The following is a 57,168-nucleotide window of genomic DNA, read 5'->3' on the forward strand; positions in this document are numbered from 1 at the left end:
TCTACATCGCCCAGGACAATCAAGGTCACGGCAAACCAACGCCTACAAGCCTCATAAATACATGGCCTACAAGGCTGCTTGATGGCAAGCCTGTTGCTTAACTTGGGTGGATTGGGGTCTGACCCCGGCATTCAGCTTAGGCAAACTTCTTGAAATCCGGCTTCCTCTTTTCAAAGAAGGCCGTAAACGCTTCCTTCGCCTCGGCGCCGCCCAGCATGGCGCTGAACAGTTTGTTTTCGTCGGCGATGGCGGCCTTCATCGGTTCCATGCGGCTTTGCTTCATCAGGCGCTTGGTGGCGCGGATCGAGGCCGCCGGCAGGGCCACCAGCTTGGCGGCCTGGCCTTGCGCGAAGGTCATCAATTCGTACAGGGGCACGACTTTCGACACCAGGCCCATTTCCAGCGCTTCGCTGGCCGGGAACGCTTCGCCCAGCATCAGCTTTTCCGCCGCGCGCGGGTAGCCGGCCAGTTGCGTGAGCAGCAGGCTGGAGCCGAATTCGGGGCACAGGCCCAGCTGCGTGAACGGCATCGAGAAGCTGGCGTTGTCGGCCGCGTAGACCAGGTCGCAGTGCATCAGCAAGGTGGTGCCGATGCCGATGGCCGGGCCAGAGACGGCCGCCACCACGGGCTTGCTGCTGCCGTACAGGGCGCGCATGAACTGGAACACGGGACGGTCATGGTCGAGCGAGCCATCCTTCGGCCGCGCCGTCTTCATGAAGTCATCGAGGTCGTTGCCGGCAGTAAAAATCTCACGCTTGCCGCAGATCAGGATGGCGCGCACGGCGTCGTCCGTCTCGGCCGCCACCAGCGCATCGGCCAGGGTCTGGTACATGGCGCCCGTGATCGCATTCTTGCGTTCCAGGCGGTTGAACTCCAGGGTCAGAATGCCCTCGCTCTTGCTGCACAAAATATCCATGTCGTCTCCAAAAAGATAAAGGGCGCCGAGGTATCCTCAGCGCCCAAGTTTTGACTAATCTTATCTGACCACCTACGTCACGACGCCTGGCAGAAGCGTAGCGAGCGGCAGCGAGTTGTGGCCGAGACGCGCAGCTGTGCGAAGGCACAGTGAGCATCGCAGGCCGCGAATCGCAACGCGCAGTAGCTTATGCCAGGTGTCATCAAACGCGCTCGAAGATGCCTGCCGCGCCCATGCCGGCGCCCACGCACATCGTGACCATGCCGTACTTCTGCTTGGTGCGCTGCAGTGCGTGAATCACGGTGGCCGCGCGGATGGCGCCGGTAGCGCCTAACGGGTGGCCCAGGGCGATCGCGCCGCCCATCGGGTTGACCTTCGATGGGTCCAGGCCCAGGTCGCCGATGACGGCCAGGGCTTGCGCGGCAAACGCTTCGTTCAGCTCGATCCAGTCCAGCTGGTCTTGCGTGATGCCGGCGGCGGCGCACGCTGCAGGAATCGCGAATTTAGGACCGATGCCCATGATTTCCGGCGGCACGCCGCGCACGGCGAACGACGAGAATTTCGCCAGCGGGGTCAGGTTATGCTCGCGCAGGATTTTTTCGCTGACGATCAGCAGCGCACCGGCGCCGTCGGACATCTGCGAGCTGTTGGCGGCCGTGACGGTGCCCTTGGCGGCAAACACGGGTTTGAGTTTGCCCAGCGATTCCATCGTCGAATCGGCGCGCGCGCCTTCGTCGGTGTCGACCGTGCGGCGCGAGACGTCCACCTGGCCGGTGGCCAGGTTCGGCGTACGCGTGATGATTTCGACGGGCGTCGTTTCGGCCTTGAAGAAACCGGCTTGCTGCGCGGCGATGGCGCGGCGGTGCGATTCAACGGAGAACGCGTCCTGCTGTTCGCGCGACACTTTCCATTGCTGCGCCACTTTCTCGGCCGTCAGGCCCATGCCGTAGGCCATGCCGATGTTTTCATCGCTGAACATGTCCAGGTTCATCGATGGGTGATGGCCCATCATCGGCACCATCGACATCGATTCGATGCCGCCGGCGATCATGACGTCGGCTTCGCCCACGCGGATGCGGTCGGCCGCCATGGCGATGGCCGTGATGCCCGAAGCGCAGTAACGGTTGACGGTCACGCCGCCCACGGTTTTCGGCAAGCCGGCCAGCAGCACCGAGTTACGCGCGATATTGAAGCCCTGCTCCGCTTCCGGGAACGAGCAGCCGATGATGGCGTCGGTGATCAGGGCCGGATCGAGGCCAGGCGTTTGCGCCAGGGCCGATTGCAGCACGCGCACCAGCAGGTCGTCCGGGCGGGTGTTTCTGAACATGCCGCGCGGCGCCTTGCCGATCGGGGTGCGGGTTGCAGAGACGATGTAGGCGTCTTGAAGTTGTTTGCTCATTTTATGCTTTCAAAGATGTTGAACGAGGTTCGTGTTCTGTCGAATGTCCGGGATGCTGGCCTATCGCTTCTGCGACAAATACCAGTCCACCGTCACCTGTGCCGCCAGCGTGCCTTCGGAGTCGAAGATATCGACTGCCACGGGAAACGCCACCTTGCCGTCCTGTGCCAGCTGCGCCTTCAACGCAGCCAGGTCGCCCGGTACCCGGCCTTCGGCGCGCGTCGCGCCCCGGGCCAGCTTCTGGTACTGAATGCGCGACTCCTTGGCCACAGGGCGCAAGCCCAGTATCAGCTCGGCGAAGCCGCCAGCCATGGCCGCGCCGGAAGCCGTTTCGGCCAGGGTAAACAAGGCGCCCGCATGCTGCGTGCCCAGGTGATTATTCAGTTTGGGATCTTCCGGCATCGACACCCTGGAGGTGCCGGCGCCGATGTCGTCGATGCTGATCCCCAGCAGCCGCACGAAGGGCAAGGTGTCCATCATCTGTTGTTTGATACGGTCATACACCATGCTTGGCCTCACGCGCAGCAGTACTTTAAAAACGAGTGACAGGATCGTCATCGACGTTGTGCTTAGTTGCGTACCGGCTTACCGGTCTGCATCATGCCCATGATCCGTTCCTGGGTTTTCGGATGGTTCAACAGCTCCAGGAATGCCTTGCGTTCCATATCCAGCAGCCACTGTTCGCTGACGAAACTGCCCTGATCCACGTCGCCGCCCGATACGATCTCGGCGATCATCTCGCCCAGCTTGAAATCGTGCGCCGAAATGAAGCCACCGTCGCGCATGTTGACCAGCTGCGCCTTGATGGTGCCCCAGCCGTAACGGCCCGTCACCTGGATCAGCGACGGCAGTTGCGGACGGAAGCCGGCGTCGAACATGGCGCGCGCTTCGACCTTCGCCACGTGCAGCAGCTCGTAGGCGTTGAACACGATCACGTCGTCTTCTTTCAGGTAGCCCATCTTCTTCGCTTCCAATGCCGATTTCGACACGTTAGCGGTGGCCGCATTGGTGAAGCCCGTTTTCAGGAATTGGAGGATATCGTTACCCTTGGCTTCCTTGTAAGCGCGCTGCGCCGCTTCCTTCAAGCCGCCGCCGGCAGGAATCAGGCCGACGCCCACTTCCACCAGGCCGATGTAGGACTCGATCGAGGCCACGCGCTTCGAGGAGTGCAGCGCCAGCTCGCAACCGCCGCCCAGGGCCAGGCCAGCGACTGCGGCGATGACCGGCACGTTCGCGTATTTCAGCGACATGAAGGTGTTTTGCAGTTCGGCGATGATCGGATCGACGGCTTTCACGCCGCCTTGCATGAAGGCAGGCAGAGCCGATTGCAGGTCGGCGCCGGCCGAGAAGGCACCGCCTTCGGCTGCGTCGGCGTGCCAGATCACCAGGCCCTTGAAATTCTTTTCCGCTTCGGCCAAGGCCAGTTTCAGGCCATTGATGACGCCTTCGCCGATCACGTGCATCTTCGTCTTGAACGAGATGATCAACACATCGTCGCCCGTATGCCAGACGCGCACGGATTCGTCTTCGAAGACGGTGGTGCCGGCGGTCTTGGGGTCGGCAGCGCCGCTGCCCAAGTTGGTACCAAAAACGGGCGCGCGGAATGGCTGGCGGTCATACACGGACAGGGTCGAACGGGGCACGAAGCTGTTCGACACGGCGGAGTAGGAACCTTCCGGCGTATGCACGCCGCCTTTTTCAGCCACCGGACCTTCGAATACCCATGCAGGCAAAGGTGCATTGCACAGCGCGTGGCCGGAGTCGATGTCTTCCTTGACCCAGTTGGCAACTTGCAGCCAGTTCGATGCCTGCCACGTTTCAAACGGACCGACGTTCCAGCCGAAGCCCCAGCGCATGGCGAAGTCGATGTCGCGCGCATTGTCGGCCACGGTGTCGAGATGAATGGCGATGTAGTGGAAAGCGTCGCGGAAAATCGCCCACAGGAACTGGCCTTGTGGATTCGTCGATTCGCGCAGCGCCTTCATCTTCTTGACCGGGTCCTTTTCCTTCAGGATGCGGGCGATGATGTCGGCAGCCTTGGCGCCGCCGGCGACGTATTCACCGGTAGCGAAATCGAGGCGTTGAATTTCCTTGCCGACTTTCTTGTAGAAGCCCGCGCCGCTCTTCTGGCCCAGCGCGCCTTTTTCCACCAGCTGCGCCAGCACGGCCGGCGTCTTGTAGACGGCAGCGAACGGGTCGTTCGGCAGGTAGTCCTGCATGGTCTTGATCACATGGCCCATGGTATCGAGGCCGACCACGTCCGCCGTGCGGAAGGTGCCCGACTTGGCGCGGCCCAGCTTGGAGCCCGTCAAGTCATCGACGACGTCCACGGACAGACCGAATTTTTCGGCTTCGTGCACGATGGCCAGGATGCCGAACACGCCAACGCGGTTGGCGATGAAGTTCGGCGTGTCCTTGGCGCGCACGACGCCCTTGCCCAGGGTGGTGGTCAAAAAGCCTTCCAGCTGGTCGGCAATCTCAGGCTTGGTGAACTCGGTCGGGATGATCTCGACCAGGTGCATGTAGCGCGGCGGATTGAAGAAGTGCACGCCGCAGTAGCGCGATTTCAGGTCGGCGTCGAAGCCTTCGGCCAGCTTGGTGATCGACAGACCCGAGGTGTTCGAGGCGAAGATCGCGTTCGGGCCGATGTGCGGCGCGACCTTTTGATACAGGTCGTGTTTCCAGTCCATGCGCTCGGCGATGGCTTCGATGATCAGGTCGCAACCGGCCAGCAGGTCCAGGTTGTCTTCGTAGTTGGCCACATGGATCAGCGATGCGTCATCCTTGTTGCCCAGCGGCGCAGGCGACAGTTTTTTCAGGTTCTCGATGGCGCGCAGCACGATGCCATTCTTCGGACCTTCCTTGGCCGGCAGGTCGAACAGCACGACCGGCACTTTCGCGTTGATGCAATGGGCGGCGATCTGCGCGCCCATCACGCCGGCGCCGAGGACGGCTACTTTTTTAACGATGAAATTGGTCATATTTTCCTCAAGTCTTAGAACAGGTCTGCGTCGAGTGCCATCAGGTTGGCCGAACCGGAACGCGCCTGACGGATCAGGGTTGCCGTTTCAGGCTGCAAGCGGGCGAAGTAGAAACGTGCGGTAGCCAGTTTGGCGGTGTAGAAGGTGTCGCCGCTGGACTCTTTTTCGAGGGCGATCTTGGCCATCTGCGCGAACAGGTAGCTGTAGATCATGTGGCCGACGACGCGCAGGTAAGGCACGCATGCCGCACCCACTTCGTCAGGATTCTGGAAGGCTTTCATGCCGATTTCCATGGTCAGCTTGGTGACTTTGTCGCCCAGGTCGCCCAGTGGAGTGACGAATTCGCTCATCGCTTCATCGGTACCGTTGTCTTCGACAAACGCCTTGATCTTTTCGCCGAACTTGCGCAGCTTGGCGCCGTTGTCACCGAGGATCTTGCGGCCCAGCAGGTCGAGCGACTGGATCGTGTTCGTGCCTTCGTAGATCATGTTGATGCGCGCGTCACGCACATACTGCTCCATGCCCCACTCCGAGATGTAGCCGTGGCCGCCGAACACTTGCATCGCTTCCGAGGTGGCGATCCAGGCGTTGTCGGTAATGAAGGCCTTGATGACAGGGGTCAGCAGCGCCACTTCGTCAGCGGCTTCCTTGCGCACGTCGGCGTCAGGGTGGTGCAGTTCGCGGTCGATCTGCAGCGCCACGTAGGAAGTGAAAGCGCGCGCGCCTTCGGCGTAGGCTTTGCCCGTCAACAGCATGCGGCGCACGTCAGGGTGCACGATGATGCGGTCGGCCGGCAGTTCCGGGTTCTTGATGCCGGACAGCGAACGCATTTGCGTGCGGTCCTTGGCGTAGATCAGCGCATTCTGGTAAGCGATTTCCGTCAGGCCCAGCGACTGCATGCCCACGCCCAGGCGGGCCGCGTTCATGAAGACGAACATGGCGTTGAGGCCCTTGTTCGGCTGGCCGATGATCCAGCCTTTCGCGCCGTCCAGGTTCATCTGGCAGGTCGAGTTGCCGTGGATGCCCATTTTTTCTTCGATGGCGCCGCAGGTGATCGGGTTGCGTTCACCGACCGTACCGTCCGCGTTCGGCAGGAATTTCGGCACCAGGAACAGCGAGATGCCCTTCGAGCCTTCCGGTGCGTCCGGCACGCGGGCCAGCACCAGGTGCAGGATGTTTTCCGCCATGTCGTGCTCGCCGGCCGAGATGAAGATCTTGTTGCCGGTGATGGTCCAGGAACCGTCTGCCTCAGGCAGCGCCTTCGAGCGCAGCAGGCCCAGGTCGGTGCCGCAGTGCGGTTCGGTCAGGCACATGGTGCCCGTCCATTCGCCCGACACCAGTTTCGGCAGATACACTTCCTTCTGGTGGTCGGTGCCGTGTTCCTTCAGGCACTCGTAGGCGCCGTGCGACAAGCCAGGGTACATGGACCAGGCCTGATTCGACGAGTTCAGCATTTCATAGAACGAATTGTTCAGCACGACAGGCAAGCCCTGGCCGCCGTATTGCGGATCGCAAGCCAATGCCGCCCAGCCGCCTTCGACGTACTGTTTATACGCTTCTTTAAAGCCTTTAGGCGTGGTCACGCTTTTCGTGACGGGATCGTGGTGGCAGCCTTCGCGGTCGCCGGAGTGATTCAGGGGGAACAACACTTCGGAAGTGAACTTGCCGCCCTCTTCCAGTACCTGGTTGATGATATCGGCGTCGACGTCGGCGTACGACGGCATTTGCTTCAGTTCTTCTTCCACTTGCAGGAACTCATGCAGAACGAATTGCATATCCCGGATTGGCGCGACGTATTGACCCATAATTTTTCTCCTGAAGGCGTTTAGCTAAAGTGTTGTACTTGTGAACTGCGTGTGCGTTGCTGCGGATACTGCCTGACGGCTTATTTGCTTGTTACTGAATTCTGGTACGACGCCAGCAAGCGGACAAATCCTGCCTGCGCCCGTTCAATGCTGCCCGGCACGCGCAGGAAGCGCGCATCGTGATGCAGGGCCAGGATCAGGCCATACATCTCGTACACCAGCTGCTGGGCGTCCGTGTCCGCTTTCAAGTCGCCCGTGGCGATCGATTGCTCGACACAGCGCAGCAACGCGCCCTGCCAGGCCCGCACCATGGCCACCAAGGAATCACGGATGGGGCCCGGACGATCGTCATACTCGACGGCGCCGCTGATATAGATGCAGCCGGAAGCGATTTCCACGCTGACCCGCTTGACCCAGCGCGCAAACATCGATTGCAATCGCTGGATACCGCGTGGTTCTTTCATGCTGGGGAAAAAGACTTCTTGCTCGAAACGATAGTGGTAGAGCTTCAGCACTTCCATCTGCAAGTCTTCGCGTGAGCCAAAGTGGGCAAACACGCCCGACTTGCTCATGTTCATTTTGTCCGCAAGCAGCCCAATGGTCAGGCCTTCCAGGCCGTCGCGGCTGGACAAGTCCAGCGCCACGTCGAGGATGGCTGCACGGGTCAGTTCGCCCTTGCGCATGAATTTGACTGAAGTATTCAAGAGGTCCGTTCTAAAAGTGATGTTGCCGATTTGGCGGACTGAAGCGAGGGTAAAAAAAGCACGCTCCGAAAAAATCCGAACGCTCGTACTATTATCCACTACCACGTAAAAGTCAAACGGGAACTTTAGAGCCGGTGTTCTATTGGTGCAGCGCAGCATTTTTTGACTGCGTGTTTGTAGCGATTTCAGGCAGGCAAAGGCGGTGCGCGCTCTTGCCTGACAGCAACAAGCGCGCCTCAGGACAGGCCGCCTGCCTTGCTCAATTGACGGCGGTCGCGCTTGGTCGGCCGCCCTTTGATGGTGGTACCCGGCTCGCGGAACAGCTTGCGCTCCTCGGCCAGCTGCTCGCGGCGGGCGATGCTGGCCGGTGTTTCTCCGTACAGAAGACGCGCCACGCTTGCCGCGCCGCGCTTGTCGGACAGGCCCAGCACGGCCACTTCCCACGTATCAAAGCCATTGTCGATGGCCAGCGCGTCGCCCACGCGCAGGCTGCGCGCCGGTTTCACGCGCTCGCCGCCCACTTTGACCTTGCCCGTGTCGACAGCCTCGCTGGCCAGCGAGCGCGTCTTGAAGAAGCGCGCCGCCCACAACCATTTATCCAGCCTTACCGTTGTCATCTCGTTCATGCGTACTTGCCTACTGAAAAAATGCGCATCACCAGCCGGTACACGAGGAAGGCGGCTTCGTAGCCGATGCGCCGGACACGGCCGATGTGCTTGAAATCATCCTGGTGAATCACGATGCCGTCGGCCACGCCCTGCTCGATATGCTGGCGCAAGCTTTGCGCGAAGGCCACGTCCTTGATGACGATGTTCGCTTCCTGGTTGAGGAACAGGCTCAGCGCGTCAATATTGCTCGAACCCACTGTCGCCCAGTCATCGTCGACGACGGCCACCTTGGCGTGCAGCTGCGTCTTGCGGTATTCGACGATTTTCACGCCGGCAGCCAGCAGTTTCGGATAAAACGAGTGCGCCACGGCATCTTGCATGCGGAATTCGCCCACGCCGATCAGCAAGACCACGTCGACGCCCCGCTGGGCCGCCTGGGCCAGGGCGTGGCGCAGCTTGTGCCCGGGCGCGAAATACGGGTTGGCCAGCATCACGCTCTTGCGCGCCTGGCCCAGCGCCTGCAGGTAGGCGCGCTGGATGGTGCGGCGGTTGCGCAGGTTGTCGCGCACGACAAAGCCGGCCACCACGGGGTTCTTCGCCAGCTCCTTGCTGACGACGCGCATCTTGCGGTACAGCTTGATACGCCGCACCAGGTTCATCTTGCCCAACCGCGCCCACTGCGCCTGCACTTCCTCATGAATGGCGTCGACCAGCGGGCCCTTCACCTGCACGGCAAAGTCCCAGCGCGGCGCCTCCAGGCTGATGCTGTGGTCATAGTCGCAAAACATGTCGTCGTTGATATTGATGCCACCCACCAGGGCGATCTCGCCGTCGGCGACGCAAATCTTGCGGTGCGTGCGCGTGATGCCGCGCCGGAACCACGGATTGAAGATACGGTGGTGCACGCCAGCCGCTTCCAGCTGCGCATGCATGGCTTTCACGCGGCGGTTGCCCGTGCCGAACCAGTCCGTGATCATGCACACCAGCACGCCGCGCGCGGCGGCACGCTTGAGCGCGTCGAGCACCAGGGTACCCGTGGCGTCATCGGCAAAGATATACGTTTCGAAATACACTTCCGAACGCGCGCCGTCGATGGCGGCTATCAATGCGGGAAAATAATCGGTGCCGCAACACAGCAGCTCGATGTCGTTGTGGGCGATGAAATTGACTGTGCGCATGCCGGCAGTCTACGCGAGTTTTAAAGCGGCAACGATCGGCGCGTGGTCCGACAGTTTTGCCCACAGGGTGCCATGCATCACTTGCGCGCCTTCCACGTGGAAACCGCGCACGTAGATGCGGTCCAGGCGGAACCAGGGCAAGGCGGCGGGAAAGGTGCGCGCAGGTACGGGCACCGGCGTTTTCGTCTGGCGCCGCGCCAGGGTGCGCACCAGGTCGCCCAGGGCCGAGTTCGACGCGCGCTGGTCGAATACTTCCACCACACCGAGCGCATTGCGCAGCTTGTCGCTGAGCGTATTGCGCCAGTCATTGAAATCGCCGGCGATGATAACGGGCTCGCCATTCGGCGCCGATTCCATGACGGCGTCGATCAGCGCCTGCGTCTGGCGGCCCCGTCCCGATTCGAACAGGCCCAGATGCACCACATAACAGTGCACATCAGCCTGCGGCGTCTTGAGCACGCAATGCAGGATGCCGCGCTGCTCGTAGGCGTGGTCGGACACATCATGATTGGTTTGCGAAGCGATGGGAAATTTGCTCAGCAAGGCGTTGCCATGGTGGCCATGGTCATACACGGCATTCATGCCATACGCGGAATGGTGTTCGGCGCCGGCAAAGAATTCATGCTGCGACGCTTCCGGCCAATGCTTGTGGCCGTTGTTCTCGGCGCCATAGCGGGCCGCATTGCGGTCATGCTTGCCTTGCACTTCCTGCAAAAAGACGACATCGGCATGGAACAGGGCAATCGCCTGCTTCAATGCGTGAACCCTGGGCAAGCCCCGCACGGAAGAGACACCCTTGTGGATATTATAAGTTGCTACGCGGATTTTCATGCCTTGATTCTACTCCCAGACGGGCCCCGCGCGGCGTCAGCTTAGGTGCGCGTGCGCACCTAAATGCACACAATCACGCCAGCATGCGTCCCACGCCCGCCGTCACGCTGACGAGTAGCGCGGTAATGCCTGCCGCCCAGACGATCTTGACCAGCAAGGGCGCGCCGCGCCAGGCCACGGTGCGCTTGCCCTTGGCAAAGGCGCCCGGATGCAGTAGCCAGCCGATCGCCATCAGCGGCATGCCGATGGGCGGCGTGCGGCCGGGCACGGTGGAGCTGAACAGCAGAAAAATGAAGCACAGGCAGAAAACGATGCCCAGAGTGCCCAGCAGTTTTTGCTGCGCAGTCAAATGTAACCAGTTCAACATGGAATGCTTTCTAGGGAAATCAGGTTGGGCGCGCCAGGCCCGTCATGGCCGGCAATTGCAGGATGGCTTCCGCGTTGGACGACGAGAAACAGCGGTCGGCCGCCGCCAGGTAAGGCAACCACGCGTATTGCAGATGTTCGCGGGGACTCAGCGTGATGGCGATGTCGCGCGGCACTTGCACGCTGAACACGTGTTCCGTGTTGCGCGTCACGCCGGGCGCATAGCGGTGGCGCCAGATCGGATAGATCTCGTACACATTCGACAAGTTCCAGTCGCGCAGCACGATGTCGTGTCCATCAACGACGATACCGGTCTCCTCGCACAATTCGCGCGCGGCCGTCTGCAGCAGCGGTTCGTCGACGGCGTCGACGGAACCGGTCACCGATTGCCAGAAACCGGGCTGGCCCGCGCGTTCGATCAGCAAGACGTCCAGATCAGCCGTATGAATGACGACCAGCACGGAAACGGGAATTTTATGGGTCATATCAACAATGAAAAAGGCGCCTCGTCAGCGCCTTTTGGGGTCAGACCCGGCGGGTCTGACCCCAGCCTCGGCTAATGCTTAGCCTGCTACTTTTGGCTCGGCGCCGCGCAAACGGATGTGCAGTTCGCGCAATTGCTTCTCGTCCACTTCCGACGGCGCTTGTGTCAGCAGACACTGGGCGCGCTGGGTTTTCGGGAAGGCGATCACGTCGCGGATCGAATCGGAACCCGTCATCATGGTCACGATACGGTCCAGGCCGAATGCCAGGCCGCCATGCGGTGGCGCGCCGTATTGCAGGGCGTCAAGCAGGAAGCCGAACTTCAGCTGGGCTTCTTCGGCATCAATTTTCAATGCGCGGAAGACCTTGCTTTGCACTTCTTCGCGGTGGATACGGATCGAACCGCCGCCCAGTTCCCAGCCGTTCAAGACCATGTCGTAGGCCTTGGCGATGCAGGCGCCCGGATTGGTTTCCAGCATGTCTTCATGGCCGTCTTTCGGCGCCGTGAATGGATGGTGGGTCGCCGTCCAGCGGTCCGCTTCTTCGTCGTGTTCGAACATCGGGAAGTCGACCACCCACAATGGCTTCCACACGTCCTCGAACAGGCCGGCTTTCTTGCCGAACTCGCTGTGACCGATTTTCACGCGCAGCGCGCCGATGGCGTCGTTGACGACCTTGGCCTTGTCGGCGCCGAAGAAGATCAGGTCGCCGTCTTGCGCGCCCGTCTGCTCGAGAATCGTGGCCAGCACGTCGGCAGGCAAGAACTTGACGATCGGCGATTGCAAGCCTTCAGGACCCTTGGCTTTCTCGTTGACCTTGATGTAAGCGAGGCCCTTGGCGCCGTAGATGGCGACAAATTGCGTGTAGGCGTCGATTTCCGAACGGGGCATGCTGCCGCCTTGCGGAACGCGCAGGGCCACCACGCGGCCACCCTTCATGTTGGCAGCGCCGTTGAAGACCTTGAACTCGACCGACTTCATGACTTCGGTCAAGTCCGTGAAGGCCAGCTTGACGCGCATGTCCGGCTTGTCGGAACCATACAGGCCCATCGCTTCAGCAAAATCCATCACGGGGAACGGGTTCGGCAAGTCGATGTTCAGGGTGTTCTTGAAGACGACGCGTATCATGTCTTCGAACAGGTCGCGGATTTCCTGTTCCGTCAGGAACGAGGTTTCGCAGTCGATCTGCGTGAATTCAGGCTGGCGGTCAGCGCGCAAGTCTTCGTCGCGGAAGCACTTGGTGATCTGGTAGTAACGATCGAAGTTAGCGACCATCAACAGTTGCTTGAACAACTGTGGCGATTGCGGCAAGGCGAAGAAGCTGCCCGCGTTCACGCGCGACGGCACCAGGTAATCGCGCGCGCCTTCTGGCGTCGACTTGGTCAGCATCGGCGTTTCGATGTCGATGAAGCCCAGCGCGTCGAGGTACTTGCGCACTTCCATCGTCACCTTGTAGCGCAGGCGCAGGTTGTTCTGCATTTGCGGGCGGCGCAGGTCCAGCACGCGGTGCGTCAGACGCGTCGTTTCCGACAGGTTGTCGTCATCGAGCTGGAACGGCACGGGCACGGAAGGGTTCAGCACTTCCAGCTCCGAGCAGACCACTTCGATCTTGCCCGATTTCAGGTTGTTGTTGATCGTGCCTTCGATACGGTTGGTCACGACGCCCGTCACGCGCAGGCAGAATTCGTTGCGCACGGCTTCGGCGACCTTGAACATCTCCGCTTGTTCCGGGTTGCAAACGATTTGCACCAGGCCTTCACGGTCGCGCAAGTCGATGAAAATCAGGCTGCCGTGGTCGCGGCGGCGATGTACCCAGCCGCACAGGCTGACGGTTTGTCCCAGCATGGCTTCGGTAACGAGGCCGCAGTATTCAGTACGCATAGACATAAAATTCTCAGTTCAGGTTAGTGAGTGTTCAATCCGGCCGCGTCCCGCGTGGGACGCCTGCCTTTATTCTTTGGCTGCCGGGGCCGGTACAGCAACAACTTCCGCAGGCGCTACCACGCCCATCGAGACGATATATTTGAGCGCCGCATCGACGCTCATGTCGAGTTCGACGACATCGCAGCGTTTCATCATCAGGAAAAAGCCCGATGTCGGATTCGGCGTCGTCGGCACGTACACGCTGACATAGTCGCCTACCAGGTGGTTCGCCGCATCGCCGCCCGGCACGCCGGTCAGGAAAGCGATGGTCCAGGAATTCTGGTGCGGATACGGCACCAGCACGGCCTTGCGGAAGGCATTGCCAGACGGGGAAAACAAGGTATCGGACACTTGCTTGACGCTGGAATACAGGGAATTGACGATGGGTATGCGTTGCAGCAATTTTTCCCACAATTTCACCACATAATTGCCGACCAGGTTATTCGTCAGCAAGCCCGTGAAGAAGACGATCAGTACCGTCAATACCGTGCCCAGACCGGGAATGGTGCTCAGCGCGGGCACCTGGTGGCCGAACCAGACGCTGGGCTTCGTACTGCCGGGCACCAGCAGCAGCGACTGGTCCATCGTGCTGATCACCAGATTCAAGACCCAGGCCGTAATGGCCAGGGGCACTAAAATCAGTAATCCGGTAATAAAGTATTTACGCATCGGTTTCTCGGTAATGGAACGTATCGGCGCGGCGCGCTTTTCAGTCCGCTTTCGGCGCAGTGGCAGTCGGGGCGGACGCAGGTGCAGCCGCAGGCGTGCTCTCGGCAGCCGGGGCGGCCTTGGCGCCATCGGCCGGGCCCGTCGGAATGGCCGTGGTGGGCGCCGTGCCGCCGCGGAAATCGGTCGCGTACCAGCCGGTGCCCTTCAATTGGAAACCGGCGGCCGTCAATTGTTTCTTGAAACTGGGCTTGCCGCACGACAGGCACACCGTCAGTACTGGATCGGAGATCTTTTGCAAGACGTCCTTGGCAAAACCACACTCGTCACAACGGTAAGCATAAATCGGCATCTCTACTCCGAGAAAATCATCAAAAACCCTGAATTATAAAGCTTTTCCGCCATTCCCAGCGGAAAATGCCCGGCCGCGACCGTTGCCGCCTCAGTCCGCCCGGCGGCGCCAGCTCATCCAGCGCTCCTTGCCCGCGAAGACGGCGATGGAATCGTCCACGGCCTCATCAGCCAGGCAGTCGAAATGCGGCGCCAGCAAGGCCTGCAATTGCTCACGCGAAATGCCAAATGGCGGGCCCTTGGCATTGTCGTCAAAGAAAAAGTAACCGGCCAGCATGGCGCCCGGCGCCAGCAACTGCGCCCAGCGGGCCACCACTTGCGGCCACATGGCGCGCGGCATGGCGCACAGGAAGGCCCGCTCATAGATCAGGTCCAGCGGCGCTTCTGGCTGCCAGGCAAAGAAATCGGCTTCCACCACCTGCCCTGCCCGCGCACCGACGACAGCGCGCGCGGCAGCCACGGCGGCCGGCGAAAAGTCGATGGCCGTGGCATGCCAGCCTTGATCGAGCATGAAGACCAGTTCATAGGCCGAGCCGCAGCCAGGAATCAGGCAGCGCAGCGGGGCCGGGCTGCCGGCAACGAAGCGGCGCAACCGCGACGGCACGCCGCCATGGTCCCAGGGCGTAAATTGCTTCTCGAAACGCTCGTCCCAGAAGGCGGGCGAGAGCGGGTCGCGGTTATGAAAGTCAGCCATCACTTACGTCCTCAGCCAGTTAAAACGGCAATTGATGCCAGCGCATGAATACTTGCAAGCCCAGCGCACCGAGCGCGAAGGCGCCCACGAAGTACACGATAAAGCTCAGCAATCGATTCGTCTGGCGTTGCTCTGCCAACAAGGTTTTCATCAATTCCACATCGTTTTCACGGGGTTCGCCATGCACCGTCAAGGCCTGGTGCAGCAAACGCGGCAGTTGCGGGAAAATGTGCGCATAACGGGGCGCCTCGGCGCGCAAGCGTTCCATGAAGCCTTGCGGCCCCACCTGGTTGCTCATCCATTTTTCCAGATACGGCTTGGCCGTTTGCCACAAGTCCAGTTCCGGGTCGAGCTGGCGGCCCAGGCCTTCGATATTGAGCAGGGTCTTTTGCAACAGCACCAGTTGCGGCTGCACTTCGACGTTGAAGCGGCGCGAGGTCTGGAACAGGCGCAGTAGCACCTGGCCAAAAGAAATATCCTTCAGTGGACGGTCGAAGATCGGCTCGCAGCAGGCGCGCACGGCCGCTTCCAGTTCATCGACGCGCGTGTCTTTCGGCGCCCAGCCCGATTCGATGTGCGCTTCGGCCACGCGCTTGTAGTCACGGCGGAAGAAGGCGAGGAAGTTTTGCGACAGATAATCCTTGTCGTAGTCATTCAAGGTGCCCACGATGCCGAAGTCGAGCGCGATATAGCGGCCGAACGATTCGGGCGCGATCGACACGAGAATATTGCCTGGGTGCATGTCCGCATGGAAAAAGCCGTCGCGGAACACTTGTGTGAAGAAAATTTCCACGCCATCGCTGGACAGCTTGCGCAAGTCCACGCCGGCGGCCACCAGGCGCTCAGTCTGCGACACGGGAATCCCAACCATGCGTTCCATCACGATGACGCTGCTGGAACAGTAATCCCAGTGCATTTCCGGCACCAGCAGCAAGTCCGAGTTGGCGAAATTGCGGCGCAACTGGCTGGCGTTGGCCGCCTCGCGCATCAGATCCAGTTCGTCGTGCAAGTACTTGTCGAACTCGCCCACCACTTCTTTCGGTTTCAGGCGCTTGCTGTCGGCCCACAGGCGGCTGGTCCAGTCGGCGGCGATGTGCATCAGCGCCACGTCTTCGTCGATCAGCTTTTTCATGCCTGGACGCAAGACCTTCACGGCCACTTCACGGCCATCTTTCAAGGTGGCGAAGTGCACCTGGGCAATGGAGGCGGACGCCACCGGCTCGCGCTCGAAGCTGGCAAACAGTTGATCCGGGTGCGCGCCCAGCGACTTGACGATCTGCGCGATGGCCAGGTCGGAATCGAAGGGCGGCACGCGGTCTTGCAAGCGCGCCAGTTCTTCGGCGATGTCGGGCGGCATCAGATCGCGCCGGGTCGACAGCACCTGGCCAAATTTGACGAAGATAGGCCCCAGCTCTTCCAGCGCCAGGCGCAGGCGCACGCCCCGCGGCGATGACAGGTCGCGCCAGAAAATCAGGGTGTCGATCAATTTGGCGGTGCGGGGAACTTGCAGACCAGAAATCGCTATCTCATCCAGACCGTACTTGATGGAAACACGGATGATTTTAAACAGGCGCAGGAATTTCAATATCATGTAGACAAATCCGGTGTGGGAGACAAAGGCTGGAGGGCGGCGGCCGCCTTTTCCAGCCGGGCAAGGCGCTTGGCCAGGCGTTCGACGTCATCGCGCACGCGCGTCACGCCCGCGGAATATTCTTGCAAGGTAGAAGGACGGATCAGCATGGGCTGTTCATCGATAAAGTATTCGGCCACGTTTTCCGCCAGTTTTTGCTGGCCCGTGCGCACAAAAGCGACAGCATCTTTCGCACCGGCAACAAGGCGCGTGGCCAGCATGGGACCGAATATCTTTTCCAGGTCGTGCTCGGCTTCCCAGCGCAAACCCTTGCTCAATTGCGAAATCGCATTGGCAAACTCGGCATCGCCTTCGATCTTCACATACGAAAACGCCCGTTCGCGGTGTTGCAAGATCAGCGGCACATCGGACAATTTCACGCGGATGGTCACGTTGGCCGGCATGTCGGCCGGCGCCGCCTCCAGCATGCCGGCGCTGTCGACGCGCAGGCGCAAGGCCACGGCGCCCGTGTCGATACAGGCCAGCTTGCCAGCGTGCACGGCCAGCTGCTGGCGCGCCCACGGCTCCTGCGCCAGCAAATGGTTGATGGTCGCGATGACGGGCGTCATCGGGGAAAGATCGGAAAGTGGTGCCATCTATATACAGCGCGCCAGGCGCGCCCCTAAAAAGAAAAAACCGCCCATCAAACAAGGTGGGCGGTTTCGATCTTACCAGTTCAGCAGGAAATATCTGTCAAGCATCATGCATTGCGCATGGACTTAAGCCATTATTCAGCAAGTTTTGACAATTAATTCAATTGCTGAATGCCTGCCAGGACCCAGCCGCTGTTACCGCTGACGGGTTTCGACATATTCCACACTTCCGCGAACGGTTCCGCTGCCGCGCCAGGCGCCGAACGGATCAGGCCCGTAAACTTTACGCTAGCCAGGTAATCGTTGACGCTCGTTTCGATGCCCAGCAGTTCGGCATCGATGGTGACGACATCCGTAAAGTCCGGCTGCGCGCCCCGTTCCTGGATTTGCATGCGCAATTCCGCATACACTTCCGGCGACGTGAATTCGCGGATATCGTTGACGTCCGCCTTGTCCCAGGCCGCTTGCAGGCGAATGAAATTGCTTTTCGCGTGGCGCAGGAAGGCTTCCTTGTCGAAGTCGCTTGGCACGCCCCATGGCGCGGCAGCCGGGACCGGCTTGTCCAGGCCGACGCCGGACGAGACGGGCTGCAGCGGCGGCAGCGGTGGAATGCGCGAACCGATGTCGGGCACGTTGCCGGCCGGCGCAGGCTGGTTGCCGAAGCCCGCGAACGGCGTATTGCCGTTGGCGTTATTGTCGCGCTTGCCGCGCACCATGCGATAGATGAAGAAGGCCACGCCAGCCAGCAAGGCCACCATCAGCAAAGTGCTGATCATGCTGGCCAGGGCGCCGCCCAGGCCGAAATGCGACAGCAGCGCGCCCAGGCCCAGGCCCAGCAAGGCGCCGCCCAGCAAGCCTTTCCAGCGGCTCGGTGCCTTGGCGGCAGGTGCCGGTGCGGGGGCTGGCGCAGGTTGTGCCTGGCGTGGCGCGGCAGCCGGTGCCGGGGTCGGCGCCGGTGCGGGCGCCTGGCGGCCCACGTTTTGCGACTGGCGGCCAAACGAACGGCCACCGCCCATGGGACGGGCCAGCGCCTCGCCCAGCATGGATACCGTGGTCGCGGCCAGCATCATGCCAACCATAAATTTCTTCAATTTCATTCCATCTCCTAAAATCACCAACGTTGATGCATTACATCTTGATGCCGGTATGCAAAGCGGCAATGCCTGCCGTCAAATTGTAGTACTGCACGCGCTCCAGGCCCGCCGTTTCCATCATGGTCTTCAGCGTTTCCTGGTCCGGGTGCATGCGGATCGATTCTGCCAGGTAGCGATAGCTTTCCGCGTCGCCGGCGATTTTCTGTCCGAACCACGGCAAGACCGAGAACGAATACAGGTCATACGGCTTTTGCAGCGGCGCGGCCACCTTGGAAAACTCCAGCACCAGCAGCTTGCCGCCCGGTTTCAGCACGCGGCGCATTTCCGCCAGCGCCACATCCTTGTGCGTCATGTTGCGCAGGCCAAAGGCCACGCTGACACGGTCAAAATAGTTATCGGGGAACGGCAGTTTCTCCGCGTCACACAACAAGGTGGGGGTGAGCAAGCCGCGATTCAAGAGGCGGTCGCGGCCCACGCGCAACATCGATTCATTGATATCGGTCAACCAGACTTCGCCGGTAGGACCCGCCTGCCTGGCAAATGCCTTCGACAGGTCGCCCGTGCCGCCGGCGATGTCGAGCACCTTGAAACCGGGGCGCACGCCCGCGTTGGCAATGGTGAACGTCTTCCACAGACGGTGCAGCCCGCCCGACATCAAGTCGTTCATCACGTCGTATTTGGCAGCGACGGAATGGAACACCTTGGCGACTTCGCGCACTTTGTCGTCTTCTGCAACTGTTTTGTATCCGAAATGGGTCGTATTGGTCATGGTAGGCAGTCTGTTTGAACTTGCACGCATTATACAAGCGGCAGGCGCATTTCCCCCTGACGCCGGAGAAGGTATTGCCTTTCCACTGCATTTGAAGCAAGCATTGCCGCCCGGGCATACGCCGCCAGCGCCCCCTGCCGGTCGCCCTGGCGGCGCAGCAAGTCGGCCCGGGCCGCGTGCAGATAATGCGAGCTGGCAAGGCTGGGCACGGCTTCCAGGCGATCCAGCCACGCCAGGCCGTGTGCGGCGCCATGCGCCATGGCGCAGGCGATCACCGCATTGAGCAAGATCAAGGGTTCCGGCTTGTGCCGCAGCAAGGCGCCGTACAGGACGTGGATCTGGCGCCAGTCCGTCTGGCTGGCCGTGGGAGCTTTGGCGTGCAAGGCGGCAATGGCGGCCTGCAACTGATACGGCCCCGGCGCCCTTGCCGGCAAGGCCGGTTCCAGCACGGCCAGTCCCTCGGCAATCAGGGCGTCATCCCACAGGCGCCGGTCCTGCTCTTCCAGGGTCAGTAAATAACCATCGGGCGACAGGCGGGCCGGGCCGCGCGATGCCTGCAGCAGCATCAAAGCCAATAAACCCTGCACTTCCGGCTGGCCCGGGAGCAGCCGCGCCAGGCGCAACGCCTCCGCGCACAGGTCCGCGCGCAGCAGGGTGTCGCCGCCACTGGCGCAATAGCCTTCGCTGAAGACCAGGTAAATCACGTGCAGCACTGGCGCCAGCCGTTGCTGCAATTCTTGCTCCGGTGGCAACCCGAAAGGAATGCGCGCCTCGGCGATCTTGCGCTTGGCGCGCAATAGCCGCTGCGACAGGGCCGCTTCGGCCACGCCGAAGGCGCGTGCGATCTCGGCTGTGGACAGGCCACACAGGGTGCGCAGGGCCAGCGCCACCTGCGCCTCGGGCGCCAGCGCGCGATGGCAACAAATGAACAGCAGGCGCAGGCGGTCGTCCTCGATGGCGTGCGTTTCTTCCATCATGGAAGCAGGCAGGCAGGACAGCACGTCCTCGGCCTCGCTGACGCTCTTGCCCGCGCGGCGCACGTGATCGAGGCCCGCATTGCGCGCCACGGCACTGAGCCAGGCCGCAGGATGATCGGGGATACCCGTGCGCGGCCACAGTTCCAGCGCCTTGCGACACGCTTCCTGCAACACATCTTCCGCCAGGCCCAGGTCGCCGAAACGCCGCATCAGACCGGCCAGCACCCTGCCCTTTTCCTGGCGAAAGACGTGTTCGACGGCCGCGACGGCGTCGTCTGCCATGTTTATGCCGTGACAGGCCGTACTTCGATGGTGCCCAGGGATGCGGCCGGGCAACGCCCGGCCCAGGCCAGCGCTTCGTCCAGGTGGGCGCAGTCCAGCAAATAGTAGCCGCCCAGCTGCTCCTTGGTTTCCGCGAACGGCCCATCCGTGATGACAGGCTTGCCATTTTGCACACGCACGCAGGTGGCGCTGCCCACGGGCGCCAGCTCCGCGCCCCCGCGCAGCACGCCAGCCGCTTCCAGGTCCTGCGTATAGCTGGCAAAGTCGGCCATCAGGCTGGCCATCTGCCCTTCTGCCATGGTTTCATAACGGGATTCATCGGCGTAGATCAGGATCAGGTATTCCATAGTCTCTTCTCCAAAAGAAAAATGCCCGCAAGCGCGGGCATTCATACGACGAACGGGGCGGCGGCAATCCGACAAGATTACCGCATTATTTCTAATTAATGCTTGTGGCCACAGCTAGGGCCGTGGACATGGCCGGAAGATTGCTTGACCGTCATGTCAGCCTTGGCGTCGCGGCCGCTGTCACCGGGGTAGCCGGCTGCCGTCAGACGATCCAGGTAATCCTGCCACAGGGTAGCTTGTTGGGCGCCCAGCTTGTACAGATAAGCCCAGGTATACAGGCCGGAATTGTGGCCATCGCTGAAGGTGGGCTGCACGGCGTAGTTGCCGACCGGCTCCAGGCCTGTGATGCCGACCAACCGCTTGCCCAATTGCAAGGTTTCCTGGCCCTTGCCATGGCCCTGCACTTCGGCCGACGGCGAGTACACGCGCAGGTATTCGAACGGCAGCGCAAATGTGCTGCCATCATCAAAAGCCACGTCGAGCACGCGCGACTGGTTGTGCACGGTCAAGCCGGTCGGTTGGGGTGTTGCTGTTTTTTCAGTCATGACAATACTTTATGCGGATAAACGTTGAATGATGGCGTCGCGCAGTGCCGGCAACAGGGCGCGGCGCGCGGCCAGCACCGCGGGCGCCGTCTCGCGCTGGATCACCGCCCAGCTGGGGTTCGGGAAGTGCGCATCGTCGCGGTAGCGGGGAATCACGTGCCAGTGCACGTGCGGCGTCATGTTGCCGAAACTGGCCAGATTGACCTTTTCCGGCTGCATCACTTCGCGCACGGCCAGCTCGACTTGCCACACGACTTCCATGACGTAATTGCGCTCGCCGGGCGTCAAATCCGTCATTTCCTTCACGTGTTTGTTCCAGATCACGCGGCAAAAGCCGGGATATGCAGGGTCGTCGACGGCCACCACGGACAAGCGTTCGCTGCGCCACAGCAAGGTCTCCAGACCCTGCTTGTTGGCGTAGCCGTCCAGCAGCTGACACAGATCGCAACTCGTGGACATTACACCAGCACCCGTTCAATGCCGCCGTCATTGGCGCGTTTCACGTAATCCGGCATCCAGTTCTCTCCCAGCAAGTGTTTGGCGATCTCGACGACGATGTAGTCGGCCGTGGTGCCCGAATCGTCATTGTAGCGCGACAAGCCTTGCAGGCACGACGGGCAGCTGGTGAGGATTTTCACGTCACCCGTGAAACCATCGCCGCGCAGCTTGTCTGCACCCTTGACCATCTCTTCTTCCTTGCGGAAACGCACTTGCGTGGAAATGTCAGGGCGCGTGACGGCCAGCGAACCCGATTCGCCGCAGCAACGGTCATTCTTTTCGATCTTCACGTTATCTACCGTGCTGATCAGGGAATTGATGGTCTTGCCCGACTCTTGCAGCTTCATCGGATTGTGGCAAGGCTCGTGGTACATATAGCGCGTGCCATTGACGCCTTCCAGCTTGACGTTTTTCTCCAGCAAATACTCATGGATATCCATGATGCGGCAGCCCGGGAAAATCTTTTCAAACTGGTACGTTGCCAGCTGGTCGTAACAGGTGCCGCACGACACCAGCACCGTCTTGATGTCGAGGTAATTGAGCGTGTTAGCCATGCGATGGAACAGGACGCGGTTGTCCGTCATCATCTTCTCGGCCTTGTCGAACTCGCCCGCACCCCGTTGCGGATAACCGCAGCACAGGTAACCCGGTGGCAAGACCGTCTGCACGCCCACTTCCCACAGCATCGCTTGCGTGGCCAGGCCCACTTGCGAGAACAGCCGTTCCGAACCACAACCGGGGAAGTAAAACACGGCTTCCGTATCGGCCGTGGTCGTCTTCGGATTGCGGATGATCGGGATGACTTTATCATCTTCGATATCGAGCAGCGCGCGCGCCGTTTTCTTCGGCAAGTTGCCCGGCATCTTTTTATTGATGAAGTGGATCACCTGCGCCTTGACGGGTGGCTTGCCTGTCGATGGCGGCGGCGCCTTGGTTTGCTTCTTGGCAAATTTCTTCAACAAATCGTGACCCAGGCGCTGCGCCTTGTAACCCCAGCCGATCATGACCTTGCGCGTGGCGTTGATGGTCACGGGATCGGTAGCGTTGAGGAACAGCATCGTTGCCTTGGTGCCGGGATTGAAGCTTTTCTTGTCCATCTTGCGCAGCAAGTTGCGCATGTTCATCGACACGTCGCCGAAGTCGATGTTGACGGGGCAAGGCGTGACGCATTTATGGCACACCGTGCAGTGGTCAGCCACGTCCTCGAACTCTTCCCAATGCTTGATGGAAATACCGCGCCGCGTCTGCTCTTCGTACAGGAAGGCTTCGATCAGGGACGAGGTCGCCAAAATCTTGTCGCGTGGCGAGTACAGCAAGTTCGCGCGCGGCACATGGGTTGCGCAGACGGGCTTGCACTTGCCGCAGCGCAAGCAATCCTTGACGCTGTCGGCGATGGCGCCGATATCGCTTTGCTGCATGATCAAGGACTCATGCCCCATCAGGCCGAACGATGGCGTGTAGGCATTGCGCAAGTCGGCGCCCATGCCCGGCAGGTTCAGCAATTTACCCTTGTTGAAACGACCTTCCGGGTCGATGCGCTGCTTGTAGCTGCGGAACTCGCCGATTTCTTCTTCCGTCAAAAATTCCAGCTTGGTAATGCCGATACCATGTTCGCCGGAAATCACGCCATTGAGCGAGCGGGCCAGGATCATGATGCGGCCCACGGCTTGGTGGGCGTCCTGCAGCATTTCGTAATTGTCCGAGTTGACGGGCAAGTTCGTGTGCACGTTGCCGTCGCCCGCATGCATGTGCAGCGCGACAAACACGCGGCTACGCAAGATGCGCGCATGGATGGCGGTCGCCTCGTCGAGGATCAGTTTGAAGGCGGCACCGTTGAAGATCTGGCGCAGCTGGGCGCGAATCTCTTGCTTCCAGGTAATGCGCACGGTGCGGTCCTGCACCACGTCAAACAGGGTGGCGTTCGGCTGCGTTTCCAGGCGCGCATCGAACACGGGCAGCAAACGCTCCATGCCCAGTTCGGCCAGCTCGCCCTTCACGTCCGCCAGCGGACGGTCCAACTGGGCCAGCAGATAGGTCCAGCGTGCCGTGACTTGCGCCAGCAACTGCTGCGCCTGCTCGGCGCGGTCGCCCAGCATTTCCGCATCGTCGACCCGGTCGTCGGAAGCATCGTCGCTCTTGCCAATTGGCAAGTTACCCTTGGCAAAGAATTCACTGAGGGCATCGGCCAACTGCAGTTTATTCTTGATCGACAGCTCGATATTGATGCGTTCGATGCCATCCGTGTATTCGCCCATGCGATTCAGGGGAATCACCACGTCTTCATTGATCTTGAACGCGTTGGTGTGTTTGGCGATCGCCGCCGTGCGGGCGCGGTCGAGCCAGAATTTCTTGCGCGCTTCCGGGCTGACGGCCACAAAACCTTCACCCACACGGGTGTTGGCGATGCGCACCACTTCCGACGCCGCTTGCGCGACGGCATTTTCATCGTCGCCGACGATGTCGCCAAACAGGGCCATCTTCGGCAGCACGCCCCGCTTCGACTTGGTGGCGTAACCGACGGCGCGCAGATAGCGCTCGTCCAGGTGTTCCAGGCCCGCCAGGCGGATGGTCGTGTATTGCTCGCCCTTGGCCGGCAAGCCGTCGAGGTAATCCTTGATTTCCACGATCGATGGAATCGCATCGCGCGCCTGGCCAAAGAATTCCAGGCAGACGGTGCGGGCGAATTTCGGCATCTTGTGCAAGATCCAGCGTGCCGACGTGATGAGACCGTCGCAGCCTTCTTTCTGGATGCCCGGCAAGCCGGCGAGGAATTTGTCCGTCACGTCCTTGCCCAGGCCCTCTTTACGGAACTTGCGGCCAGGAATTTCCAGGATTTCCGTCTTGAACGGCGCGTTCGGTTTCGTCGCGTCGCGCGTGCTCGGGTGGCGCCATTCCAGCTGGAAACGTGCCAGTGCGATATCGTGGATCTTGCCCAGGTTATGGTCGAGACGCGTGACGTCGAGCCAGTCGCCGTTCGGGTCGACCATGCGCCACGAAGCCAGGTTGTCGAGCGCCGTGCCCCACAGCACGGCTTTCTTGCCGCCCGCATTCATGGCGACGTTGCCGCCGATGCAAGAAGCATGCGCCGAGGTCGGGTCGACGGCGAAGACGAAGCCGGCCTTTTCCGCCGCTTCCGATACCTTGTTCGTGATCACGCCCGCGCCCGAATTGATCGTCGCGTATTCGTGGCTCAATCCCGGCAAGACCGTCATTTCCACGGCGCCGAGGGTAATGAGTTTTTCCGTGTTGATGACGGCCGACATCGGCGTCAGGGGAATCGCGCCGCCCGTGTAGCCGGTGCCGCCGCCGCGCGGGATGATGGTCAGCCCCAGCTCGATGCAACCTTTCACCAGGCCAGCCATTTCTTCTTCCGTATCGGGCGTCAGGACGACGAACGGGTATTCGACGCGCCAGTCGGTGGCATCGGTCACGTGCGAGACGCGCGTCATGCCGTCGAAGCGCACATTGTGCTTTTCCGTGTAGCGGCCCAGCACCTTGACCGTGCGCTTGCGCAAGTCATAGGTCTTGCGGAATTCATCGCCGAAATCGGCCACGGCCTTGCTGGCCGCTTTCAGCAACAGTTCCACATTCTTGCTGCGCGCCTGCGCCACTTCCGGCGCTTCACCGGCAGCAAGCGCGTCACCGCCGGCCGCATCGATGGACAGGCGGCGCTTGTCGACTTCGGCCAGGCGGTGATGCAAGGCATCGATCAAGCCCTGGCGGCGCTTCGGGTTGTCGAGCAAGTCATCCTGCAGGTAGGGATTGCGGCGCACCACCCAGATGTCGCCCAGCACCTCGTACAGCATGCGGGCCGAACGGCCCGTCTGACGGGCGCCGCGCAGCTCGTCGAGCAGGCGCCAGGAGTCCTCCCCCAACAGGCGTATGACGATCTCGCGATCGGAAAACGATGTGTAGTTATACGGGATTTCACGCAGGCGGCTTGCTGCGGGACCATTCGGCGTTTCTGCCAGTAAAGCTTGGAGTTGTGCGGGAGCGTTCATGGAGTGTGGTGACGATGTGGACTGGACCCTAAAGGACCATTTTATCTTATTGCGCCGCACCATGCGGGAACAGCCTTAGGCCGCCTAAGGTTTAAGCACCTCATCGACCACCATAGCAAATACGGGAAAGCTTACTTTTACATGAATAAAAAACCAGTCTTCCTGATTTTTTTACGTAAAAATGCCAAGAATCGGACTCAGCTACAAACTATCAAGCTGCCCAAAAATAGGGCAAACAGGCGTTGCAATACGCACCATCGCCATCACGCCAGCATTTGTCCGATCCGGTGCCAAACGCCATCGGGCACGTACAGCAGCAAGGTGGTCATGGTCAGGTAGCGCGCGCACTTGCCGACGGCCATGTAGGCCACGCTGGGCCAGAACGGCAGCTTGAGCCAGCCCGCCAGCGTGCACAGGGGGTCGCCCACAAGAGGCAGCCAGGCCAGCAACATGGTCTTGGCGCCATAGCGGGCCAGCCAGCGGAACCAGCGCGTGTCGCGCTCCTTGGCGAACGCCTGCTTGGCGCGGTAGCCGAGCCAGTAGTCGACGATACCACCCAAGGTATTGCCCAGGGTGGCGACACCGATGGCGGCCCAGAACAGCGCCGGGTTGGCCTTGATGACGGCAAACACGGCCGGTTCCGAGCCGAGCGGCAGCAAGGTGGCTGAAATAAAGCTGATCAGAAAGACCGAGGTCAGCCCGACTTCCGGCGCTGCGATCAGCTGCAGCAGCCAGGCGATTGCGGATTCGATCATGGAACACTTCGCGATGCAGTATGGCTCTCCATTATAATGAAGAGCAGCCTGGGCGCCGCACACATCGCGCCAGCAGGCAAAGGCATACCCGCCCGCAGTTCCACAGAGCATTATTTGTCGCCAGGCTATCCGCCGCCGCGCCGCCGCTATCGACCGACACGCTCCAGTACCTTTCTGGCCCAGAATCACTTGCTAGCAGACTATGAACATCGACTACCTCAAGAAAATCCTGACCGCCCGCGTCTATGACGTTGCCACCGAAACGCCGCTGGAACTGGCCCCGGCCCTGTCGCAGCGCCTGAACAACCAGATTTACTTCAAGCGCGAAGACATGCAAAGCGTGTTCAGCTTCAAGATTCGCGGCGCCTACAACAAGATGGCCCAGCTCAGCGACGCGGAACGCAAGCGCGGCGTCATTTGCGCCTCCGCCGGCAACCATGCCCAAGGTGTGGCACTGTCGGCCGCGCGCATGGGCTGCCGCGCCGTCATCGTCATGCCCACCACCACGCCACCCGTCAAGATCGACGCCGTCAAGGCGCGCGGTGGCGTGCATGTGGAAATCGTGCTGCACGGCGAGTCCTACACGGATGCCTACAACCACGCGCTGACGCTGGAAAAAGAACAGAAGCTGACCTTCGTGCACCCGTTCGACGATCCGGACGTGATCGCCGGCCAGGGCACGATCGGCATGGAAATCCTGCGCCAGCATTCCGGCCCCATCCACGCCATCTTCGTGGCCATCGGCGGCGGCGGCCTGATCGCCGGCGTGGCGGCGTACGTGAAACAGATTCGCCCCGACATCAAGATCATCGGCGTGCAAACGGTCGATTCGGACGCCATGGCGCGCTCGCTGAAAGCGGGCGAACGCGTCACCTTGCCCGACGTGGGCCTGTTTTCGGACGGCACGGCGGTGCGCCTGGTGGGCGAGGAAACCTTCCGCCTGGCGCAGCAATATGTCGATGACATCATCATCGTCGATACGGATGCCATCTGCGCCGCCATCAAGGATGTGTTTACGGATACGCGCTCCATCCTGGAACCGGCCGGCGCGCTGGCCATCGCTGGCGCCAAAGCTTATGTGGAGCGGGCCAGCCTGAGCAAGCACCCCATCGTCAACCAGACGCTGGTCACCATCGCCTGCGGCGCCAACATGAATTTCGACCGCTTGCGCTTCGTCGCCGAGCGGGCCGAACTGGGCGAATTCCGCGAAGCCGTGTTTGCCGTCACCATGCGCGAACAGCGAGGCAGCTTCAAGCGCTTCTGCTCGCTCATCGGCGCGCGCAACGTGACGGAATTCAATTACCGCATCAGCGATGAAAAAGCCGCGCACGTCTTCGTCGGCATCCAGATTGCCGACCGGCATGAGTCAAGCGTGCTGGCGAAGACCTTCGAGGAACACGAATTCAAGACGCTCGACCTGACCCACGACGAGCTGGCCAAGTCGCACATCCGCCACTTGGTCGGCGGCAAGAGCCGGCTGGCGCAGGATGAGCTGTTGTACCGCTTTGAATTCCCCGAGCGTCCCGGTGCACTGATGCGCTTCCTCGACAGCATGGCGCCGAACTGGAATATTTCCCTGTGCCACTACCGCAGCCAGGGCGGTGACGTGGGCCGTATCCTGATCGGCCTGCAAGTGCCGCCCGATGAAATGGGAGAATTCGCCCGCTTCCTCGATACCCTGGGGTACCGTTACTGGGATGAAAGCAGCAATCCTGTGTATAAGCTGTTCCTGGGGTAATAACAGGTCAGTCGCTTCGCGATCGGAATGCGCCCCACCGGGGCGCATTCCCCCGTCGGGTCTGACCCCGATCCTTGCCGTTGGGTTGAAATAGGCTACCATGCGTCCTTGACCGAACTACGCCACACGACCATGACCACCACCAACGACCTCGCCGGACAATCCCCCCTGGGCAAAAGCTCCGCCTACCGCAGCGATTACGCACCGGAACTGCTGTTTCCGATTCCCCGCCAGGGCAAGCGCGACGAACTGGAATTGCACGGCACCTTGCCGTTCTTCGGCCTCGATATCTGGAATGCGTACGAACTGTCGTGGCTGAACCAGCGCGGCAAGCCGCAAGTCGCCATTGCCAAGGTCAGCGCGCCGGCCGATTCGCCGAACATCATCGAATCGAAATCGTTCAAGCTGTACCTGAACTCCTTCAACCAGACCAAACTGGACAGCCCGGATGCGCTGCTGGCCCTGCTCAAGCAGGATTTGTCGAACGGTTTTGGCGCGCCCGTGCAAGTGGAACTGACCTTGCAGGAAGATTTCGGCAAGCTGAAAATGGGTGAATTCGAAGGCGTGCTGCTCGATCGCCTTGACCTGGAAATCACGCAATACACGCCCTCGCCGCTGCTGTTGAAGGCGGCGTTCGATGATGCACCGGTGGAAGAAAAACTCGTCTCGCACTTGCTCAAATCGAATTGCCTGGTGACGGGCCAGCCCGATTGGGGCAGCGTGCAGATCGCGTATGCAGGACCACAGATCGACCAGGAAAGCCTGCTGCGCTATCTGATTGGCTTCCGCGAACACAATGAATTCCACGAGCAATGCGTGGAGCGCATCTTTGTCGATATCTTGCGCCAGTGCAAGCCGCAAAAACTGTCCGTGTATGCGCGCTATACGCGCCGCGGCGGACTCGATATCAATCCGTGGCGCAGCAACTACAGCACGGGAGCGGTGCCGGGCAATCTGCGCAATGCACGCCAGTAACACCGCGCAACACCTTGAAATCATGCCAACAGGAATGTCGGCTGTGTTTTAAAACAACGTTGCAGTAGTGCCCCAGTGCATGTCAAAGACGCTGAAAAATCGGAAAATCGGTATTCGGCGGCGGAAAAACCGGCGCGCCGCGTGTTTTTAATCAAGAAATAGCCGATATACCCCGGTGTTGGTTTTTTGCTAAAATGATGGCGACATGGGCTGTAGCGCGCACTGCGCCCGCAGCGGGCGTATACTGTTGAGAATTGGCGTTACAGGCCGCGGAAACAGGCCTATAATTCGGCTCGCAAGCCCTCTGCGCATTGCACCATTTCATTGAGTGTCATGACTAATCTTAGCAAAATACTATCCCTCGAAAACGTCCTGCTGGACCTGGAAGTCTCCAGTAAAAAGCGCGCCTTCGAGCAAGCCGGCCTGATCTTCGAAAACAACTACGGCATCGCCCGCTCTACCGTTTCGGACAATCTGTTTGCCCGCGAACGCCTGGGCTCGACAGGCTTGGGCCATGGCGTGGCCGTGCCGCATGGCAGGGTCAAGGGCAGCAAGACCCTGAAAGCGCCGCTGGGCGCCTTCGTGCGCCTGGCCGAGCCGATTCCCTTCGAGTCGCCCGATGGCAAGCCCGTGAATCTGCTGTTTTTCCTGCTGATTCCCGATCATGTCACCCAGCAACATCTGGAAATTTTGTCGGAAATCGCCGAAATGTTTTCCGACGATGCCTTCCGCACGGCGCTGGCCACGGATCCGGAACCGAAATCCGTGCATTCGCGCATCGTCAATTGGCAACCCAGTCTGCAAGCGGCGGGTTAAACTTCAGGTATTCCTCCACTCCTGAAGAAGACTGCCATGTTGCAAACGCCGCTGACGATACAACGCCTGTACGACGATAATCGTGAAAGTCTGCAACTGGGCTGGTTCGCCGGTTTCCCCGGCGGCGAGCGCCTGATCTCGGGCGATGTCTCGTCGGCCGCCGACCAGGTGGGCCACTTGAACCTGATCCATCCGGGCCGCATCCAGGTCTTTGGTCACCAGGAAATCAATTACTACCAGCGCCTGAAGGTCAATACGCGCACCCACGTGATCGGCGAGCTGATCGCCGGCGGTCCGCCCGCGCTGATCATCGCGCAAGGGCTGGAAACGCCGCCAGACATCCTCGCCATTTGCGACGAGCAAAACATCCCCCTGTTCTCGACCCCGCTGCCGGCCGCGCAAGTGATCGACTTCCTGCGCGTCTACCTGTCGAAAAAGCTGGCGCAGCGCATCATCATGCATGGCGTGTTCATGGACGTGCTGGGCGTAGGCGTGCTGATCACGGGCGACTCTGGCCTGGGCAAGAGCGAACTGGGCCTGGAGCTGATCTCGCGCAGCCACGGCCTGGTGGCCGATGACGCCGTCGAGTTTTCGCGCATCGCGCCGAACATGATCGAAGGCCGCTGCCCGCCCCTGCTGCAAAACCTGCTGGAAGTGCGGGGCCTGGGCTTGCTCGACATCAAGGCCATCTTTGGCGAAACAGCCGTGCGCCGCAAGATGCGCTTGAAACTGATCGTGCACCTGGTGCGCCGCAACGCGCTGGAAGAAGAAGTCGAGCGCCTGCCTTTCCTGTTCCCCACGGAAGACGTGCTCGGCTTGCCCGTGCGCAAGGTCGTCATCCCCGTCGCCGCCGGCCGCAACATCGCCGTGCTGCTGGAAGCGGCCGTGCGCAACACGATTTTGCAGTTGCGCGGCATCGATACCTTGCAGGAGTTTATGGAACGGCAACGACTCGCCATGAGTGGCGATTAATGTTGCCAAGGAGTTCGCCCTTGCAAGGGCGAACCGTTGCGCAGGCGGAGAGCAAGGCTCTCCGAACCCCCTGCTACACCAGCGGTTGGCAATGAGTGGTGACTAATTACCGGGGTCCGACCCGACGGGTCTGACCCCACATTGACGTCAATGGCAACAATTAAATACAAGCAATGCTCGAACAATAATTGCAATAATTTGTAAAGATCATTGCCTTGGGAGCGCAGCGCCGATCTTTATTGTATGATCGGCGTATGCATATCGTCCTTATCACCGGAATATCCGGTTCCGGTAAATCCGTCGCGCTCAATGTGCTGGAAGATACCGGCTATTATTGTGTCGACAACCTGCCGCCGGCCTTGCTGCCCAGTCTGGTGCAAACGCTGCTCGACGAAGGTACGCCGCAACTGGCCGTCGCCGTCGATGCGCGCAGCGCCGAGTCGCTGACCAGCCTGCCGCACAACGTGGCCCTGCTGCGCGACCAGGGGCACGACGTCAAGGTCATGTTTTTGACGGCCACCACGCATTCGCTGGTGGCGCGCTTCTCCGAAACGCGGCGCAGCCATCCCCTGTCGCACGAATTGCGTCCGAACCAGAATCCGGCCAGCCGCCGCACCCTGATCGAATGCATCTCGGAAGAGCGCGAACGCCTGTCTGCCATCGAACAGCTGGGCCATGTGATCGACACCTCGGAACTGAGCGCCAACAAATTGCGCGCCTGGATCAAGGATATCGTCGCCTCCGAACGCGCCCCGCTGACCCTGTTCTTTGAATCGTTCGCCTTCAAACTGGGCGTGCCGCTGGACGCCGATTTCGTCTTCGACGTGCGGGCCTTGCCCAATCCCTATTACGACTTGGCGCTGCGCCCGCTCGACGGCCGCGACGCGCCCGTGATCGCCTTCCTCGACGCGCAACCGAGCGCGCTGGAACTGCTGGCCGACATCCGCGCCTTCATCGAAAAATGGTTGCCGTCATTCAAGTCCGACAACCGCAGCTACCTGACGGTGGCCCTGGGCTGCACGGGCGGCCAGCACCGCTCCGTGTACATGGCGGAACGGCTGGCGCAGTATTTCGGGCCGAACGAGCGCGTAGTCTTGCGCCACCGCGAGCGCGCTTAATCAGTCGAGGTGGCGCAGTGGATGCGCTGACGCCGGCCAGACGGGCGCAAAGAAACGCGCCACCATGGCCGCATCGACCTCGTCGAGGCTGGCCGGACTCCAGCGCGGCGCATTGTCCTTGTCGACCACGAGCGCGCGCACGCCCTCGATCACTTCGCCATGCGCGAAATTGTGGCGCACCACCGTGCGCTCCATGCGCAGGCAATCGGCCACCCCCAGGCGGGCGCCACGCTGCAGCAATTCCAGGGTCACCGACATCATCAGCGGCGAACGCAGGCGCATGGCCGCCAGGGCCTTGGCGGCGAACGCGCTGTCGTCTTGTGCCAGCGAAGCCATGATGGCGGCCACGGAAGGGGCGCCGAAATGGCGGTCCAGCGCCGCGCGCGCCGTGGCCAGAGGAGAAGCCCCCACCTCGGGGTGGAACGGCGCAGCCAGTGCCTTGATGGCCACCGGCAAGGCCTCGCCCGGCGTCGATTCGAACAGATCCAGCAGCGAGCCCATCTGCGCCTCGGGCAAGTACACATCGGCCAGGTCCGTGTACAGGGCATCGGCCGCGTTGATCGTCAAACCCGTCAAGCCCAGGTACAGGCCCAGCTGACCGGCCAGGCGGGAAAGGAAATAGCTGCCGCCCACGTCGGGAAACAAACCAATATTGACTTCCGGCATGGCCATGCGCGTGCGGCCCGTGACGATGCGCAGGCGGTTGCCTGGCCCGGCTTGCGCCACGCCCATGCCGCCGCCCATGACTACGCCATCCATCACGGCGATATACGGTTTCGGATAGAAATGAATCAAATGGTTTAGCGCATATTCTTCCGTAAAAAAATCTTCCAGCTGGGCGCTGCCGCCTTGCGGCGTGGCCAGGCCCGCATCGTAAAAGAAACGGATGTCGCCGCCGGCGCACAGGGCCTTGTCGCTGCTGGAGCGAATGATGACGGCGTCCACCTGCGGATCGTCGCGCCAGGCCAGCAGGGCCGCACTCAGCGCGCGCACCATATCCAGCGACAGGGAATTCAAGGCTTTCGGGCGGTCGAGCACGATGTGGCCCGTGCGATTGCGGATGGAGGTCTGGACGAAGTCGCTCATGGCAGGCAGGAAAGAAGTGAAAGTGCAAACATTCTAGCGCCTGCACGGGGAACATTGCGTTCAACAGGTCCGGGCGCAAAAAAGGGCGCAAGATGTGCGCCCTTAGTTGATCACAACTGCTGGAAGCGGGTGGCCTTAGACGGCGACGACGGCGTCTTCCTCTGAGTTGTCTGGCAGATGCTTGATCGCCTCTTTACCGTGCCCTTGCACTTTGGTTTTGTACTTCATCACTTGCCTGTCCAGCTTGTCGATCAGGGTATCGATGGCGGCATACAGGTCGTGCGCCAGGCTTTCCACGTAGACGGTCTTGCCACTCAGACGCAGGTTGACTTCGGCCTTTTGACGTTTTTCTTTCTCTTTGAGGTTATCCACGGTCAGAATCACGGCAATATCGATAACTTGATCGAAATGACGTTTCACACGCTCCAGCTTCGTTTGTACGTATTCACGGATGGCTGGTGTGACTTCGAGATGATGTCCGCTGATGGTGAGATTCATACACACTCCTAAAGATGATCGGGTTCGTGCGGTCCATCGACTCCGGCCCGCAGAGGAACCGAAAAAAACTTACAAACACTTACGCAGGCTCACTGGCGGAATTTTCAACGCTTCCCGGTATTTGGCAACAGTACGTCGCGCAATCACCATGCCTTGTTCCCCCAGCATGTCCGCAATCTTACTGTCGGATAAAGGATTTTTAGGGTCTTCAGCTCCTGTCAGTTGCACGATCAATGCCCGTATCGCCGTCGATGACGCTTCGCCCCCCGCTTCGGTGGCGACGTGGCTACCAAAGAAATATTTCAACTCGAACATGCCGTGCGGGGTCAGCATGTACTTTTGAGTTGTTACCCGCGAGATCGTACTCTCGTGTAAACCCAGTGTATCAGCTATTTCACGGAGCACAAGGGGGCGCATGGCAACGGCCCCATGCGAGAAAAAGTTCTTTTGTCTTTCTACTATCGCCTGCGCCACGCGCAGGATCGTGTCGAAGCGCTGGCGCATATTCTTGATCAGCCACTTGGCTTCCTGCAACTGTGCGCCCATGGCACCCTCACCCTTGCCCTGCTTGAGCAGGTTGGCGTACATGGCGTTGACGCGCAGGCGCGGCATGACGTCATTGTTCAGGGTCACTTGCCAGCCATTGCGCGCGCGCTTGACGACGACGTCGGGCACCACGTAATCGGACACATCCGAGGCAAAGACGGCACCCGGATGCGGATTGCACTGGCGAATCACGGTCTGTGCTTCGCGCAAGTCTTCCTCATCGCAATCGAGTGCTTTTTTCAGCTTGTTGAAATCGCGCTGGGCAAACCAGGCCAGATGCTTTTCCACGATAACAAGGGCCATGCGCCGCGTCACCATGGCAATATGCGGCAAACGCTTGATTTGCAGCGCCAGGCATTCGGACGCATTGCGCGCGCCCACGCCGGGCGGATCGAAACTTTGCAGCAGAGACAAGGCCGTGCGCATCTCGTCGGCGTCGATTTCCAGTTCTTCCGGCAGGCGCGCCAGGATGTCGTCGAGCGACTCTTCCAGGTAGCCATTGTCGTCGAGCGCATCGATGATCAGCTCGACCAGCGCGCGGTCACGCAATTCGAGCACCGTCACGCGCATCTGCTCCATCAAGTGTTCGCGCAGGGTGCAGTGGTGGGCTTCGAGTTGCGGACGGGAATCTTCGTCGTCGGGCGCCTTGCCCCGGCTCGCCTCGCTCCAGTCGCTGTCGCCGCCATCCGCGGCGGCCGGGCCCTCGCCCGCCTCGCCGTCAAAGGTTTCTGCTTCGGCCGGTGCTGCAGGCGCATCCTGGCCTGGCGGCTGGGGCGGTGCTTCGGCCGGCGCGGCCGTGGAACTCAATGCCCCGTCGGACAGCAGGCGCAGCGAACGGTCGAGCGGGTCATCGAGGCGCTCGAGCAAGGGATTGTCCGTCAGCAGTTGCTCTAGTTCCTGGTGCAATTCCAGGGTAGACAATTGCAACAGGCGTATCGATTGCTGCAACTGCGGCGTCAGTGCCAGGTGCTGCGAAGTGCGCAGCTGCAATGATTGTTTCATTGGCTCACATACGGAAGTGTTCGCCCAGATAGACCCGGCGTACCGACTCGTTGGCGATGATGTCATCGGGGCGTCCCGACGCCAGCACGGAGCCCTGGTTGATGATGTAGGCACGGTCGCAGATACCCAGCGTCTCGCGCACATTATGATCGGTGATCAGCACGCCGATATTGCGCTCCTTCAAGAAGCGCACGATACGCTGGATCTCGATCACGGCGATGGGGTCGACACCGGCAAACGGTTCGTCGAGCAGCACGAAACGCGGGTCGGTAGCCAGCGCGCGGGCAATTTCCACGCGGCGCCGCTCGCCGCCCGACAGGGACAGCGCCTGGTTCTCGCGCAACTTTTCAATCTGCAAGTCGGCCAGCAGTTTATCCAGGCGCTCCTCGATCTCGGCCTTCTTCAGGGGACGGCCTTCGACGGTCTGGATTTCCAGCACGGCGCGGATATTATCTTCCACCGTCAGCTTGCGAAACACAGACGCTTCCTGCGGCAGATACGACAGGCCCATCTGCGCGCGGCGGTGGATCGGCAGGCGGGAAATGTCCACGCCGCTGATATCGATGCTGCCGCCGTCCGACGGCACCAGGCCGACGATCATGTAGAACGAGGTGGTCTTGCCGGCGCCGTTCGGCCCCAGCAAACCCACCACTTCGCCACATTCGACTTGCAGCGAGACGTCATGCACGACCTGCCGCTTGCCATAGGTTTTTTGCAGCCCGCGAACGATCAGGGTGCTGCCGCAACGTGTATTGTCCATTATTTATTTCCTGGCGCAGGCGTGGCCGGCGCTTTCTCCGCCGCCGGTGCCTTGGTCTTCGGCTGGATCACCATGCGCACGCTGCCGCCATCCGGGGTGCTGGTGCCGCTGTTGGAATTTTCCATCGCAAACTCTTCCTTGCGGCTGTCATACGAAATGAAGGCGCCATTGGCCACGTCGGTCGCTTTCGAGCCTTCCAGGCGCGTCACCTTGGCCTTGGAAAACAGTTTTACCACTTCCGTCTTGTTGTCGTATTCCACGCGCTCTGCTTCGCCTTCGACCCACAGGTCGCCCGCGCCATCGCGCTTCTGGCGGAAGGTGGCCAGCTTGCCGGGATCGGCCCAGAAAGTAATGAACTGGTAGCCTTGCGGGTCTTCCGTGATCAGGGCCCGGCCCGCCTTCATGGTCAGCGTCCCCTTGACCAGCACGACGTCGCCCGTCAGGGTACGCACCTGCTTGACGTCATCGACGTGGCCGCTACGTGCCGTGATGACGGCTTCCTTCTCGGAATCGGCCTTCTCGGCATGCGCCACGCCCATGATGGCCAGGGAAAATACGGTCATCAGCAAGATATTCTTCATAGTATGGTTTCCTTGTTTCATTCTGTCATTTTGCCGCCGCGGCCGGGCGCGGTTTCGGCGGGAGGACCATGCGCAGCGCATTCTGCACTTCCACCACGCCGGTGGCATTATTGGCCTTCATGCCGATGCCATTGATGCGCGAGGCGCCCGTCAGAATATCGACAGGCACGTCCGTTTCCATTCTTTCCTCATCCGGGAACACCGTCAGCGCTTCCGTCTTGACTGTCAGGTTCTGCGCCTTCGGACTGGCCACCCGGTCGATCACGACCTTGCGGTACAGTTGCAGCCGGGTATTGTCCTGGTCGATATGCGCCAGTTCCGCATTCATATTCAACGGCGGCATGCCGGGCGTGAGCTTGCGCACGAAGGGCTGGTCGATATCGGACGAATCGTCCAGCGGATAATGCGTGAGCTTGGTACCCGACACGATATAGCTGGGCTTACCCGTCAAGTCCATGCGCACCATGCTGAAATTGGTGATGAAATAGTCGGGCTCATCCAGATGCTTGCTGGCCGTGATGTCCTGGCTATTCTTGTTCATCACTTCGAGCAGCCAAAAGCTGCCGAGCGCGACGACGACCGCGCCCAGCACGGTAAAAATCATGCGCCAGCGATGGGCGCCTCCTGGCTTACGCATAGGGCTTCACTCTTTCAAAGGTCACTGGCGAGGCGCCGCGCCTCACTCCAGGAACGGCGCCATGACGCGCGCATAGTTGTCCTGGGCGCGCAGCAGGAATTCGCAGATTTCGCGCACCGCGCCGCGCCCGCCGCCGGCTTGCGTCACATGGTGCGCCAGGTCCAGCGCTTCCGGACGCCCGCCCGGCACGCTGACGGCAAAGCCCACGCGGCGCAGGATGGGCGCATCGATGACATCGTCGCCGATATAGCCGCATTGCTCTTCCGTCAAGCCCGTCAGCGCCAGCAGTTCGCGAAACGGCGTCAGCTTGTCGTGACCGCCCTGGTGCACATGAGTAATGCCCAGGTCTTGCGCGCGGCGGGCCGTAATGGCCGAGCGGCGCGCGCTGATGATGGCCGTCTGCACGCCCGATTCCTGCAGCAGCTTGATGCCCAGGCCATCATACACATTAAACGTTTTCATCATCTCGCCATCGGGGCCGAAATGCAGGCTGCCGTCGGTGAGCACGCCATCGACGTCAAAGATCATCAGTTTGACCTTGGCCGCGCGCGCCAGGTTGTCCGCTACGCTATCCATTAGATCACCTTCGCTTGCGTCAGGTCATGGATATGCAGGGCGCCCACCAGCTTGCCGTCGGCATCGACGACCAGCATCTGGTTGATGCGGAACTGCTCCATCACGGCCACGGCATCGACAGCCAGGCGTTCGGGCGCGATGCTGCGCGGTTGCGCATGCATGACGTCGCGGATCGCCACTTGCGTGAAATCCTGCACGCGCTCGAACATGCGGCGCAAGTCGCCATCGGTAAACACGCCCACGGGGCGGTTGTCCGCGTCGACGATGGCCGTCATGCCCATGCCCTTCTTCGTCATTTCTTCCAGCGCCTGCAGCAAGGAAGCGTCCACGGGCACCTTCGGTACCCGTTCGCCGCTGCGCATGACGTCATGCACATGCGTGAGCAGACGACGGCCCAGGGCGCCGCCCGGGTGCGAGCGGGCGAAATCTTCTTCCTTGAAGCCGCGCAAGTCGAGCAAGGCCACGGCGATCGCGTCGCCCAAGGCCAGGGTGACGGTGGTGCTGGCCGTCGGCGCCAGGTTCAGCGGACAGGCTTCTTTCTCAACAGAAATATCGAGGTGCACGTCGGCCAGCTGGGCCAGGCTGGAGTTCGGTTTGCCCGTCATGGAAATGAGCACGCCACCCATGCGCTTGACGACGGGCATGATGGCCATCAGTTCCGACGATTCGCCGGAGTACGATATGGCAATAAAAGCATCGTCCGAGGTGACCATGCCCAAGTCGCCATGGGCCGCTTCGGCCGGATGCACGAACAGGGCCGGCGTGCCGGTGGAAGCGAGGGTGGCGGCAATCTTGCGCGCGATATGGCCAGACTTGCCGATGCCGGAGACGACGACACGGCCCTTGCATTGCAGCAACATCGCCACGGCGCGGCCCACGCTGTCGTCCGTGGCCAGGCGCGCGTGCAGCGCAACGATGGCGTCGGACTCGATCTGCAAGGTGGTGCGGGCCAGCGCGACGGCGCGCTCGGTCGTCGCTTGCATGTCAATTCGATCAAAAGCTTTCAGCATTGTTTTTTCATGGGTTACACTCATGCCCAAAGTATAAACGAATTAGGAAAGCAAAAAACTTGCCAGTCACAACAAACAACGATTTCCATTGACCGTACCGGGCAACCCATGTTTTCCTCGCTTGAACTGACCCTGATGTTACTCGGCAGCGCCGTGCTGGGCGTGGTCGCTTTCAGAATGTTGCATTTGCCGCCCATGCTGGGCTACCTGGCCGTCGGCATCGTCATTGGCCCCCACGCGCTGGGCCTGGCAGCGGAAAACGAGGCCAGTCACACCCTTGCCGAGTTCGGCGTCGTCTTCCTGATGTTTTCCATCGGGCTCGAGTTTTCTCTGCCCAAGTTCCTCGCCATGCGGCGCATCGTTTTCGGCCTTGGCATGGCGCAAGTGGTCACCACCATCATTGCCACCGTCGTCTTCGGCTGGTTTGTCGGGCGCTACCTGTCCGCCTACATCCACCTGAGCTGGCAAGCCGCGTTCGCCCTGGGCGGTGCGCTGGCCATGTCGTCGACGGCCATCGTCTCCAAAATGCTCACGGAACGGCTGGAACTCGAAAGCGAACACGGCCGCAAGATCATCGGCATTTTGCTGTTCCAGGACTTGGCCGTGGTGCCGCTGCTGATCCTGATTCCCGCCCTCACGCGCGATTCGGACAACCTGGCCGAAACCCTGGCCTGGGCCGGCGGCAAGGCCCTGGTCGTACTCATTTTGCTCTTGTTCATCGGCCAGAAACTGGTGCGGGGCTGGCTCACCATCGTCGCCAAGCGCCGCTCGCAAGAATTGTTCATGCTCAACCTGCTCCTGATCACGCTGGGTGCGGCCTGGATCACGGAACGGGCCGGGCTGTCGCTGGCCCTGGGGGCGTTTGTTGCCGGCATGCTCATTTCCGAGACGGAATTCAAGCACCAGGTGGAAGAGGATATCAAGCCATTCCGCGACGTGCTGCTGGGCCTGTTCTTCATCACCGTCGGCATGCTGCTCAATATCCGCGTGGTACTCGACAACTGGTGGCTGGTCTTGCTGCTGCTGTGCGGCCCCGTGCTGCTGAAATTCGCCCTGATCGCGGGCCTGGCCCGGCTGTTCGGGTCCAGCAACGGCGTGGCCTTGCGCACGGGACTGGGACTGGCGCAGGCGGGCGAGTTCGGCTTCGTGCTGCTGAACCTGGCCGGCGGCATCAAGCTGATGGACCCGTTCGTCGTGCAAGTGGTGCTGGCGGCCATGGTGCTGTCGATGCTGGTGGCGCCCTTCCTCATCGCCAAGTCCGACGCCATCGTCATGAAACTGGCCGCCAACGACTGGATGATGCAATCGCTGGCCCTGACGAAAATCGCCACGCGCACCATGGCCTCGCAGAAACACGTGCTGATCGCCGGCTTCGGGCGCAGCGGGCAAAGCCTGGCCACCCTGCTGACAGAAGAAAAGATCGAATACCACGCGCTGGACCTGGACCCGGAACGGGTGCAGGAAGCGCAGCTGGCCGGCGCCCACGTGTCGTATGGCGACGCGGGCCGGCGCGAAAGCCTGGTGGCGGCCGGCATCTACCGCGCCAGCGCCGTGGTGATCACGTATGCGAATACGCCCTCGGCACTGAAGTTATTGCATCTACTTAAAGAAATGGCGCCGACCTTGCCCGTTATCGTGCGCAGTCACGACGACACCGACCTCGACCAGCTGAAAAGCGCGGGCGCGGCCGAAGTGGTGCCGGAATTGATGGAAGGCAGCCTGATGCTCGCTTCGCACGCGCTGATCATGATGGGGGTGCCCCTGCGCCGCGTGGTGCACCGCGTGCAGGCGGCGCGCGAGGAGCGCTACGCCTCCTTGCGCGGCTATTTCCACGGTTCCAGCGACGCGGGCGACGATGCCGAGCTGGAACGCCTGCATACGGTCACCGTCAACGACGGCGCGCAGTGCGTGGGCTTGCCGTTGAGCACGATCGACGTGGCTGGTTGCGGCGCGTTTGTGACAGCCATCCGCCGCGGCCGCGGCAGCCTCGATGTTACCCCCGAGACGCAGCTGGCCAGCGGCGACGTGGTGGTGCTGCGCGGCACGGCCGACGCCGTGGCCAAGGCTGAAACTTTACTATTAAAATAATTAGTCGGGCGGTGCCTGCCAGCTGATGACCTTGTTGCGGCCATCGGCCTTGGCCTGATACAGGGCCTGGTCGGCGTGCGCCACCAGTTGCTGCGCCACCGTTTCGATCGGTAGCAGCGCCGCGTCTGCTTCCAGGCTGGCCACGCCGATCGACACGCTGACCCACGCCTGCGCGCTGCCCGGCAAGTCAAACATGGTGCCGGCGATGCTGGCGCGGATGCGTTCGGCAACAAAGGTCGCGCTATCGAGGTCGGCGTCGATCAGCAGGACGACGAATTCCTCGCCGCCGAAGCGGCCCAGCGCGTCGGAGCGGCGCAATTCCGTGCGGATGCGCGTGGCCACTTCGCGCAACACTTCATCGCCACCCTGGTGGCCATAGGTGTCATTGACCAGCTTGAAATGGTCGATATCGATATACATGCACGAAATGCAATAGTTCTGGCGCCGCGCGCGGGCGATTTCTTCCAGCAGCCGGCGGTCGATATAGCGCCGGTTATAGACGCCCGTCAGGGAATCGGTCAAGCCGATGTATTTCAGCATTTCATTGCTGATCACGTTTTCCAGGCAAATGGCGATGATGGAGGCCATGTGCTTGATGAAATCCGTGCCCAGCGAGGGAGTAAAGCGCGTCACGTCGCCGCTGGCCAGGTTCAGGCTGCCAATCAGGCGCTTGTTGCGCAGCAAGGGCACCAGCGCCACGCTGCGCAGGGGAGCGTCGATCTGCGGAAAGCGCGGGCCATGCACGAGTGCATCGAACTGTCCCAGCAGCGGCAACGGCGGCAAGGCCGCCTCCCCCTCGGCCACGGGCTTTGGTGCAGCAAAACCCAGCTCCGCCACGGCATGCACGAACAGCAACTGCGGAAAGGCGCTGAAATCGACGCCCAGCTTTTCCATCACCAGCACGATATCGTCATCCTCGTCGAGCAAGCTCAAAGTGACGCCGTCGAGGTCGGAAATCACGGGCAAGGTGCGAAAAATGGTGCCGATCAATTCGGGAAACGTGGACGCGCTGACGATTTCCAGGTCGAACGCCTGGTGGCGGCACATGATGTCATGGTTGCGCTCGACCTGTTCCAACAGGAAAGCCATGCGCGCGCGCAAGGCCTGATTTTCGGCTTCGAGGCTGGCAATGCGCGGGTCCGGCGGTATTGCTTGATTCATAGAAACCTTAAACCCTTCTGTACGGGCGCCATGCTTAAAATGCCAGTTCGAAACCGATGTCCTGCCCTACCACGATACGCTCGTCGCCGCCGTCGGTGACGATGGCGTTCATGCCGAAGCAGATGGCGCCATCGAGCTCGGGCTTGGTGCGATAGCCATGCATGACGTCGAGCGGGTCTGGTCCCGGCACGCCCGTGGCCTGATCCACCGACGGAATCGGGCAGCGCGAGCACGGTTTGACGGGTTTTAATACGGTGGCGCCGAATTGCAGGAACGCAGCGTAGTCTTCCTCGAAGGCGCCGATGTCGCCGATCACGAGGTTGGGGCGGAACCGGTTCATCGGCAGCGCCTCGCGGCCGGCGGCGCGCAACTTGTCATTGACATCGGCTAGCGAGGCACTGCCCGCGATCAGCACCGGGTAGCCGTCGGCAAACATGGTCGAGGCCACCACACCGTCCGTCCACTTGGTGCTGGTGGCGCGCACCACGTCCGGGTGAAAGCGCGCCAGGCGGCATGGCACGCCGATGGCGTTGGAAAACCAGGTGGCCGTGACCTCATCGCAATCGTAGGCGCGCACGCTATCGTCCCACACCTGCACCTCCAGCATGGGCGCCAATTGCGGATGCGGCAAGCCCAGCTCGATTTCCAGGCGCAGCATGCCCGGCGCGCGCAATTCCAGCGTGGTGGCCTTGATGGACGGCACGATCAGCGCCATGCGCGGATGTTCGCGCTGGGTCAGGAAGCGGCCTTGCTCGTCCACCACCATCCATTCGCGGTCGAACACGTGCTCGCTCATCAGCCCTGAATGCGTGAGCACTGCCTCCTGCAAGTGGATGCCGGCGCACGATTTGATCGGATACAGGATGATGTCGGACAGGATAGCCATGGACAGGGGACAAGGAACAGTGTTGCTGCTTCTGCCAGGAAGTTATTCAGAAGCGAAGTATGGCAGCAAAGCGGGCAAGCGTAAATCAGCCAGGCTCAACCGATACGGCTGGCCTGGCGCGACAAGGATCAATACGTGTAGAAAATACGCTGGATTTCTTGCGTGCTGTTGGTCTTGGTCAAGGCCAGCATCAGCAGGATGCGGGCTTTTTGCGGGTTCAGGGTGTCGGACACGACACTGTCGAGTTCATCGTCATTGGCTTCGCCATTGCGCGCCACGATGCCCTGACCGACGCGGCTCGACCGCACGATCAGCACGCCCTTCTGGCGCGCTTCCACCAGGGCCGGCTTCATTTGCGCGGCCACGCTGCCATCGCCCACGCCCGCGTGGATGATGCCCTTGGCGCCGGCGGCAATGAAGGCGTCCATGCCGACCCGGTTCATGTTGGCGTAGCCATAGACGATGTCCACTTGTGGCAGGGCATCGAGCTTGCTGATGTCAAATTCCGATTCCAGCGTGTGCTTGCGCGTCGACTGGCGGTAGAAAAAGGCCTTGCTGCCCTGGATATAGCCGAGCATGCCCAGTTCCGGCGACTTGAAGGTGTCGGTCGTCGAGGTATTCGTTTTGGTCACTTCGCGCGCGGCGTTGATCTGGTCGTTCAAGGCCACCAGCACGCCCTTGCCCAAGGCTTCCTTGCTGCCGGCCAGCATCACGGCGTTGTACAGGTTGATCGGGCCGTCAGCCGAGATGGCGGTCGACGGACGCATTGCGCCCACCACCACCACCGGCTTATGGCTTTTCACGGTCAGATTCAGGAAATACGCCGTTTCCTCGATGGTGTCCGTGCCGTGCGTCACGACCACGCCATCGACATCGTTCGAGGCCAGCAGCACGTTGATGCGCTTGGCCAGGGCCAGCCAGTGGCTATTGCCCATGCTTTCGCTGGCGATCTGGAACACTTGCTCGCCTTTCACATTGGCTACTTTTTTCAGTTCCGGCACGGCCGCGATCAGGCGCTCGACGCCCACGGTGGCCGAGGTGTAGCCGACGGTGGTGGTGCTGTCGGCGCCGCTGCCGGCGATGGTGCCGCCCGTGGCCAGGATCACCACATTCGGCAATTTGACGGCCGCTTGTTGCGCGCGCGCCGGGGACGCGGCGATAAAGCCCATCAGCAAGGTGGCCAGCATCAGCTGTGCACAAGAATGGAATTTGCGTGAAAACATGGTGCTCCCGTGAGGTGTACTGTCAAAAATAACAACGTCGTGTGCAAATTATATGTCATCCATGCCGGGGGAAATCTCCAATTCATGCGTAGCGCGCAAACGTGCGCGCCTGCGCATGCGCTACAGTGGCGCCATGTCCACACTGCTCCCCTTCCGCGCTTGCCTCATCCTGCCACTGGTCTTGATGGCGGTGGGCGCCTGCTCCACGCAAACCGAACTGCGCACGGCGGCGCAACAGGAGCAGTTCGCCCGCGAATCGGCCAGCCAGGGCGACTGGGAGCGAGCCATGCGCAACTATGCGGCCGCGGCCGACAATGCCGAACTGGGCCATGGCGACTTCGCTTGGCAGGCGCGGCTGCATCACCAGGCGGGACGCGCCGCCAGCGGGGCCTGCCGCTACGATGCGGCCGAATTTCATTTCCGCCAGGCCATCGCGCTGGCAAAGAAAAGCGGTCAATCGAGCGCGCTCAGCGAGAAGGCACTGGAATCGCTGCCGGTGGGCAAGCCTTGCGGAATCCCTCGATGAGCCCCGCGCCTACCTTGCTGGCCGCCTCTGCCCTCTTCGCCGCCATGGCGCCGGCGTGCGCCGCAGAACCAGCGTTGCCTTTATGGGAAGCGGGCGTATTTGGCGGCACGGCCGTCACGCCGGCCTATCCCGGCGCCAGCGAGCGCTCGACGCGCAGCCTGGCCCTGCCCTATTTGATTTATCGCGGGAAAGTCTTGCGCGCCGACCGCTCCGGCGTGGGCGCGCGCCTGCTCGATACGGAGCGGGTGGAATTCGACGTGGGTTTCGCCCTGTCCTTGCCGGCCAGGTCCAGCGACGTGCCGGCCCGGCGCGGCATGCGGGACCTGGGCACCCTGGTGGAATTTGGCCCGCGCCTGAAAATCAAGCTGGCCGAACCAACCCGCAACAGCCGCCTGGGCCTGGAACTGCCCTTGCGCGCCGTCATCGAAGCGCGCGGCGGCCTGCGTCGCCAGGGCGCCACGTTCGAGCCGCGCCTCGTGTACGCGCTGCAAGGCGATCAGCAGGCATGGCACCTGGACGCCAGCGTCGGCGCCGTGCTGGGCAATGCCGCCATCAACGATTATTTTTATGGCATCAGCCCCGCCTTTGCCACCGGAAAGCGCCCGGCGTATGCGGCAAAAAGCGGGTTGATGCTCACGCGCCTGGGCCTGGGTGGTTCCTACCGGCTACACCAGGACTGGCGCGCCTTTGCCTTTTTACGCTACGACAACTACGCAAGCGCCGCCAACCGTACCAGCCCCCTGCTGCGCCAGAACAGCGGCACCTCGACCGGCATCGGCCTGATGTGGACGTGGCAACGCTCGGGCCGCATGGCCGTCGAATGATGATTGCGCCGGATAGTGCGGGAACACGGCGCTGACCGGTCGGGTTTCTGGAGGGAGATACGCGCTGCCATCGGATTGCCTGAAGACATGCTGGAGGTGATCGTCGCATTGAGCAGCACGTCAAGGCCGGCGTTCCATTCCAGCGTTTGCAGCGTGATCGACGTCAGCCGGCTGCCCGGCTGGAAGGCCGTCTGGGCCAGCAGCGCCGCTTCCGGATAGACCCAGGCGCGCATCACGCGCAAGCGCCTGACCTCGATACGGGCGGTCGACGACGGCATGTTGGCGGCCACCAGCGCGGCGGCACTTGCCGCAGTGCCGGTGCGGGCGAAATCTGGTGCAACTGACTGCCCGCGCCAAGCCGTCCGTCTTGTCCGCGTGATGCACGCGGCGATGGGAAGGAAATTTGCTAAAATATCCTTTGTCATGTGGTTTAGCAACACAGACAGCAGCGTCTTTCACAAAACCACAGCGCCTGTCGCTCAACAATATGCAGCCAGCCCAATCCGACCGGAAGCGGCCGTTGCGAACCAAGGGCAGTAAGCATGAACGACATTCACCGTGCCGGCATCGCCGCGCGCGCAGCCCAGCCTGCGCTCCTGAAAGCGGGCGTACTACAGGAAGCCATCTTCAACAGCCCCTATTTTTCCTGCATCGCCACCGATGCACAGGGTGTGATCCAATTATTCAATGTCGGCGCCGAGCGCATGCTGGGCTATCAGGCAGACGAGGTGATCAACCAGATCACGCCGGCCGGCATATCCGATCCGGCCGAGGTCATCAGCCGCGCCACCGCCCTCTCCGAGGAAATCGGTACGCTGATCGCGCCCGGTTTTGACGCGCTCGTCTACAAGGCGTCGCGCGGCATCGAAGACAGTTATGAGCTGACATATGTGCGCAAGGATGGCAGCCGCTTCCCGGCGATCGTCTCGGTGACGGCGCTGCGCGATGCGGAGGACGCCATCATCGGCTATCTGCTGATCGGCACCGACAATACCGTGCGCAAGCATGCGGAACAGGAGCGCGAGTTGCTCAATCGCGTGCTGAGCGACAATAGCGTGGAACTGGAAAATGCGCGTGCGCAAGCGGACAAGGCCAACCGCGCCAAGTCGGAATTTCTGTCGAGCATGAGCCATGAGTTGCGCACGCCGCTCAACGCGGTACTGGGCTTTGCCCAGCTGATGGCGTCGGACACGCCGCCGCCCAGCGCATCGCAGCAACGCTCGCTGGACCAGATCCTCAACGGCGGCTGGTATCTGCTACGCCTGATCAATGAAATTCTCGACCTGTCGATGATCGAATCGGGGCGGGTCGCCATGTCGCGCGAGGCGATGGCGCTCACCGAAGTCTTGCGCGATTGCCGCGCCATGATCATGCCGCAAGCGCAAAAACGCCATATCACGCTGTCCTTCCCTACACTCGACCAGCCGTTCTACGTACATGCCGACCTGACGCGCGTCAAACAGGTGGTCATCAACCTGCTGTCGAATGCGATCAAATACAACCGCACGGGCGGCAGCGTGCAGGTGGAATGCAAACGGCATGGCGAACGGGTGCGCCTGAGCGTGCGCGACACCGGCAACGGCCTGAGCGCCGAGCAATTGCAACAATTATTCCAGCCGTTTAACCGGCTGGGACAGGAAGCCGGCACCGAGGAAGGCACCGGCATCGGCCTCGTGGTCACCAAGCAGTTGGTCGAACTGATGGGCGGCACGCTGGGGGTAGAGAGCGAGGTCGGGGTCGGCACGCTGTTCTGGATCGAATTGGCAGCCTCATCTGCTCCTGAACTGCAACTCGGCGAGCATGCCGGGAATATGGGCCGGGAGCCATCGGCTGATGCGCCGCTCGATGCGCCGCGCCGCAAGGTGCTGTATGTGGAGGACAATCCGGCCAACCTGATCCTGGTCGAGCAATTGATCGCCCGCCGCAGCGACCTGGGCATGCTCAGCGCCGTCGATGGCCACCTCGGCATCGCGCTGGCGCGCCAGCACCAGCCCGATCTGATCCTGATGGACATCAACCTGCCCGGCATCAGCGGCACCGAGGTGCTGGGCTTGCTGCGCGTCGATCCGCTGACGGCGCACATCCCCGTCATCGCCTTGTCGGCCAACGCCCTGCCGCGTGACGTGCGCAAAGGCCTCGACGCCGGCTTCCTGCGCTATCTGACCAAGCCCATCAACGTACCCGAGTTCATGGAGGCGCTCGACACGGCGCTAAGCGTGACGGCTGCTCCGCCAAAAGGAGTCGGGACACGCTAGCCTGTCTGGCGATGCGCCTGAAGCAAAAAAACCTCGCAAGCCGCGAGGTTTTTTTTATCTGCCATACGTTTAGACGTTGAACAGGAAGTATTACCTTACAAAGGCCATTTTTACTGGAAAGTGAATGCATGACCTACATTTCGTAGTCACTTCCATATACATTTTTTTTTGTTCATGCCCTCAAAACAACGCTATGCAATGCATTCACTCAGGCACAGTGGATTAATGAAGTGTAGCACCCGGCTCAAAGACCATCATTTTTCCCGGCTCCAAGTAACTCAAGTACATCTTTCTCCAATATTGCAGCCAGCTTACACAGCACTAACAGAGATGGGTTACCTACGCCACGCTCAATCTGGCTGACATAGGTACGATCCACGTCCGCGCTAAGGGCGAGCGCTTCCTGCGACAAGCCGTGTTGGCCTCGAAGCTCTTTGATATTGCGCGCCAAGGATTGACGCACCTGCTCGTAATTTCTTCTCATCGGTACCAAGCTTGGCCCTGATGAGACTCACAATCCACGGAATATATTCAACAAAGTAGAATATAATCATCAAGCTACATTCACTGACCGTGTCACCACAAGGAGTTGTAGATGAACCGGACTTCGATTCGATCCGCCCTGTGCCTAACCTGCACGGTCGATACCAAATCCATGGAGGACTGAGTATGCATTGTCCATTCTGTGGCAGCACCCAGGTTCAACTGCATTCAGTGGTATGCGCTGACGGCAAGAAACACATCCACGTCCGTCACATGGGCTCTATCGATGGACGGCTCATGCAAGGCAGCAGTTACGGTACGCCTGCATGAGCAGTCGTTAGAACAGCGGTCAACCAATTAACCTTTGGCAGTCTGAGCCGCTCGCCTCGGAAAGGACAGGCGGCATTTTCTTGATCCATCCACATCTACTCGTCTTCCGACGCCACCGGATGACGAGACGGGGAATCACATGACGTCCCTCGTTTCATCATCTGATTGGAATCAAAGTACCCATGTAAAAAAATTAACGAAATCATTGAAAGCTTAACTGCAAGCGCATCAATTCAGCATTGGGCAATCTGCCGCCCGCTTTCTACTAACAGAAAATGGCAGAACGTGAACCTATCATTGTGTCCGAAATTACTTGACCACCGCACGGTGTCGATGCACTCATTGACGCAAACCGCAAGAAACCCAAGCTCAAAAACCGAGTCGAAGAGGCCACGGAGACCGCCGTCGTGGCGTTCTCCCTAGAGCAGCCAGCATCTGGACAGGTTCGGGCATCCAACGAGCTGCGCCAAGCGTGGCATCTTCATATCACCGTCTGGAATGCGCTCCGTTTGGCTACGTCGCGATCTTGAGCCGTTTAAGAATTGCCTGACAGCGTTGGAAAAGCATGTTGCCAAGACCGGCGACGTTCTGACAGAGGCGCAAGTTTAAGGACAGAACGCCGATCAGGCCTTCTCCGATTTCAACGGGGTTCAATAGATCCCGGCCAAAGCCGCCGTCGGCGCGGGCGTTTCGGCCGCGCCGGAAGCAATCGCAGGGTTCTAGGCGAAATCGCTTAAAATGAGGACTCAATTGTGCAGCGTGAATATGTCCAAAGATCCCAAAGACCGCCCCTACCTGACCCCCACCGAAGTGGCCAACTGGATGATGGTGTCGCCCGTCACCGTGCGCGGCTGGGCGCAACGCAATCTGTTGCAGGCCGAGGTGACGCCGGGCGGCCACCGCCGGTTTCGCCGCGAAGAAGTCGAACGCTTTGCACGCCAGTGGAATCCGGCTGGCAACAAGGGGCCGCTGCGCGTGCTGATCGTCGACGACGACATGGGCGTGGTGGGTTTCCTGCGCGAACTGATCGGCGGTGGTGACTACGACGTCGTGGTCGAGACGGCGCACAACGGTTTCGACGCCGGCTGCCTGGCGCAGAGTTTCATCCCAGACGTGATGTTGCTGGACCTGATGATGCCGGGCCTGAGCGGCACCGAGGTGTGCCGCCAGATCAAGCAAAGCGCGGGGCTGGACAGTGTGCGCGTGATCGCCATGAGCGGTTATTTGACGGCCGAGAACGAAAGCGAGCTGTTGGCGGCCGGGGCCGAGCGCTGCATCGCCAAACCCATAGACGGCATGGCCTTGCTCAAGGCGATGGGCCTGGAGGTCTGACCGCCCAGCACGGCACGGCGCCCGCCGTGCTGTTGGCAGGCCAGACGCAACAATGAATGGCGCGATAGGAGAACATGGTTAAGCACATCAGGCCGGCGCCGGCGCGGCACGATGGCCTCGCCGTGGCGCTGGCGCTGCTGGTGGCGCTGCTGGTGCTGCTGCCCTGGGGCCAGGTTGACATTCCCTTCCGTCACTACCTGCCCCTGCATACGCTGCTTGAGTTCGCCTCCATCGTCGTCGCCTTCCTGGTCTTCGCCACTCTCTGGTACACCCCGTCCAACGCCGTCTCCGCTTCCTGGCTGTTGATCGCCGTCGCGCTGTTTTCGGCCGGCTGGCTGGACTTGGCCCATGCGCTGTCGTTCCGCGGCATGCCGGACCTGATCACGCCGTCGACGGCGAAAAAATCCACGGCATTCTGGCTGGCGGCCCGCCTCATCGTGGCGCTGACGCTGCTCGGCGTGAGTTTTTATCCGCATCTGCGGCGTCCCAGTCGGCTTGGCCGCTACGGCTTGCTGGCCGGCGCCGCCGCGCTCAACCTGCTGTTGCTGTGGGGCGTGTTCTGGCACGAAGCCGAGCTACCCGGCGGAGACGGCGCGATGGACTATTTCAGCCTGAAAAACATCCTAGAAGGCCTGGCGGCGGCGCTGCTGCTGCCCAGTGCCTGGCGCTACCGGCGACTGGCGCGCGGCGCCGGCGCCGACGCCGACAGCCTGCGGCCGTTGTACCTCGCCGCGTTCGCCGGGGCGCTCAGCGGGCTGCTGCTGATCAATCATGAAATCATGGCCGACCTGCGCAATCTGTTCGGCCACCTGTACAAGCTGCTCAGCTACGGCTTGCTGTTCCAGGCCATGTTCGTCGCCAGCGTGCGCAAGCCCTACCACCAGTTGTCGCTGCAGGCCCATGCCCTGGCCGAGACCAACGCCCAATTGCGCACGCGCTCGCTGGCCTTGTCCTCGACGGCGATGCCGGTCTTCGTGACCGACCTGGCCGGCTGGGTACAATGGCGTAACCGCGCCGCCTACGCACTGCTGCGCCAGGCCGTCCCCGGGCGCGCCGCGCGCCAGCAGTTCATGTTGGCCCTGCTGGACAGCGATCCGGCCGCGCTGGCCGGCATGCGCGCCGCGCTCGCCAACGGCCTGCTCTGGCGCGGCCAGGTGCGGCTGGGCCGGGACGGCGGGCCGCGCCTGATCCTTGACTGCACGGCGACGCCACTGCGCAACGACGGGGGCGCGGTGTACGGCTCGGTCATCACCGCCGAGGACGTCACCGAGCGCATCGCGGCGCGGCAGCGCTACAAGCGCGTGCTCGACACTGCCTTGGACGGCTTCTGGATCATCGGCGCGGACGGCCGGCTGCTGGAGGTCAACCAGGGTTACGCCAAGATGTCGGGTTACACGGTGGCGCAGCTGCTGCAGATGAACGTGGACCAGCTCGAGGCGGCCGCCTTCACCCGCGACATCCCGCTGCGCATGACGCATCTCGCCAGCCAGGGGCAGTTGCGCTTGCAGAGCCGCCACCGCCACGCCGACGGCCACGAGTTCGTCGTCGAGATGTCGGCCACCCACGACCCCGCGACGGGCCACATCTTCGTGTTCCTGCACGACCGTAGCGAGTACGAGGCGGCCGCCGCCGCCCGCTACGACCTGGAGCGGCAACTGCTGCAGTCGCAGAAGATGCAGTCGCTCGGCCAGCTGACCGGCGGCATCGCGCATGATTTCAACAACGCGCTGACGGCCATCCTCGGCTACGCCAACCTGGCCCTGCGCCGCTGCCTGCCGGCCCAGCCCGGCAAGCTCGGCCCCTATCTGCGCGAAATCGTCGGCGCCAGCGAACGGGCCAGCGAGTTGGTGGTCAAGATGCTGACCTTCGCGCGCATGCAGCCGGGCGAGCCAGCCGGACCGCTGGCGCCGGCCGGGGTGATCGCCGAGGTGCTGGCCATGCTGCGTCCGTCCATCCCGTCCGGCATCGCCCTGCACAGCCGCGTCGACGATCCGGCCTGCGTGCTGATGGCGGCCGGCGAGCTGCATCAGGTGCTGGTCAACCTGATCATCAATGCGCGCGACGCGATCGGCGAGCACGGCAGCATCGAGGTGCGGGTGCGCCGCCGCCTGCTCGACGGCCAGTTGTGCGCCGTCAGCCGGCGCCGGCTGGTGGGCGACTACCTGGCCATCGAGGTGCGCGACGACGGCTGCGGCATCGCCGCCGAGCATGTCGTGCGCCTGTTCGACCCCTTCTTCACCACCAAGGAGGTGGGCAAGGGTACCGGCCTGGGCCTGGCCATGCTGCAAAGCATACTGCGGCGCGCCGGCGGCCACGTGCTGGTCGAGACGGCACCCGGCCGGGGCAGCTGCTTCCAGCTGTTGTTTCCGGTCGCGGCGGCCACCGCCGGCGAGGCCGCCGTGGCCGGACCGGCCGCCATGTTCGACGGCGTGGCCGGGGCCGGCCAGCAGATCTGGGTGGTCGACGACACGCCGGCCGTGGCCCGCTACATTGCCGAACTGCTGGGCGACTGGGGCTACCGGGTGCGCCGTTTTGACGATCCACTGCAGTTGCTGGCCGCCTTCCGTGCCACGCCGATGGCAGCCGACCTGGTGCTGACCGACCAGACGATGCCGGGCATCGGCGGCCTGGCGCTGGCCGCCGCACTGCACCGCCTGCGTCCCGGCCTGCCGATCTTCCTGTGCACCGGCCAGCGCGCTGGCCTGGACGAGGCGGCGCTGTCGCGCTGCGGGATCCAGCGCTGCTTCGACAAGCCCATCTCAGGCGGCGCGCTGCTGCGGGCGGTCGCGCTGGCGCTGGTTTGAACGGCGCCGGCGCGCTGTCGCATCGGTGAGATATTAGCGATTAAACCGATTAAACCGATCAAAACGATTGACTTGTTTGAAACTCCGCTATATATTTCCATCGGGAATCAAGTTGTTCCGTGCCTCATTTCGTGATGCCCGCGCGACCTGTATTGCCCGCGCCGCCAGTCCAGGCTGCCGGCGTCGCCTTCCCTCCCGCTGCGCCCGCGCGCCGACTACCGGTCGGCGCCGGCAAACCTGCGGGCCCCCACCGCAATCGGAGAGTTTGAATGAATATGAATGTGGGTACCCGGCTGAGCGCCGCCTTCTTTCTGGTGATTGTTCTGCTGCTGGGCATCACCCTGCAGGGGATCGCCGGCATGAGTTCCGTCAACGACAGCAGCGAATTGATCGTCAATGACCGCTACCGCAAGGTGACGATCGCCAACGCCGTCCTCGACGGCATCAACAGCACGGCGGTGGAGATGCGCAACCTGCTGATCCTCGAGGACAAGGCGCAGGCCGCCCAGGCGCAGGAACGGATGGCGCTTGCGCGCAGGCAGGTCACGGGCCAGCTGGCCACGCTGGAACGGGAACTGTCGACCGAGCAGGGCCGCCAGAGCCTCAAGCGCATCCTCGACGCGCGGGCCCGCTACGCCGCCGGGCAACAGCGCTTCCTCGCGCTGCTGGCGGCGGACGACAAGGCGCAGGCAGGCGCCTTGCTGCTGTCGAGCGTGATGCGCGACCAGAAAGCCTATTTCGACGAGGTGCGCGGCCTGGTCAACCTGGTCGGCCAGCTGATGGAGAAGGCCGGCGAGCACTCGGTGCTGACCTACCACACCAGCCGCAACTGGATGCTCGGCCTGGCGGCGCTGGCCACGCTGCTGGCCTGCGGCCTGGGCATCTGGATCACGCGCGGCATCACCGGCCCGCTGCGCGGCGCCATGGCCGTCGCCCAGGCCATCGCCGGCGGCGACCTGCGCAGCCACATCAGCGTCAGCGGCGACGACGAGACGGCGCGCCTGCTCAAGGCGCTGCAGGAAATGAACGACAGCCTGCAACGCATCGTCGGCCAGGTGCGCAGCGGCACCGACACCATCAACGCCGCCGCCAGCGAGATCGCCGATGGCAACCTGGACCTGTCGGCGCGCACCGAGCAGCAGGCCAGTTCGCTGGAGGAGACGGCCGCCGCGATGGAGCAGCTGACCAGCACGGTGCAGCAAAACGCCGACAGCGCGCGCCAGGCCAGCGCGCTGGCTGCCGGCGCCAGCGCGGTGGCCAGCAAGGGCGGCGCCGAGGTGGCCCGGGTGGTCGATACGATGGCCTCGATCAACGCCTCGTCGCAAAAGATCGTCGACATCATCAGCGTCATCGAGGCGATCGCCTTCCAGACCAACATCCTGGCGCTGAACGCCGCCGTCGAGGCGGCGCGCGCCGGCGAACAGGGCCGCGGCTTCGCCGTGGTGGCGGCGGAGGTGCGCGGCCTGGCCCAGCGCAGCACGGCGGCGGCCAAGGAGATCGAGTTGCTGATCCGCGACTCGGTCGAGCAGGTCGAATGCGGCAACCGCCTGGTCAGCGACGCCGGCCGCACCATGGCCGAGGTGGTGGCCAGCGTGCACCGGGTCAGCGACATCATGGGCGAGATCAGCGCCGCCGGCGTCGAACAAAGCGCCGGCATCGCCCAGGTCAACGAGGCGATCGCCCAGATGGACGCGGTGACCCAGCAGAACGCCGCGCTGGTGGAGGAGGCGGCGGCCGCCGCCGCCAGCCTGCAGCAGCAGGCGCGCGGCCTGTCCGCGACGGTTGGCGTGTTCCGCATCGAGGACGGTGCGCCGGCGCCCCTTGCCGCAGCCCCGGTTCCGGCGCGGCGCCGCAGCGCCGGGGCCGCGCCGGCCGCCGCCAAGGCCCGTTTGCGCCGGCCCGCCGCCGTCGACGAGTGGGAAGCATTCTAAGTCCGGCCTGAACGGATCGCCCGCCGCGCCGGCGCCGGCGCGGCCAACTGGAACAATGGGAACGAGCATGGTCGCTAGGGGCGCCATCAATCAATCGGGGACGCCGGCGGCGCCGGCCGCGGACTGGCTCGGCTGCGCCGCGAGCATACTCGACCAACTGTGTGTGGGCGTGATCGTGACCGACGGTGCGCTGCGGGTGCTGGCCATCAACGGGCGCGGCCGTGCCATCTGCGGCCTGGCCGGCGCGCTGGAGCCGGCTGGCCAGGCGCTGGCCACCCTGCTGCCCAGCGCACCGCTGTGTGCGCGCGCGCAGGTCTTGCTAGCCGGCGGTGCCGCGCCGTCTGCCATGGTCGTGGCCGTCGGCGGGCGCTGCCTGAACGCCAGCTTCGCCGTGGTCGACATCGGCGCCATCGGCGCGCGCCTGCTGCTCAGCCTGGACGACGGCATCCGTGGCGAGGAGCAGTGCCAGGAGTCGTGTTCGCCAACGGCGCACTACCGCAACCAGGCCGCGCTGCTCGACAAGGCCACCGACGCCATCATCGTGCGCGACATGGACGACCGCGTGGTGTTCTGGAACATGGGCGCGCAGCGCCTGTACGGTTGGCGCGCCGCCGAGGTGCTGGGCGCGCCGCGCGCCGCCGCGATGTACGCCGATCCGGCCGAGCTGCAGGAGATCAAGCGGCAAGTGCTGGCGCAGGGCAACTGGCGCGGCGAGCTGGTGCAACTGCACCGCGACGGCGGCCGCTTCACCGTCGAAAGCCAGCGCACGCTGGTGCGCGACGGCGCCGGCCGGGCCCAGTCCGTGTTCATCATCAACACCGACATCAGCCAGCGCAAGGAGCAGGAGGCGCGGATCCGCACGATGGCTCTGTACGACAGCATGACTGGGCTGCCCAACCGGCGCATGTTCATGCAGCACATCCGCCAGGCCCTGGCCGACGGCGCGCGCGACGACGATACCCTGGCCCTGCTGTTCCTGGACCTGAACCGCTTCAAGGAAATCAACGACACGCTGGGCCACGACGTCGGCGACCAGGTGCTGATCGGCGTGGCGCAGCGCTTCCAGGCGGCGCTGCCGGGCGAGCAGTTGCTGGCCCGGCTGGCCGGCGACGAGTTCGTCGTCATCGCCGGCTCGGCCAACGCGGCCACAGCGGCCCGCCTGGCCGCCCGCCTGCTCGACGCCTTGCGCCTGCCGGTGGCGGCGAAAGGCCACAGCTTCCCGCTCAGCGTGAGCATCGGCACCGCCCTGTTCCCCGAGGACGGGCGCAGCGTGGAGGAACTGCTCAAGCACGCCGACCTGGCGATGTACCGCGCCAAGGCCCAGGGCGGCGGCCACCAGGCTTACCGGCCCGACATGAGCGCCGGCCTGGACCAGCGCATTGAAATGGCCAGGCGGCTCGGCCTGGCCATCGAGGCCGGCACGCTGGAACTGTACTACCAGCCCAAGGTACGGCTCAACAGCGGCGCCGTCGACGGCGCCGAGGCGCTGCTGCGGTGGCACGACGCGGAGTGGGGCGCGGTCAGCCCGGCCACCTTCATCCCCATCGCCGAGGCGCGCGGCATGATAGTGGCGCTGGGCAATTGGGTGTTGCGCGCCGCCTGCCGCCAGATGGCCGCCTGGCGTGCCGCTGGCCTGGTGTTTCCGGGCCGCTTGGCGGTCAACCTGGCGGCCCGGCAGCTGGCCGGCGCCGACGCGGCCGGGCAGATCCTGTCCATCGTCGAGCAAGCCGGCCTGAGTCCCGACTGCTTCGAGCTGGAACTGACCGAAAGTGGCCTGATGGACAACGTCGAGCACGCCATCGGCGTGATGGCGACCCTGAAGGCGGCCGGCTTCACCGTGTCGATCGACGATTTCGGCACCGGCTACTCATCGCTGTCCTACCTGAAGCGGCTGCCGGCCGACACGCTCAAGATCGACATCTCCTTCGTGCGCGACATGCTCAGCGACCGCCAGGACTACACCATCGTCACCACCATCATCGGCATGGCCCGCAACCTGCAACTGCGCACCGTGGCCGAGGGCGTGGAGCACGCGGCCCAGGCCGAGGCGCTACTGGCGCTGGGTTGCGACGATGCGCAGGGCTACTATTTTTGCCGGCCGCTGCCGGCCGCAGCGTTCGCCGAGCAGTGGTTGGGGCGCCCCGGCGCCTGAGCAGTGCCACGCCGGCCGACGTCGCGCCGCGTATCGTCTCGAGCACGCCGGCCTCGATCAGTCGTCGCTCCTATGAGGTTTATTGTCAAGAATGGATACTTCTGTTCCAAGCAGCCCGCTTCGCTGGGCTTCACTAAATTGGTCAGCGAACCTCGCCAGCGAAACATTGCCGATGCGCGAATGGCGCCACAGGCGCACTGACGTAACAATTCCCCTAGCGCGACATTGATGTCCGCATTCCGAACTGGGCGACCAGGTTCCGATAATCGTCGGCGCAATCAATATTGGCGGCCCCGGTCCGAATTCAATATCAGTCCAGTTGTGTGTCGGTTACTGTGCACCGCACTGAGGTACCCTGACTTTTTCGGACACTCTAGTTTGGTAAACTTCACCGACTGGAGAACTTATGACACGCTCAACAACATACACACCGGAGCTTCGGGAAGAAGCGGTAAAACTGGTC

51 protein-coding genes and 1 pseudogene are annotated in these 57,168 nt (G+C 62.1%); 14 read left to right on the forward strand and 38 right to left on the reverse strand.

Going from position 1 to position 57,168, the window contains the following annotated elements; translation table 11 throughout:
• Positions 1-136: 136 nt before the first annotated feature.
• From ACQ4WL_RS26465 to ACQ4WL_RS26585, 25 genes are all read right to left on the reverse strand, one after another.
• Positions 137-916, reverse strand: a complete 780-nt coding sequence (locus tag ACQ4WL_RS26465; RefSeq protein WP_071079693.1) for an enoyl-CoA hydratase — start codon at positions 914-916, stop codon at positions 137-139.
• A gap of 202 nt (positions 917-1,118) precedes the next feature.
• Positions 1,119-2,315 carry an acetyl-CoA C-acyltransferase gene (locus ACQ4WL_RS26470; RefSeq protein WP_436512566.1) on the reverse strand — a complete coding sequence of 399 codons (1,197 nt, stop codon included), beginning with the start codon at positions 2,313-2,315 and terminating at the stop codon, positions 1,119-1,121.
• Between the two features lie 60 nt (positions 2,316-2,375).
• Positions 2,376-2,873: a PaaI family thioesterase gene (locus ACQ4WL_RS26475; RefSeq protein WP_436512568.1), complete on the reverse strand. Its 498-nt coding sequence runs from the start codon at positions 2,871-2,873 to the stop codon at positions 2,376-2,378.
• An 11-nt stretch (positions 2,874-2,884) separates the two neighbouring features.
• Positions 2,885-5,296 carry a 3-hydroxyacyl-CoA dehydrogenase/enoyl-CoA hydratase family protein gene (locus tag ACQ4WL_RS26480; RefSeq protein ID WP_436512570.1) on the reverse strand — a complete coding sequence of 804 codons (2,412 nt, stop codon included), beginning with the start codon at positions 5,294-5,296 and terminating at the stop codon, positions 2,885-2,887.
• Positions 5,297-5,310: 14 nt separating this feature from the next.
• Complete coding sequence (locus tag ACQ4WL_RS26485) at positions 5,311-7,101, reverse strand: acyl-CoA dehydrogenase C-terminal domain-containing protein (protein ID WP_096233570.1); 1,791 nt, start codon at positions 7,099-7,101, stop codon at positions 5,311-5,313.
• Between the two features lie 80 nt (positions 7,102-7,181).
• Positions 7,182-7,784 (reverse strand): TetR/AcrR family transcriptional regulator, encoded by a 603-nt coding sequence (locus tag ACQ4WL_RS26490; RefSeq protein WP_071079697.1) that lies wholly within the window; start codon positions 7,782-7,784, stop codon positions 7,182-7,184.
• A gap of 257 nt (positions 7,785-8,041) precedes the next feature.
• Entirely contained in the window at positions 8,042-8,431 is a 390-nt protein-coding gene (locus ACQ4WL_RS26495; RefSeq protein ID WP_436512572.1) for an RNA-binding S4 domain-containing protein, read from the reverse strand.
• Positions 8,428-9,591 carry a cardiolipin synthase ClsB gene (gene clsB / locus ACQ4WL_RS26500; protein ID WP_436512574.1) on the reverse strand — a complete coding sequence of 388 codons (1,164 nt, stop codon included), beginning with the start codon at positions 9,589-9,591 and terminating at the stop codon, positions 8,428-8,430. The genes ACQ4WL_RS26495 and clsB overlap by 4 nt, the downstream gene beginning before the upstream one ends.
• 9 nt (positions 9,592-9,600) lie before the next feature.
• Positions 9,601-10,422, reverse strand: a complete 822-nt coding sequence (locus ACQ4WL_RS26505; protein ID WP_436512576.1) for an endonuclease/exonuclease/phosphatase family protein — start codon at positions 10,420-10,422, stop codon at positions 9,601-9,603.
• A 73-nt stretch (positions 10,423-10,495) separates the two neighbouring features.
• A complete protein-coding gene (locus tag ACQ4WL_RS26510) occupies positions 10,496-10,789 on the reverse strand; it encodes a hypothetical protein (protein ID WP_072457749.1) in 294 nt (97 codons plus the stop codon).
• 19 nt (positions 10,790-10,808) lie between these two features.
• Positions 10,809-11,273, reverse strand: coding sequence for a dihydroneopterin triphosphate diphosphatase (gene nudB, locus ACQ4WL_RS26515; RefSeq protein WP_436512578.1), 465 nt, complete (start codon positions 11,271-11,273; stop codon positions 10,809-10,811).
• A 78-nt stretch (positions 11,274-11,351) separates the two neighbouring features.
• The gene (gene aspS, locus ACQ4WL_RS26520; protein WP_436512580.1) at positions 11,352-13,157 is read right to left on the reverse strand and encodes an aspartate--tRNA ligase; all 1,806 of its coding nucleotides are present in this window, start codon (positions 13,155-13,157) and stop codon (positions 11,352-11,354) included.
• A gap of 63 nt (positions 13,158-13,220) precedes the next feature.
• The gene (locus ACQ4WL_RS26525) at positions 13,221-13,862 is read right to left on the reverse strand and encodes a DUF502 domain-containing protein (protein WP_436512582.1); all 642 of its coding nucleotides are present in this window, start codon (positions 13,860-13,862) and stop codon (positions 13,221-13,223) included.
• A gap of 40 nt (positions 13,863-13,902) precedes the next feature.
• Entirely contained in the window at positions 13,903-14,211 is a 309-nt protein-coding gene (locus tag ACQ4WL_RS26530; protein WP_436512584.1) for an FmdB family zinc ribbon protein, read from the reverse strand.
• Positions 14,212-14,301: 90 nt separating this feature from the next.
• Positions 14,302-14,904, reverse strand: a complete 603-nt coding sequence (locus ACQ4WL_RS26535) for a methyltransferase (protein WP_436512586.1) — start codon at positions 14,902-14,904, stop codon at positions 14,302-14,304.
• Positions 14,905-14,923: 19 nt separating this feature from the next.
• Entirely contained in the window at positions 14,924-16,495 is a 1,572-nt protein-coding gene (gene ubiB, locus ACQ4WL_RS26540) for a ubiquinone biosynthesis regulatory protein kinase UbiB (RefSeq protein WP_436512588.1), read from the reverse strand.
• Positions 16,492-17,130 carry a ubiquinone biosynthesis accessory factor UbiJ gene (locus tag ACQ4WL_RS26545; RefSeq protein WP_436512590.1) on the reverse strand — a complete coding sequence of 213 codons (639 nt, stop codon included), beginning with the start codon at positions 17,128-17,130 and terminating at the stop codon, positions 16,492-16,494. Before ACQ4WL_RS26545 ends, ubiB begins: the two co-directional genes overlap by 4 nt.
• A gap of 152 nt (positions 17,131-17,282) precedes the next feature.
• Positions 17,283-18,224, reverse strand: a complete 942-nt coding sequence (locus tag ACQ4WL_RS26550; RefSeq protein ID WP_436512592.1) for a Tim44 domain-containing protein — start codon at positions 18,222-18,224, stop codon at positions 17,283-17,285.
• A 31-nt stretch (positions 18,225-18,255) separates the two neighbouring features.
• Entirely contained in the window at positions 18,256-18,990 is a 735-nt protein-coding gene (ubiE, locus tag ACQ4WL_RS26555) for a bifunctional demethylmenaquinone methyltransferase/2-methoxy-6-polyprenyl-1,4-benzoquinol methylase UbiE (RefSeq protein WP_010394608.1), read from the reverse strand.
• Between the two features lie 29 nt (positions 18,991-19,019).
• Positions 19,020-20,249, reverse strand: a complete 1,230-nt coding sequence (locus tag ACQ4WL_RS26560; RefSeq protein WP_436512594.1) for an RNA polymerase sigma factor — start codon at positions 20,247-20,249, stop codon at positions 19,020-19,022.
• Between the two features lie 2 nt (positions 20,250-20,251).
• On the reverse strand, positions 20,252-20,596 hold the full coding sequence (locus ACQ4WL_RS26565) for a YciI family protein (protein WP_436512596.1): 345 nt from the start codon (positions 20,594-20,596) through the stop codon (positions 20,252-20,254).
• A 95-nt stretch (positions 20,597-20,691) separates the two neighbouring features.
• Complete coding sequence (locus tag ACQ4WL_RS26570; RefSeq protein ID WP_099760882.1) at positions 20,692-21,141, reverse strand: gamma-butyrobetaine hydroxylase family protein; 450 nt, start codon at positions 21,139-21,141, stop codon at positions 20,692-20,694.
• A gap of 9 nt (positions 21,142-21,150) precedes the next feature.
• Positions 21,151-21,600: an HIT family protein gene (locus tag ACQ4WL_RS26575; protein WP_436512598.1), complete on the reverse strand. Its 450-nt coding sequence runs from the start codon at positions 21,598-21,600 to the stop codon at positions 21,151-21,153.
• Positions 21,600-25,640, reverse strand: a complete 4,041-nt coding sequence (locus ACQ4WL_RS26580) for a DUF3683 domain-containing protein (protein ID WP_436512600.1) — start codon at positions 25,638-25,640, stop codon at positions 21,600-21,602. Before ACQ4WL_RS26580 ends, ACQ4WL_RS26575 begins: the two co-directional genes overlap by 1 nt.
• 263 nt (positions 25,641-25,903) lie before the next feature.
• A complete protein-coding gene (locus ACQ4WL_RS26585; RefSeq protein WP_436512601.1) occupies positions 25,904-26,395 on the reverse strand; it encodes a YqaA family protein in 492 nt (163 codons plus the stop codon).
• A 202-nt stretch (positions 26,396-26,597) separates the two neighbouring features.
• On the opposite strand from ACQ4WL_RS26585, the gene ilvA reads away from it, so the two are divergent.
• The 5 genes from ilvA (at position 26,598) to rapZ (ending at position 32,014) form a co-directional block, all read left to right on the forward strand.
• Positions 26,598-28,133: a threonine ammonia-lyase, biosynthetic gene (gene ilvA / locus ACQ4WL_RS26590; RefSeq protein WP_436512603.1), complete on the forward strand. Its 1,536-nt coding sequence runs from the start codon at positions 26,598-26,600 to the stop codon at positions 28,131-28,133.
• Between the two features lie 132 nt (positions 28,134-28,265).
• Positions 28,266-29,108: an NADPH-dependent 7-cyano-7-deazaguanine reductase QueF gene (gene queF / locus ACQ4WL_RS26595; RefSeq protein WP_436512643.1), complete on the forward strand. Its 843-nt coding sequence runs from the start codon at positions 28,266-28,268 to the stop codon at positions 29,106-29,108.
• Positions 29,109-29,441: 333 nt separating this feature from the next.
• On the forward strand, positions 29,442-29,924 hold the full coding sequence (locus tag ACQ4WL_RS26600) for a PTS sugar transporter subunit IIA (protein ID WP_071079718.1): 483 nt from the start codon (positions 29,442-29,444) through the stop codon (positions 29,922-29,924).
• A gap of 36 nt (positions 29,925-29,960) precedes the next feature.
• Positions 29,961-30,896 carry an HPr(Ser) kinase/phosphatase gene (gene hprK / locus ACQ4WL_RS26605; RefSeq protein ID WP_034753337.1) on the forward strand — a complete coding sequence of 312 codons (936 nt, stop codon included), beginning with the start codon at positions 29,961-29,963 and terminating at the stop codon, positions 30,894-30,896.
• A gap of 254 nt (positions 30,897-31,150) precedes the next feature.
• Positions 31,151-32,014: an RNase adapter RapZ gene (rapZ, locus tag ACQ4WL_RS26610; RefSeq protein ID WP_436512605.1), complete on the forward strand. Its 864-nt coding sequence runs from the start codon at positions 31,151-31,153 to the stop codon at positions 32,012-32,014.
• Here rapZ and ACQ4WL_RS26615 read toward each other — a convergent pair whose 3' ends face one another.
• The 8 genes from ACQ4WL_RS26615 to ACQ4WL_RS26650 form a co-directional block, all read right to left on the reverse strand.
• Positions 32,015-33,100 carry an enoyl-CoA hydratase/isomerase family protein gene (locus ACQ4WL_RS26615; RefSeq protein WP_436512607.1) on the reverse strand — a complete coding sequence of 362 codons (1,086 nt, stop codon included), beginning with the start codon at positions 33,098-33,100 and terminating at the stop codon, positions 32,015-32,017.
• 135 nt (positions 33,101-33,235) lie between these two features.
• Entirely contained in the window at positions 33,236-33,598 is a 363-nt protein-coding gene (gene hpf / locus ACQ4WL_RS26620; protein ID WP_035824124.1) for a ribosome hibernation-promoting factor, HPF/YfiA family, read from the reverse strand.
• Between the two features lie 69 nt (positions 33,599-33,667).
• Positions 33,668-35,146, reverse strand: a complete 1,479-nt coding sequence (locus tag ACQ4WL_RS26625; RefSeq protein ID WP_436512609.1) for an RNA polymerase factor sigma-54 — start codon at positions 35,144-35,146, stop codon at positions 33,668-33,670.
• Positions 35,147-35,150: 4 nt separating this feature from the next.
• Positions 35,151-35,906, reverse strand: a complete 756-nt coding sequence (gene lptB / locus ACQ4WL_RS26630; RefSeq protein ID WP_099760888.1) for an LPS export ABC transporter ATP-binding protein — start codon at positions 35,904-35,906, stop codon at positions 35,151-35,153.
• Positions 35,906-36,487 carry a lipopolysaccharide transport periplasmic protein LptA gene (gene lptA, locus ACQ4WL_RS26635; RefSeq protein ID WP_436512611.1) on the reverse strand — a complete coding sequence of 194 codons (582 nt, stop codon included), beginning with the start codon at positions 36,485-36,487 and terminating at the stop codon, positions 35,906-35,908. Before lptA ends, lptB begins: the two co-directional genes overlap by 1 nt.
• A gap of 25 nt (positions 36,488-36,512) precedes the next feature.
• Positions 36,513-37,124 carry an LPS export ABC transporter periplasmic protein LptC gene (lptC, locus tag ACQ4WL_RS26640; protein WP_436512613.1) on the reverse strand — a complete coding sequence of 204 codons (612 nt, stop codon included), beginning with the start codon at positions 37,122-37,124 and terminating at the stop codon, positions 36,513-36,515.
• A 42-nt stretch (positions 37,125-37,166) separates the two neighbouring features.
• Positions 37,167-37,700, reverse strand: a complete 534-nt coding sequence (locus ACQ4WL_RS26645) for a KdsC family phosphatase (RefSeq protein ID WP_141171517.1) — start codon at positions 37,698-37,700, stop codon at positions 37,167-37,169.
• The gene (locus ACQ4WL_RS26650; RefSeq protein WP_436512615.1) at positions 37,700-38,734 is read right to left on the reverse strand and encodes a KpsF/GutQ family sugar-phosphate isomerase; all 1,035 of its coding nucleotides are present in this window, start codon (positions 38,732-38,734) and stop codon (positions 37,700-37,702) included. The genes ACQ4WL_RS26645 and ACQ4WL_RS26650 overlap by 1 nt, the downstream gene beginning before the upstream one ends.
• Before the next feature lie 84 nt (positions 38,735-38,818).
• On the opposite strand from ACQ4WL_RS26650, the gene ACQ4WL_RS26655 reads away from it, so the two are divergent.
• Complete coding sequence (locus ACQ4WL_RS26655; RefSeq protein ID WP_436512617.1) at positions 38,819-40,798, forward strand: cation:proton antiporter domain-containing protein; 1,980 nt, start codon at positions 38,819-38,821, stop codon at positions 40,796-40,798.
• Here the strand turns inward: ACQ4WL_RS26655 and ACQ4WL_RS26660 are convergent, their stop codons facing one another.
• From ACQ4WL_RS26660 to ACQ4WL_RS26670, 3 genes are all read right to left on the reverse strand, one after another.
• Entirely contained in the window at positions 40,799-41,959 is a 1,161-nt protein-coding gene (locus ACQ4WL_RS26660) for a GGDEF domain-containing protein (RefSeq protein ID WP_436512619.1), read from the reverse strand.
• Between the two features lie 34 nt (positions 41,960-41,993).
• Positions 41,994-42,845: an MOSC domain-containing protein gene (locus tag ACQ4WL_RS26665; protein ID WP_436512621.1), complete on the reverse strand. Its 852-nt coding sequence runs from the start codon at positions 42,843-42,845 to the stop codon at positions 41,994-41,996.
• 128 nt (positions 42,846-42,973) lie between these two features.
• A complete protein-coding gene (locus ACQ4WL_RS26670; protein WP_436512623.1) occupies positions 42,974-44,068 on the reverse strand; it encodes a type II asparaginase in 1,095 nt (364 codons plus the stop codon).
• Positions 44,069-44,201: 133 nt separating this feature from the next.
• Between ACQ4WL_RS26670 and ACQ4WL_RS26675 the strand changes: the two genes are divergently transcribed.
• Positions 44,202-44,594 carry a tetratricopeptide repeat protein gene (locus ACQ4WL_RS26675; RefSeq protein WP_436512625.1) on the forward strand — a complete coding sequence of 131 codons (393 nt, stop codon included), beginning with the start codon at positions 44,202-44,204 and terminating at the stop codon, positions 44,592-44,594.
• A complete protein-coding gene (locus ACQ4WL_RS26680; RefSeq protein ID WP_436512627.1) occupies positions 44,591-45,418 on the forward strand; it encodes a MipA/OmpV family protein in 828 nt (275 codons plus the stop codon). Before ACQ4WL_RS26675 ends, ACQ4WL_RS26680 begins: the two co-directional genes overlap by 4 nt.
• Here the strand turns inward: ACQ4WL_RS26680 and ACQ4WL_RS26685 are convergent.
• Complete coding sequence (locus ACQ4WL_RS26685) at positions 45,304-45,843, reverse strand: hypothetical protein (protein ID WP_436512629.1); 540 nt, start codon at positions 45,841-45,843, stop codon at positions 45,304-45,306. The two genes, ACQ4WL_RS26680 and ACQ4WL_RS26685, sit on opposite strands and share 115 nt — an antisense overlap.
• 117 nt (positions 45,844-45,960) lie before the next feature.
• Between ACQ4WL_RS26685 and ACQ4WL_RS26690 the strand changes: the two genes are divergently transcribed.
• Positions 45,961-47,673, forward strand: coding sequence for a PAS domain-containing hybrid sensor histidine kinase/response regulator (locus ACQ4WL_RS26690; protein WP_436512631.1), 1,713 nt, complete (start codon positions 45,961-45,963; stop codon positions 47,671-47,673).
• 244 nt (positions 47,674-47,917) lie between these two features.
• On the opposite strand, the gene ACQ4WL_RS26695 is transcribed toward ACQ4WL_RS26690, so the two are convergent.
• A complete protein-coding gene (locus ACQ4WL_RS26695) occupies positions 47,918-48,157 on the reverse strand; it encodes a helix-turn-helix domain-containing protein (RefSeq protein WP_436512633.1) in 240 nt (79 codons plus the stop codon).
• 655 nt (positions 48,158-48,812) lie between these two features.
• On the opposite strand from ACQ4WL_RS26695, the pseudogene ACQ4WL_RS26700 reads away from it, so the two are divergent.
• From ACQ4WL_RS26700 to ACQ4WL_RS26720, 5 genes and pseudogenes are all read left to right on the forward strand, one after another.
• A pseudogene (locus ACQ4WL_RS26700) lies at positions 48,813-49,092 on the forward strand (IS481 family transposase); the annotation flags it as partial.
• A 159-nt stretch (positions 49,093-49,251) separates the two neighbouring features.
• Positions 49,252-49,818 carry a response regulator gene (locus ACQ4WL_RS26705; RefSeq protein ID WP_436512635.1) on the forward strand — a complete coding sequence of 189 codons (567 nt, stop codon included), beginning with the start codon at positions 49,252-49,254 and terminating at the stop codon, positions 49,816-49,818.
• Positions 49,819-49,892: 74 nt separating this feature from the next.
• A complete protein-coding gene (locus ACQ4WL_RS26710) occupies positions 49,893-52,622 on the forward strand; it encodes a hybrid sensor histidine kinase/response regulator (RefSeq protein WP_436512636.1) in 2,730 nt (909 codons plus the stop codon).
• Between the two features lie 269 nt (positions 52,623-52,891).
• Positions 52,892-54,553, forward strand: coding sequence for a methyl-accepting chemotaxis protein (locus ACQ4WL_RS26715; RefSeq protein ID WP_436512639.1), 1,662 nt, complete (start codon positions 52,892-52,894; stop codon positions 54,551-54,553).
• A 67-nt stretch (positions 54,554-54,620) separates the two neighbouring features.
• Positions 54,621-56,705, forward strand: a complete 2,085-nt coding sequence (locus ACQ4WL_RS26720) for a putative bifunctional diguanylate cyclase/phosphodiesterase (RefSeq protein ID WP_436512641.1) — start codon at positions 54,621-54,623, stop codon at positions 56,703-56,705.
• The last annotated feature ends 463 nt before the right edge of the window (positions 56,706-57,168 follow it).

It is taken from the genome of Janthinobacterium kochi, assembly GCF_051380715.1.
Lineage (GTDB): Bacteria > Pseudomonadota > Gammaproteobacteria > Burkholderiales > Burkholderiaceae_D > Janthinobacterium.

Bases quoted from the DNA above. Each gene is read 5' to 3' on its own strand.
- ACQ4WL_RS26465 (WP_071079693.1), bottom strand. From the start codon at position 916: ATGGATATTTTGTGCAGCAAGAGCGAGGGCATTCTGACCCTGGAGTTC.
- ACQ4WL_RS26470 (WP_436512566.1), bottom strand. From the start codon at position 2,315: ATGAGCAAACAACTTCAAGACGCCTACATCGTCTCTGCAACCCGCACC.
- ACQ4WL_RS26475 (WP_436512568.1), bottom strand. From the start codon at position 2,873: ATGACGATCCTGTCACTCGTTTTTAAAGTACTGCTGCGCGTGAGGCCA.
- ACQ4WL_RS26480 (WP_436512570.1), bottom strand. From the start codon at position 5,296: ATGACCAATTTCATCGTTAAAAAAGTAGCCGTCCTCGGCGCCGGCGTG.
- ACQ4WL_RS26485 (WP_096233570.1), bottom strand. From the start codon at position 7,101: ATGGGTCAATACGTCGCGCCAATCCGGGATATGCAATTCGTTCTGCAT.
- ACQ4WL_RS26490 (WP_071079697.1), bottom strand. From the start codon at position 7,784: ATGCGCAAGGGCGAACTGACCCGTGCAGCCATCCTCGACGTGGCGCTG.
- ACQ4WL_RS26495 (WP_436512572.1), bottom strand. From the start codon at position 8,431: ATGAACGAGATGACAACGGTAAGGCTGGATAAATGGTTGTGGGCGGCG.
- clsB (WP_436512574.1), bottom strand. From the start codon at position 9,591: ATGCGCACAGTCAATTTCATCGCCCACAACGACATCGAGCTGCTGTGT.
- ACQ4WL_RS26505 (WP_436512576.1), bottom strand. From the start codon at position 10,422: ATGAAAATCCGCGTAGCAACTTATAATATCCACAAGGGTGTCTCTTCC.
- ACQ4WL_RS26510 (WP_072457749.1), bottom strand. From the start codon at position 10,789: ATGTTGAACTGGTTACATTTGACTGCGCAGCAAAAACTGCTGGGCACT.
- nudB (WP_436512578.1), bottom strand. From the start codon at position 11,273: ATGACCCATAAAATTCCCGTTTCCGTGCTGGTCGTCATTCATACGGCT.
- aspS (WP_436512580.1), bottom strand. From the start codon at position 13,157: ATGTCTATGCGTACTGAATACTGCGGCCTCGTTACCGAAGCCATGCTG.
- ACQ4WL_RS26525 (WP_436512582.1), bottom strand. From the start codon at position 13,862: ATGCGTAAATACTTTATTACCGGATTACTGATTTTAGTGCCCCTGGCC.
- ACQ4WL_RS26530 (WP_436512584.1), bottom strand. From the start codon at position 14,211: ATGCCGATTTATGCTTACCGTTGTGACGAGTGTGGTTTTGCCAAGGAC.
- ACQ4WL_RS26535 (WP_436512586.1), bottom strand. From the start codon at position 14,904: ATGGCTGACTTTCATAACCGCGACCCGCTCTCGCCCGCCTTCTGGGAC.
- ubiB (WP_436512588.1), bottom strand. From the start codon at position 16,495: ATGATATTGAAATTCCTGCGCCTGTTTAAAATCATCCGTGTTTCCATC.
- ACQ4WL_RS26545 (WP_436512590.1), bottom strand. From the start codon at position 17,130: ATGGCACCACTTTCCGATCTTTCCCCGATGACGCCCGTCATCGCGACC.
- ACQ4WL_RS26550 (WP_436512592.1), bottom strand. From the start codon at position 18,224: ATGAAATTGAAGAAATTTATGGTTGGCATGATGCTGGCCGCGACCACG.
- ubiE (WP_010394608.1), bottom strand. From the start codon at position 18,990: ATGACCAATACGACCCATTTCGGATACAAAACAGTTGCAGAAGACGAC.
- ACQ4WL_RS26560 (WP_436512594.1), bottom strand. From the start codon at position 20,249: ATGGCAGACGACGCCGTCGCGGCCGTCGAACACGTCTTTCGCCAGGAA.
- ACQ4WL_RS26565 (WP_436512596.1), bottom strand. From the start codon at position 20,596: ATGGAATACCTGATCCTGATCTACGCCGATGAATCCCGTTATGAAACC.
- ACQ4WL_RS26570 (WP_099760882.1), bottom strand. From the start codon at position 21,141: ATGACTGAAAAAACAGCAACACCCCAACCGACCGGCTTGACCGTGCAC.
- ACQ4WL_RS26575 (WP_436512598.1), bottom strand. From the start codon at position 21,600: ATGTCCACGAGTTGCGATCTGTGTCAGCTGCTGGACGGCTACGCCAAC.
- ACQ4WL_RS26580 (WP_436512600.1), bottom strand. From the start codon at position 25,640: ATGAACGCTCCCGCACAACTCCAAGCTTTACTGGCAGAAACGCCGAAT.
- ACQ4WL_RS26585 (WP_436512601.1), bottom strand. From the start codon at position 26,395: ATGATCGAATCCGCAATCGCCTGGCTGCTGCAGCTGATCGCAGCGCCG.
- ilvA (WP_436512603.1), top strand. From the start codon at position 26,598: ATGAACATCGACTACCTCAAGAAAATCCTGACCGCCCGCGTCTATGAC.
- queF (WP_436512643.1), top strand. From the start codon at position 28,266: ATGACCACCACCAACGACCTCGCCGGACAATCCCCCCTGGGCAAAAGC.
- ACQ4WL_RS26600 (WP_071079718.1), top strand. From the start codon at position 29,442: ATGACTAATCTTAGCAAAATACTATCCCTCGAAAACGTCCTGCTGGAC.
- hprK (WP_034753337.1), top strand. From the start codon at position 29,961: ATGTTGCAAACGCCGCTGACGATACAACGCCTGTACGACGATAATCGT.
- rapZ (WP_436512605.1), top strand. From the start codon at position 31,151: ATGCATATCGTCCTTATCACCGGAATATCCGGTTCCGGTAAATCCGTC.
- ACQ4WL_RS26615 (WP_436512607.1), bottom strand. From the start codon at position 33,100: ATGAGCGACTTCGTCCAGACCTCCATCCGCAATCGCACGGGCCACATC.
- hpf (WP_035824124.1), bottom strand. From the start codon at position 33,598: ATGAATCTCACCATCAGCGGACATCATCTCGAAGTCACACCAGCCATC.
- ACQ4WL_RS26625 (WP_436512609.1), bottom strand. From the start codon at position 35,146: ATGAAACAATCATTGCAGCTGCGCACTTCGCAGCACCTGGCACTGACG.
- lptB (WP_099760888.1), bottom strand. From the start codon at position 35,906: ATGGACAATACACGTTGCGGCAGCACCCTGATCGTTCGCGGGCTGCAA.
- lptA (WP_436512611.1), bottom strand. From the start codon at position 36,487: ATGAAGAATATCTTGCTGATGACCGTATTTTCCCTGGCCATCATGGGC.
- lptC (WP_436512613.1), bottom strand. From the start codon at position 37,124: ATGCGTAAGCCAGGAGGCGCCCATCGCTGGCGCATGATTTTTACCGTG.
- ACQ4WL_RS26645 (WP_141171517.1), bottom strand. From the start codon at position 37,700: ATGGATAGCGTAGCGGACAACCTGGCGCGCGCGGCCAAGGTCAAACTG.
- ACQ4WL_RS26650 (WP_436512615.1), bottom strand. From the start codon at position 38,734: ATGAGTGTAACCCATGAAAAAACAATGCTGAAAGCTTTTGATCGAATT.
- ACQ4WL_RS26655 (WP_436512617.1), top strand. From the start codon at position 38,819: ATGTTTTCCTCGCTTGAACTGACCCTGATGTTACTCGGCAGCGCCGTG.
- ACQ4WL_RS26660 (WP_436512619.1), bottom strand. From the start codon at position 41,959: ATGAATCAAGCAATACCGCCGGACCCGCGCATTGCCAGCCTCGAAGCC.
- ACQ4WL_RS26665 (WP_436512621.1), bottom strand. From the start codon at position 42,845: ATGGCTATCCTGTCCGACATCATCCTGTATCCGATCAAATCGTGCGCC.
- ACQ4WL_RS26670 (WP_436512623.1), bottom strand. From the start codon at position 44,068: ATGTTTTCACGCAAATTCCATTCTTGTGCACAGCTGATGCTGGCCACC.
- ACQ4WL_RS26675 (WP_436512625.1), top strand. From the start codon at position 44,202: ATGTCCACACTGCTCCCCTTCCGCGCTTGCCTCATCCTGCCACTGGTC.
- ACQ4WL_RS26680 (WP_436512627.1), top strand. From the start codon at position 44,591: ATGAGCCCCGCGCCTACCTTGCTGGCCGCCTCTGCCCTCTTCGCCGCC.
- ACQ4WL_RS26685 (WP_436512629.1), bottom strand. From the start codon at position 45,843: ATGACAAAGGATATTTTAGCAAATTTCCTTCCCATCGCCGCGTGCATC.
- ACQ4WL_RS26690 (WP_436512631.1), top strand. From the start codon at position 45,961: ATGAACGACATTCACCGTGCCGGCATCGCCGCGCGCGCAGCCCAGCCT.
- ACQ4WL_RS26695 (WP_436512633.1), bottom strand. From the start codon at position 48,157: ATGAGAAGAAATTACGAGCAGGTGCGTCAATCCTTGGCGCGCAATATC.
- ACQ4WL_RS26705 (WP_436512635.1), top strand. From the start codon at position 49,252: ATGTCCAAAGATCCCAAAGACCGCCCCTACCTGACCCCCACCGAAGTG.
- ACQ4WL_RS26710 (WP_436512636.1), top strand. From the start codon at position 49,893: ATGGTTAAGCACATCAGGCCGGCGCCGGCGCGGCACGATGGCCTCGCC.
- ACQ4WL_RS26715 (WP_436512639.1), top strand. From the start codon at position 52,892: ATGAATATGAATGTGGGTACCCGGCTGAGCGCCGCCTTCTTTCTGGTG.
- ACQ4WL_RS26720 (WP_436512641.1), top strand. From the start codon at position 54,621: ATGGTCGCTAGGGGCGCCATCAATCAATCGGGGACGCCGGCGGCGCCG.